Consider the following 52861-nt stretch of genomic DNA (forward strand, 5'->3'; position numbering starts at 1 on the left):
TCGGTTCCGCGCCCATCGACAGGAACGCCAGCGGCTTGTCGGAGCCCGCGTCCAGGGTCCGGACCACCACCGGCTTTCCCACGAACGGCGCCAGCACTTCCGCGTACGCCGCCCGTTGTTCGGCCTCGCCGTGCAGGGCCGCGACCGGTTCGCGGGCAAGCCGATCGTCGAGGCGCCGGTCAAGGCCGCGATCAACGACGCGGCCGGGTTGTTCGAACGCGCGAAGGCCGCGGCCCGCGAGCCCGTCGCACCCGCTGCCGCTCCGGAGCTGGCCACAAAGGTGGGCGCGAACGACAAAGCCGGGACGAAGGTCCGCCAGTGGCTGATGACCGGCGTCAGCTACCTGATCCCGTTCGTCGCCGCCGGTGGGCTTCTCATCGCTCTCGGTTTCGCACTCGGGGGCTACAAGATTTCCGACGCCCCCGCGGTCACCGAGCACTTCGACGCCGGTTCGGTGGCGGGATGGGCCGCGCTGATGTTCCAGATCGGCAGCGCCGCCTTCAAGTTCCTGGTGCCCGTGCTGGCCGGGTTCATCGCCTTCGCGATGGCCGACCGCCCGGCCATCGCGCCCGGTTTCGTGGGCGGCGCGATCGCCGTCACGGTCGGCGCCGGGTTCCTCGGCGGCCTGGTCGCCGGTCTGCTGGCCGGTGGCGTCGTGCTGGCGCTGAAGAAGATCCAGGTGCCGAAGGCGATGCGCGGGATCATGCCGGTGGTCGTCTACCCGCTGCTCGGGTCCATTGTGGTCGGAGTGCTGATGTACGTCGTGGTCGGCAAGCCGATGGCGGCCGCGACGACCGGCCTGACGAACTGGCTCAACAGCCTCAGCGGCGCCAGCGCGGTGCTGCTGGGCGCGCTGCTCGGCCTGATGATGGCGTTCGACATGGGCGGTCCGGTCAACAAGGCGGCGTACGCCTTCGCGGTCGGCGGCCTGACCACCGGCGCCACCGGGTCGCTGCAGATCATGGCCGCGGTGATGGCGGCCGGGATGGTGCCGCCGCTGGCCCTGGCGCTCGCGTCGACGGTCCGGAAGAAGCTGTTCACCGAGGCCGAGCGCGAGAACGGCCGCGCGGCCTGGCTGCTGGGCGCGTCGTTCATCACCGAGGGCGCGATCCCGTTCGCGGCGGCGGACCCGTTCCGGGTGATCCCGTCGATCATGCTGGGTTCGGCGGTGACGGGCTCGCTGTCGATGGCGTTCGGCGCGACGCTGCGCGCCCCGCACGGCGGCATCTTCGTCCTCCCGCTGATCGGCAGCCCGCTGCTGTTCCTGGTGGCGCTGATCGCCGGGACCCTGGTCGCCGCCGGCTCGGTGATCACGCTCAAGCAGGTGCGGTTCCGCGCGGCCGAGCGCACCGCCGCGGTTCCGACCCAGACCGTCAACGCGTGAAGGAGTCCACGCCCGGCCCGCGGGCCTGGTCGCGAAGACGGCCGCCGGTCAGCCGGCGAAGGTTCGCATAGCGAAGATCACCGCCGGGGTGGCCGGTGACCCGGTCGACGCCGCGAGTGTCCTGGGGTTGATGACCCTGGGCGCGGCGTTCGGTGACGAGGTCGAGCTGACCGCCGACGGCGACTCGGCCCGGGAGTCCGTCGACGCGCTGGCCGAACTGATCGCGCGGGACCTCGACGCGTGACGGATCAGGCCGGGCCGAGCAACGCGATCGAGGCGCGCACCGCGACCTCGGTGACGTCACCGGCCCGGCCGCCGTCCTCGACGGTCGTCGCGATCAGCTCGCGCAAGCCGCCCAGCAGCATGATCGACAGCTGGCGGGACGGCGGGCTGATCCCCGCCTTCCGGAGCGCCGGCGTGTCCGTCAGGCGGTGCGTCATCGCGATGAAGCCCTCCATCGCGTCGCGCTGCAGGTCGCGGGCCGGGGCGCCCAGGGCCGGTACGTCGCGGATCCAGCTCAGCGTGATCGCCGGCTCGGACTCCGCGCACACGATCCACGCTTCGATCGCCTGACGCACCTGGAGCGCCCAGGGCGCGGCCGGGTCGACGGCGTCGGAGATCTGCTGGATCATCGAGCGGTTCGCCTCCGCCAGCAACGCGATCAGGCACTCTTCGCGGCTGGCGAAGTGTTCGTAGAACGTCCGGCGGGACGTGCGCGCGCGGCGGACGATGTCGGCGACCGTCGTGTCGCGGAAGCCGTCCTCGATGATCGACGCGGCCAGCCCGTCCAGCAGGCGCTGCCGGAACGGGCGCGTGTCGACGTCCACGGAAGTCAACGTATACCCCTCCTCTTGAAACGAGATGGTACACCGGCGTACCGTACCGACGGTACGCTCGCGTACCACCTTTCGGGAGGGTCGATGACGACCATGACAAGCGCGGTGACGCTGCCGCCGGGACCGACCGCGCCCCGCGCCGTCCAGGGCGTCTACGCGCTCACACAACCGCTGCGGGGCATGCGGCGGCTCAAAGAGCGCTACGGGGACGCCTTCACCGTCAACGTGCCGATCTTCGGCCGCGCCGTCGTGCTCAGCGACCCCGCCGAGATCAAGCAGCTGTTCACCTCGGGCCCGGACCTCGTCGACAACTTGGAGGTCAACCTCGGCCGCGTGCTCGGGCCGCACTCGATGTTCGCCCTCTCCGGCGACGAGCACAAACGGCAGCGCAAGCTCCTGGTGCCGCCCTTCCACGGAAAGCGGCTGGCGGCGTACGAGCGGATCGTCGAAGAGGAAACCGTTCGCGAACTCGAGAGCTGGCCGGACGGAAGGGAGTTCGCCACCCTGCCGTCGATGATGCGGATCACGCTCAACGCCATCCTGCGCGCGGTGTTCGGCGCCGAGGGCGCCGAATTCGCCGAGCTGCGCGAGCTGCTGCCGCCGTTCGTCACGCTCGGCTCGCGGCTGGCCGTCGCGCCGATCTCCAAGAAGGGCCGCTTCAACCCGTGGCGCCGCTTCGAACGGATGCGCCGCGAGTACGACGCGATCGTCGACCGGCTCATCGCCAGGGCCCGCGCCGAAGAAAAAGACGACGTCCTCTCGATGATGCTGCAGACCCGCTACGACGACGGGTCCGGGCTCACCCGCGACGAGATCGCCGACCAGCTCCTCACGCTGCTCACCGCCGGCCACGAGACGACGGCGACCACGCTGGCCTGGGCCGTCGAACGCCTCCGCCGCCACCCCGAACTGCTGCGAGAACTGCGAGAAGACGACGGCAAGCTCCTCGACGCCACGATCCTCGAGGTCCAGCGCACCCGCCCGGTCATCGACCTCACCGCCCGCCAGGTCAAGCAGGACGGCTTCCGGCTCGGCCGCTGGACGCTGCCGAAGGGGTACGCGGTGCTCGTCAGCATCGCGTTGATCCACGACGACGACGCCGTCTTCCCGCGCGCGAAGACCTTCGACCCGCACCGCTTCGAAGGCGCGCGCCCGGACCTCTACCAGTGGATCCCGTTCGGCGGCGGCACCCGCCGCTGCCTCGGCGCCGCCTTCGCGACCATGGAGATGACCGTCGTGCTGCGGACGCTGCTGCGGGACTTCACGCTGGTCCCGACGGCCGGGCCCGACGAACGCTGGCATTCGCGGGGCGTGGCCTACGCCCCCGCCAAGGGCGGCCGCGCGGTCGTGCGCCGCCGAACGACCGGAGGAGAGCAGTGACCGAACAGATCGCCGACGTCGGCCGGGGCATTTCCCTGGCCTACGAACGGATCGGGGACACCGGCGCCGAGCCCCTCGTCCTCGTCGCCGGGCTGGGCCAGCAGCTGCACAGCTGGCCGGACGCCTTCTGCGCGCAGCTCGCCGACCGGGGCTTCGAGGTCGTCCGGTTCGACAACCGCGACGCCGGCCGCTCGACGCACCCGCGGTTCCGGCCGCCGAGCCTGCCCGGCATGCTAGCGGGCCGGTTCCCCGCGGAGCAGTACGACCTGAAGGACATGGCCGCCGACACCATCGGCCTGTTCGACGCCCTGGACCTCGAGACCGCCCACATCGCGGGCGTCTCCATGGGCGGCATGATCTCCCAGACCGTGGCGGCGCTGCACCCGCCCCGGATCCGCACCCTGACGTCGATCATGTCGACGACCGGGTCGCGCCTGCTCGGCCGCCCCGCGTTCTCGACGTTGCGGATGATGGGCGGGAAGCCGCCGAAGTCCCGCGAAGAGGCGGTCGAGAGCGCCGTCCGGATGTTCCGGCACATCGGTTCCCACGGCTTCCCGTTCGACGAGGCCCGGGTCCGCGAGCTGGCCGGGACGGGCTGGGACCGCGACCCGACGGCGGGCGGCGTGGGCCGCCAGCTCGCCGCGATCATGAAGTCCGGCAACCGGACGCCGCTGCTGCGGAAGATCACCGCGCCGACGCTGGTGATCCACGGCGACCGCGACCGGATGGTCCACCCCACCGGCGGCGCCGCCACCGCCCGCGCGATTCCCGGCGCCCGCCGGGAGACCGTGCGGGGCATGGGCCACGACCTGCCCGAAGGCGCGTGGCCCACGATCCTCGACCTCATCGACAAGCACGCGAGGAGCAGCGATGTCACGGCCCCGTAGCATCACGGGCCGCCCGGTGGTGATCACCGGCGCGGCTTCCGGCATCGGCCGGGCGCTCGCCACCCGGCTGTCCCGGCTCGGCTCGCCGGTCGCCTTGGCCGACGTCGACGAAGACGGCCTCAAGGCCACCGCGGCCGCCCTGCACGGCCGGGTGCTGACCCGCGTGCTCGACGTCCGCGACGCCGGAGACCAGCTGAAGTTCGCCGCCGAGGTCAAGGACTGGCTCCCGGCGCCGCTGGCCGCGGTGTTCAACAACGCCGGGGTCGCGGTCACCTCCAGCGTGCTCGACGCGGTGATCGAGGACGACGACTGGCTGCACGACATCAACTTCCGCGGCGTCGTCCACGGCACCCGCGCCTTCCTGCCGATCCTCGTCGACCAGGGCGAAGGCGCGATCGTCAACACCTCCAGCGTGTTCGGCCTGCTCGGCATGCCGAACCAGAGCGCGTACTGCGCGGCCAAGTTCGCCGTCCGCGGCTTCACCGAGTCGCTGCGGCAGGAGCTGCACGGGTCCGCGGTCCGCGCGATCACCGTGCACCCGGGCGGCATCACGACGAACATCGCGCGCAACGCCCGCGTGCGGCGCGACCCCACCGGAATGGGCCGCACCCGCGAAGAGATGGCCGCCCAGTTCGAGGCCATGACGATGACGTCGCCGGACAAGGCCGCGGCGATCATCCACGCCGGCGTCGACCGCGGCAAGGCCCGCATCCTGGTCGGCCCGGACGCCTACCTGTTCGACGCGCTCGCCCGCATCACCCCCACCCACTACAACGCCGTGCTCTCGCGCGTGATGAGGCGCCCGCGGCGGACGGAGGCCGTTCGATGACCGAGCACGTCGAAGTCCTGATCGTCGGCGCCGGGCTGTCCGGCGTCGGCGCGGCCCACCACCTGCGGACGGCATTCCCGCGCAAGACGTACGCGATCCTGGAGGCCCGCGACGCCATCGGCGGCACGTGGGACCTCTTCCGCTACCCCGGCGTCCGGTCCGATTCGGACATGCAGACCCTGGGCTACCGGTTCCGGCCGTGGACCAGTGAGAAAGCCATCGCCGACGGCCCGTCGATCCTGCAGTACGTCCGCGACACCGCCGCCGAGGCGGGCATCGACCGGCACATCCGGTTCGGGCACAAGGTCGTCCGCGCGGAATGGTCCACAGAGGACGCACTGTGGACGGTCGAGGCGACGCACGACGGCGAACCCGTGGAGTTCACCGCGAAGTTCCTCTACCTGTGCAGCGGCTACTACGACTACGCCGGCGGCCACACCCCGGAGTTCCCGGGCCTCGAGAACTTCGGCGGCACGGTCGTGCACCCGCAGCACTGGCCCGAGGACCTCGACTACGCCGGCAAGAAGGTCGTCGTGATCGGCAGCGGCGCCACCGCCGTGACGCTGGTGCCGGCGATGACCGACCGCGCCGAGCACGTGACGATGCTGCAGCGCTCCCCCACCTACATCCTGTCGCTGCCGTCGGAGGACGCGCTGGCCAACCGGCTGCGCGGGCTGCTCGGCGCCAAGCTGGCCTACCCCATCGCGCGCTGGAAGAACGTCGCCGTGAGCACGCTGATCTACCAGCTCAGCCGGCGCCGCCCCGGCGTGGTCAAGGCGCTGATCCGCAAGGCCGCGATGAAGCAGCTGCCGCCCGGGTACGCCGTGGACACCCACTTCAAGCCGCGTTACCAGCCGTGGGACCAGCGGTTGTGCCTGGTGCCGGACGGCGACCTGTTCCGGTCCATCAAGCGCGGCGACGCCTCCGTCGTGACCGACCGGATCGCGTCCATCACCGAGACCGGCATCCGGCTCGAATCGGGCGACGAGCTGCCCGCCGACGTCGTCGTCACCGCCACCGGGCTGCGGCTGCTGGCCTTCGGCGGCATCGACCTGGTCGTCGACGGCGACCCCGTCAAACTGCCGGAAACCATGGCGTACAAGGGGATGATGCTCAGCGGCGTGCCGAACTTCGCGTTCACGATCGGCTACACGAACGCGTCGTGGACGCTCAAGGCCGACCTCGTCGGCGAGTACGTCGTCCGGCTGCTGCGCCACCTCGACCGCGGCGGCTACGACCAGTGCGTGCCGGTCAACGACGACCCGGCGGTCACCGAGCGGCCGCTGCTCGACTTCGACGCCGGGTACGTGCTGCGGTCGATCGACGAGTTCCCGAAGGCCGGGTCGCGGGCGCCGTGGACGCTGGGCATGAGCTACGCGCACGACGTCGTCAAGCTCCGGCACGGCCGGATCGACGACGGCGCGCTGCGGTTCTCGCGACGGCGGGCGGGAGCGGGCAGACTGACCGCATGACGCTCTGCACTCCGCCCGTCCGGGGCCGCTGACATGCACTCCGCGGGACTCGTGCTGCACCCCCGCCGCGACTCCGCGGCCGCCGTCGAGGCCGTGCTCGGCTGGGCGGGCAACCGGAACATCGAGATCCTCGGCATCGCCGACGAGATCGTCCGCCTGAACTGCGCGGCGATCGGGGTGACGGCCGAGGAGCTCGGCCGCCGGTCCGACCTGGTCGTCAGCCTCGGCGGCGACGGCACGATGCTGCGGGCCATGCGGCTGGCCGACGGCCAGCGCGCGCCGGTGCTCGGGGTCAACCTCGGCAAGCTCGGCTTCCTCGCCGAGGTCGACGTGCCGGACCTGCCCGACGCGCTCTCGGCCATCGACGACCACCAGTTCACGGTGGAGCCGCGGCTGGCGGTGGACGCGGTGCTGGAGGGGCGGACGATCACGGCCTTCAACGACATCGCCGTGGTCCGCGTGCCGGGCGAGGGCAGCGCGGTGGTCGCGGTCCGCGTCGGCGGCCAGCCGTTCGTGAGCTACTCGGCCGACGCGGTCGTCGTCGCGACCCCGACCGGGTCGACGGCGTACAGCTTCTCCGCCGGCGGCCCGATCACCAGCCCGTCGGTTGAAGCGCTGCTGGTCACGCCGGCGGCGCCGCACTCCGCGTACAGCCGGGGCGTGGTGCTGTCGGTGCACGACGAGGTGACGCTGGAGCTGCTGCCGACCAGCGGCCGGCTGGCGGTGGAGGTCGACGGCCAGGTCCAGGGGTACGTCTCCCCCGGCGACCGCCTCGACCTGCGTGCCCGGCCCAGCGCGGCGCGCGTCGTCCGGCTGGGGATGACGACGTTCTACCAGCGGGCGCGGCGCAAGCTGCGGCTGACGGACTCGGCCGAGATCCCGCAGGACGGCGACCACTGATCCGTGGCCCGGGTCACATCTCGGGAGTGTCGCGCGTTGATCACGGAACGGTCACGGGTAGCGTCCGCGGCTCAGCTTGAACCAGCCGAGCCGCCCGGGAGTGTCCCACTACATGCTGTACCCCGCACCCGTCCGTCCCCGCCTCCGTGCCCGGCTGCTCGTGCCGGGCGCGCTGGCCGCCTTCGCCGGCGCCGTCGTCCTGCTGGCCGTGCTGCACCTCGACCGGCAGCTCGCCCCGCTGAACCCGGTGAGCACGATGCTCAGCGACTACGCGCTCAGCCCCGGCCGCTGGATGTGGGACGGCGCGCTCCTGCTCACCAGCACCGGCTCGGCGCTGCTGCTGGTGGCGCTGTACCGGCGGGGCCTGCTGGCCAACCCGGCGCTGGTGGCGGCGAAGGCCTTGTGGTGCGTGAGCCTGCTGGCCGTCGCCGTCTTCGCGAAGGATCCGCAGGGTGGCGCCATCACAGCCACGGGCAAGATCCACCTGTACGCCTCCGCCGTGACGTGCCTGAGCCTGCCGATCGTGGGCTGGGCGCTGGGGCGGCGGCACCGCGACGACCCGCGTTGGCGGCGCTTCGCGACGTGGTCGCGGCGGCTGGCGCTGGCGGCGATCCCGTTCTACCTGCCGTTCATCGTGCCGTTCGCGGTGAACGTCGTCCTCGGCGGCCACCTCCCGACGGTCGCGACCGGCCTGGTGGAGCGGTTGATGATGGTGCTGGAGATCGCGCTGCTCGCGGTGCTGGGCCACTGGGCGCACCGGGCGATGCGCGCGGGGGCTCAGCTCCGGGCGTAGGCCGCGATCCGCTCGGCCGGCGCCGCCGGAGCCGGCATCCGCAGCACGCCATTCCCGAAGCCCCGCAGCCGGACCGCTTCCTTGATCCCTTCGACCGTGCCACCCAACGCGGCCCGGACGGCGTCGGCGCGGGCCTGGGCGGCGCGTTCGGCTTCGGGGTCATCGGCTTCGACCGCGGCCGCCAGGTCCGTGAAGGCCTCCGGGAACGCCGACGACAAGCCCGACACCACCCCCGCCCCACCGGCCCGGGCCACCGCCGCGACGTCGGTGTCGGCGCCGGACCAGAACCGCGCGTCCGGCAGCGCCGCCCGGAAGTCGGCGAACCGGGCCGCCGCCGCGCCGGACAGCTTGCCGCCGCGCAGGCCCGTCGCGGCGAACTCCGCCGGGGAGAGCGTCACGCCGGTGCGGTCCGGGAAGAGGTAGCCGTAGACGTCGGCGTCCCCGGCGGCGTCCCGGACCGCGGCGAAGTGCCGGCGGACCGCGTCGGCGTCCGCGGGGAGGTAGTAGGGCGTGATCACGGCCAGGCGGGTGGCGCCCGCGGCCAGCGCGTCCTCGGTCAGCAGCAGGGCTTCCCGCGTGCTGGCCGCGCCGACGTGCACGATCGTGCGGTCCGGTCCGAACACGGCGAGGGCGAGCCCGGCGAGCGTCCGGCGTTCGGCCCGGTCGAGAGCGGGGAACTCGCCCGTCGTCCCGGCGACGAAGACGCCGTCGACGCGCCCGTGCAGCCAGGTCAGCAACGCGGTGTTGGCGCCTTCGTCGAGCGCGAGGTCGTCGCGGAAGAGCGTGGGCGTCGCGGAGAGGACTTCAGCGCGCATCGGCGTCTCCCGGCTGGTCGCGGGTGCGGTGCAACAGCCAGTCGCGGTCGGTGCGGATCAGCGCGTAGCGCACCGCGCCCTCCCGGCCGTGCAACGTGAACAGGATGCGCTTGTCCGTCCGGTCGTGCTCCTCCCACCAGCCCGTGTCCGCGACCTTCTTCGTGTCGTCTTCGTACGCGAGGTGGTCGAGTTCGTGGTCCGGCACGGCGACCGCTAGCCGGTTGCCGCGCGCGTCCGGCGGGAGACCGCGCGGGACGGCCCACGAGCGCAGCACGCCGTTCTCCTCGAGCCGGAGGTCGAAGTGGTGCCGCGGGCGCCAGTGCTCGTGCAGCACGAAAGCCGGTCGCTCACTCACCCCCCAACCATGCCAGAAACCTCGGCCCGTACCCGTTTTCCGGCCGGTCAAACACGCCATCCGAGCACTTGACCAGATCCAGAAAGGCGCGCACGGTGGGGTGTCATGACGGAACCGACCACCACCGACGCCGGAATCCCGGTCGAGAGCGACGAGCACTCCCTCACCGTCGGGCCCGACGGCCCGATCCTGCTGCACGACAACTACCTCATCGAACAGATGGCGCAGTTCAACCGCGAACGCGTCCCCGAACGGCAGCCGCACGCGAAGGGCAGCGGCGCGTTCGGGCGGTTCGAGACGACCGGTGACGTCAGCGCCTACACCAAGGCGGCGGTGTTCCAGCCGGGCACGAAGACCGACCTGCTGATCCGGTTCTCCACCGTCGCGGGTGAGCGCGGCAGCCCCGACACCTGGCGCGACCCGCGCGGCTTCGCGGTGAAGTTTTACACCAGCGAAGGCAACTACGACATGGTCGGGAACAACACCCCGGTCTTCTTCATCCGGGACCCGCTGAAGTTCCAGCACTTCATCCGCTCGCAGAAGCGCCGCGCCGACAACAACCTGCGCGACCACGACATGCAATGGGACTTCTGGACGCTGTCGCCGGAGTCGGCGCACCAGGTGACGTGGCTGATGGGCGACCGCGGCATCCCGCGCACGTGGCGGCACATGAACGGCTACAGCTCGCACACCTACATGTGGGTCAACGCCGCGGGTGAACGCTTCTGGGTGAAATACCACTTCAAGACCGACCAGGGCGTCGAGTGCTTCACGCAGGACGAAGCCGACCAGATGGCCTCGGCCGACACCGACTACCACACACGGGACCTGTACGAGGCGATCGAGCGCGGCGACCACCCGAGCTGGACGCTGAAGGTCCAGGTCATGCCGTTCGAGGACGCCAAGACCTACCGCTTCAACCCGTTCGACCTGACGAAGGTGTGGCCGCACGGCGACTACCCGCTGATCGACGTCGGCCGCATGACGCTCGACCGCAACCCGACCGACCACCACACCGAAATCGAGCAGGCCGCGTTCGAGCCGAGCAACCTGGTGCCGGGCATCGGGGCCAGCCCGGACAAGATGCTGCTCGGCCGCCTGTTCTCCTACCCGGACGCCCACCGCTACCGGATCGGCGCGAACTACAAGCAGCTGCCGGTCAACGCACCCGTCGCGCCGGTGCACAGCTACAGCAAGGACGGCGCGATGCGGTACACGAAGGTGTCCGACCCGGTGTACGCGCCGAACTCGAAGGGCGGCCCGCACGCCGACGTCGCCCGGTACGGGCAGCCGGCGGGCTGGCACACCGACGGCGACATGGTCCGGACGGCGTACACGCTGCGCGAGGACGACGACGACTGGGGCCAGGCCGGGACGATGGTCCGCGAGGTGCTGGACGACGCGCAGCGTGGCCGGCTGGTCGACAACATCGTCGGGCACCTGCTCAACGGCGTGTCCGAGCCGGTGCTGACGCGGGCGTTCGAGTACTGGCGCAACGTCGACAAGGACCTCGGCGACCGGATCGAGTCCGGGGTCCGGGCCAAGAGCGACGAGAAGGACCCGAAGGCGGCCGACCAGGGCAACCCGGCGCGGTCCAGCATGCAGCACAAGGCCTGACGGGACGCGGACCCGGTGGGCGCCCACCGGGTCCGCGTGCTCTACGTTGGCCTCTTCGCGGGAGTTGGGGAGGCCGGGTGAGCGTCACGGAGGCCGTGCTGCCCGGCTGCGCCGCCGTGGCGCTGCTGGTGTTCGCGGTCCGGCTGGCCCGCGAACCGCGCCGGCTCGGCAACGCCGTCTGGCTCGGCATCGCCCTCCTGTTGACCGGGTTGTGGCTGCTGCGCGCGGCCCTGCACCTGGAATGGCTCACACCCGTACTGGGCGTGCTGGTGGCCGCGGTCGCGGTGCTCGTCGCGGTGGTGCTGCCGGCCGCGCTGATCGGCAACGGCGTCCGGATGGTCCGGCGCGAGGGCCGGAGTCCCGCGAACCTGCTCTCGTTCGTCCTCGGCGTCGGCATGCTGGTGCTCGAGGGCCTGTTCTTCGTGCCCCTCGGGCGGTGGGGCTCGGCGCTGGTCGCGACCGCGGCGGTGCTCGCGTGCTACTTCGGGTTCCTGTTCGCGTCCCTGCTCGGGTACTCGATCCTGTACGGCAGGCTGCGGCGCCGCACGGGCGTCGAAGCGATCATCGTCCTGGGCAGCGGACTGGCGGGCGAGCGCGTGACGCCCCTGCTGGCCGCCCGCCTCGACCGCGCGATCCGCCTGTACGAGCGCGAAGCGGCTCCCCCGCTGCTGGTGGTGTCGGGCGGGCAGGGTTCCGGCGAGACGATGACCGAAGCCGCGGCGATGGAAGAGTATCTACGCGCCCGCGGGATCCCGGCCGGCCGGATCCGCCGCGAGGACCGCGCGACGACGACCGAGGAGAACCTCCGGTTCTCCGCCGACCTGCTGCCCGACGGGGTGCGGCCGCACCGGGTGCTGGCGGTGACGAGCAACTACCACGTCTTCCGCACGGCCGTCGAGTGCCGACGGCTGGGCCTGCCCTTCGACGCGACGGGCGCGCCGACCGCGCGGTACTTCCTGCCGAGCGCGCTCCTGCGCGAGTTCGCGGCGCTGATCCTGCACTACCGGCGCACGACGGTCGCGGCGTGCGCGCTGATCACCGGCACCGGGCTCGCGCTGGCGATCTTCGCCTAAGCGGGCACCGCGGCGACCGCCTCTACCTCCACGGCGTACTCCGGACGCGCGAGGCCCGCGACGACGGCGAGGGTCTGCGCCGGGTAGTCGCCGTCGGGGAACCAGTTCGCGAAGCCTTCGGCTTGCGCGGCGCGGTAGCCGTCCAGGTGTTCGGTGCCCGCGACGAGCGTCAGCAGCTTGACGAGGTGCTCCGGCCCGGCCCCTTCGGCGGCGAGGAGCGCGCCGAGGTTGGCGAAGATCTGCTTCGCCTGCGGTTCGGCTCCGGGACCGGCGAGGGTGCCGTCGGGTCCGACGCCGAGCTGCCCCGCGAGGAAGACCAGCCGGTGCCCGGCGGGGACCTCCGCCAGGTGGCTGTAGCGGCCCAGCGGCGGCGCGACGGTATCGGGGTTCCAGCGGCGTGGCTTCACGGCTTCATGATCGCAGAGCGGCTCCCGGCCCGGGCCGGTTTGCCCCCGTCCGGGCCGACCGCCGCGCGTACGGGCCGCCGCTGTTCCTGTTCGCGGTGCTCGTGCTGCACGCGCCGCTTCGAAGTCGGGATTCTCCGGTTCGGCACGCCCCTGCAGCTCTATTGGCTGGTCGCCGTGGTCGGCGGGTTCCTGGCCACCGCGGCACGCGCAGCGGCGTGCGGACGCCGGTCCGCGGCTACCTCGCCGTCGGGCTGGTCGGCGTGCTCGCGATCTCGTTCGGGTTTCCGGTGGTCGAGTCCTTCACCTACCGGGTCGAGCGGTCGCCGTACGCCGAACCGTCGTTCACCGTCCCGGTCGCGGCCGCCGCCCTGCTCGCGCTCGGCGCGGTGCTGTGGTTGCGGCCACGACGCACGACCGTCGCCGCCATGATCTTCGGGTTCGTCGCCCTCGCGATGCTCGACCTGTGGTTCGCGCCGGTCCGGCCGGACGCCCCGCTCGTCACGATCGCGCTCGGCCTGGTGGGGCTGGCGTGGCTGGAGCGCAGCCGGGTGCTCGGCGTGGTCAGCGGGCTCTTCGCGGTCGCGACGCTGCTGGCCAACGTCTCCGCGTCGGTCACGACCGCCCTGCCGGGGCTGGTGCTGCTCGCGGGCGGCGTCTTCGCGGCGTGGCACAAGCGGCGGGCCCGCCCGTGAGCGAGCACCCCGCGGCGGCCCTCGACGAGACCGTCCACCAACGGCACCGGCTCGGCATCCTGACGATCACCGCCGAAGCCGGCCAGGTCGACTTCGGGTACCTGCGCCGGACCCTGGACATGACGGCGGGCAACCTGTCCCGGCACATCACGATCCTCGACGAAGCCGGCCTGATCGACGTCGAGAAGGGGTATGAGGGCAAGCGGCCTCGGACGTGGCTCACCATCAGCCCGGCCGGACGGCGGGCCTTGGCCGCGGAGGTGGCCGCGCTGCGGGCGCTGGTGAAGGCCGTCGAGCGGGCGGGCTCCTAGACTTCGCGCAGGACCGAGCAGGCGTGGGCGACGCCGTTCTCGCGGCGCAGCCGGGCGGCGACGTACTGCGCGCCCCGGCGGAAGAGCGGGTTGCCGGTCAGCTCCTTCAGTTTCGCAGGCAGACCGGCCAGGTCGCCGAGCGGGCGGGGTCCCGCGCCGAGCCGGTACACGCGGTCGCCCCAGTAGGGCTGGTCGGCGAAGACGGGGCACACGAGCGCCGGGACGCCGGCCCGGAGCCCGGCCGCGGTCGTTCCGGCGCCGCCGTGGTGGACCACCGCGGCCGTGCGCGGGAACAGCCAGTCGTGCGGGACGTCCGTGACGGCCAGCACGTCGTCGTCGGAGAAATCAGTGTCGGTGCCGAGCAGACCGCGGAGGCCGGCGCGGCGCAAGGCGGTGTGCGCGAGGACGAAGGTCTCCTCGGTCGCGCGCATGCTGCCGAACCCGACGTACACCGGCGGCGGTCCCGCGGCGAGGAAGTCGCGCAGCCGCGGGTCCGGGCGCCAGCCGGGGTCGGCGTCGAGGAACCAGTAGCCGGTGACGTGGACGCGGGCGGGCCAGTCGGGTGGCCGCGGCACGACGGCCTCGGAAAAACCGCACAGGACCGGCGAATCCCGGCGCGGCCGTTTTCCGGAGAGGCCGAGGGTTTCGGCGCGCCAGCGGTCGAGTTCGGGACGCAGGAGGTGCCCGGCCAGCGCGTCCACGGCGGTGAAGCTGAGGTGGCGCCCCCACGGTCCCAGCTTCGCGGCCCACGGGAGAAGCGGATGCGGGAAGGCGCGCGTCGGGATGCCGGGCTGGTAGTGGAGTTCGACGTTCGGGACGGGGAGGTGCGTGCCCAGGAAGCCGAGGGTAGGCGCGAGCACGAGATCGGCGGTCTTGGTGCCGGCGTGGACGTCGGCGAGCAAGCGGTCGAGGACCGGCCGCAGGACTTCGCGGAGGCCGGTGAGGAACGCAAGTGGGCGGCGTCCGGCGGTCCAGGCCCGGCCGGCGGCAGAGTTGAGCACTTCGCCGGGATCCGCCGAGAGGGGTCCGAAGTCGAGGCCGTGCGCGGTGACGAGGGGTTCGAAGGCGGGGGCGGCGAGGATGCGGACCTGGTCGCGATCGGCGGCGAGCCCCCGCCCGAGCGCGACGCAGGGTTGGACATCCCCGCGCGAGCCAGGCGCGATGATGACGACCCGGCGGCTCATCGCTCCACCGCCGCGCGGTGGGGCTGCGGGCGGGCGGGCCTCGTCGCCGCCGCAGGTGGAATCCGCCGCTGGGGAGTCGGGCCCACGACCGCCCGCGCTAACCGCCGCCGGCCGACCCGATCCGCCGGTGCGAGCTGCGACCTCCGGCCGAGCCGCCGCATCGCCGCCGCACGTGGAATCCACAGCTGAGGAATCTGGCCCGCCAGCGCCCGGGCAAACCGCAGCCGGCCGAGCCGCCGCATCGCCGCCGCAGGTGGAAGCTGCCGCTGGGAAATCCGGCACGCCACCGTCCGCGCTAACCGCCGCTGGCCAACCCGATCCGCCGGCGCGAGCTGCGACCGCCGACCAAGCCTCGCGGCCGCTGCGCCGACCCACGTGTCCGCCGTCATCGCTTCGCCGCCGTCAAGCGGTATCGCAGGCGGAACGGCAAGCTCGCCAGCACCGCCGCCAGCCGCGCGTCCGCACCCACCAGATATCTCGGCGCCGGACGGCGGGTCGTCAACGCGCGCACCACCACCTCCGCGGCCCGCCGGGGCGGTACGCCCGTCCGCGCCGACCGCGATGCGCTCCGCTCCGCCGCCGCCAGTTGCTCGCCGTACCTCTCGAGGCCCGCGGGCGGCAGCGTCGCGCGCACCTCCTCCGCCGCCTCTCGCGCTCGGGACCAGATCGCCGTCGCCACCGCGCCCGGCTCGACCAGGATCACCTCGATCCCCTCCGGGGCCAGCTCCGCGCGGAGGCTGTCCGTCAAGCCCACCAACGCGAACTTCGACGTGTGGTACGGCCCGACCATCGGCCCGGCGATCCGGCCGCCGATCGAGCCGACCGTCACCACCCGCGCCACCGGGGCGATCCGCAGCGCCGGCAGCATCGCGCGGGTCACCGCGAGCTGGCCCGTCACGTTCACGTCCAGCTGCTCGCGGAACGCCGCCAGCGGCACGTACTCCAACGGTCCCGGCCGCGCGAGGCCGGCGTTGTTCACCAGCCCCCGCACCGGGCCCGCCGCCGCGACTCGCGCGCCGCACTCCGCGATCGACTCCGCGTCCCGCAAGTCCATCCGCAGCACGCTCACCGCGTCGCCGTACGCGCGGTCCAGCTCCTTCTCGTCCCCGTCCGTGCGGACGCTCGCCCACACGTGCGCGCCGCGGCGGACCAGCTCCGCCACGCACGCGCGGCCGATCCCGCTCGACGCCCCGGTGACCACGTAGGACGGTTTCACGACGCCACCACCGCCAGCATCCGCGGCCACGTCTTGTGCAGCTCTTCCTGCCAGTACGCCCACTGGTGGGTGCCCGGCCCGTAGAGGTCCGCCGTCACCGGGACGCCGAGCGCGCGCAGCCGGCCGGCCATCGCCGTGGTCTGGCCGCCGCACAGGAACTCCAGCAGCATCGCCCCGGGCAGCACGTCGACCGGGAGCTGCGCGTCGAGCGGGCCCGGCAGGCCGTTGCCCGCCGACAGGAACAGCTCCGTGCCGCGCAGCCGGTCGGCGTTCACGACCGGGTCGTGCGCCTCCCAGCGCGCCGATTCGCGACGGCGGTCGCCCCACAGCGCTTCGGGGTCGAGGTGCGCCGACGCGACGATCGCGTCCGTCAGCAGCTCGCCGGTCGGGCCGGCCGGGTTGAGGTTCCCGCTGTACGACGCGGCGTAGCGGAACACGCCCGGCTGGCGCGCCGCGAGCTCGATCGCGCCGTAGCCGCCCAGCGAAAGCCCGGCCGCCGCGCGCCGGCCGTCCCCGCGGTAGCCGCGGTCGACCAGCTGCGGCAGCTCGACGGCGGTGAACGTCTCCCACTGGTTGAGCGCGAGGCCCTTGCCGTAGTTCCACCAGTCGGTGAAGAACCCGGCCGGGCCCGCGCCCGGCATGACGACGAGGACGTCCGCGTCGTCGGCGAGGCGGCGGACGTCGGTGTTGGCGCTCCAGCCGCGGTAGTCCTGCAGCCGCGTCTCCCCCGCGAGCAGGTAGACAGCGGGCCACTTCCGGTCCGGCTCGGCGGCCCAGTCCCGCGGCAGGATCAGCCGCACCATCGCGTAGCCGCCGACGCCGGTCGAGCGCACGGTCAGGTCGAGCACCCGCGCGTCACCGTCCACAATAGACTCGACGACGACGTGCGAGCCGTCGTCGGCGCGGGCGTCCGGCCCGCCCGTCGCGGCCCGGGCGGCCGTGCCGGGCAGCGTGCCCGCCACGGCGAGCAGCACCGCGGCGCACCGCAGCCACCTCGCGGATATGCGCATGCGTTTTCCTTTCCCGGGAAAGTGACGGCGATCACCCGAAAAACGCGTCGGGTGTGCGGTCAAGCTAGCGGAGCGGGAAACGGAAAAGCAATTGTCCGGTGCCGGACAATGTGAATGGGAGGCAAACGAACTCCCCCATCAGGGTGAGTCGATGACCACCGAGGGTGACCAAAGTCGGACGCCCGTGCCACACCGCCGGGGTTGACTCATGAGTAACCAGCCATTCCGCAGGTCACGCCGGGTACACGCGGAACGTTTACGCAATCTTGAGGCCCTTCCGGTAACCGATTACCTGTCGTAGCCTTCCCCTGCCGCCCGGCTCGGCCGTCCACGGACGCCTCCCCGCCGAAGGGTCCCAGTGCGGGGACCGCGAACCCCTCGAGAACGCTCCCGAAAGGGATTTCCATGGCTGCCAAAATTCGTTATCTCCCCGTCCTCCTGATCGCCGCCGCCGCGGCGACGACCATTTCCGGCTCCACCGCGAAACCGCCGCCGACGGTTCCGCCCGCCGCGCTGCTGCCCGCCGAAGCGATCCCGGGCACCCCCGCTCGCGCCGAGTTCGACGTGCCCGAAGCACCGTCCACGACGGACAAGGACGACGGCTGCACCGCCGTCGTCCGCGGCCGGCTGCTCCCCGGCGGCCGCGTGACCGCCCGGGGCTTCCGGACGACCGTCCCCGGCGGGCAGCTGTCCGAACTCCTCGCCCGCACCCGCACCGATCTCACCGCCTGGACCGCACAGGCGCGCCGTTGCGCCCGGGTCACCGTCGACGACGGGGACCTCCCGACCGTCTCGACGCTCACCCTCGCCGCCCCGCCCGCCGTGCCCGGCGCGGAAACCGTGTCCTACCAGCAAGTCCTGAGCCTGCCCGGCCAGACCACCGGGCTGCGCCTGCGCACCGTCGCCATCGCCGCCGACGACGTGCTGCTCGTGCTCCGCGACGCCGGAGCGACCGGCCTCGACCTCGACACCCTGGCCGTCGCCGCGTGGCAGCACGCGGGCCCGCGGCTGGGCCGCTGAAACCGCTGAACCGCAAGGAGAACCCCGATGTCCCTGCAGCACCTCGGCGGCGGCACCCTCACCGCCTGCCTGCGCCACTGGGCGGCGGCGACGCCCGACGAGCCCGCCGTGACCTTCCTCGACTTCGCCGCCGACCCCGCCGGGCGCCGGCGCGGCCTGACCTGGCGGCGGCTCGCCGAGCGCGTCGACGCCGTCGCGGCCGCGCTGCCGGTCCGGCCCGGCGACCGCGTGGCCGTGCTCTGCCCGCAGGGAACGGACTACGTCACCGGGTTCCTCGGCGCCATCGCCGCGGGCGCGATCGCCGTGCCGCTGTTCGACCCCGGCCTGCCCGGCCACGCCGGACGCCTCGCCGCGGTGCTCGACGACTGCGCGCCCGCGGCCGTCGTCACGACCACCGCCGCCCACGCCGCGGTGGCGGACTTCCTCGACGGCGCCGTCCCGGTCATCGCCGCCGACCGCCCCGGCCCCACGCGCTCGTGGCCGGCTCCCGAGGCGTCGCCGGACGACGTCGCCTACCTCCAGTACACGTCCGGCTCGACCCGCAGCCCGGCCGGCGTGGTGCTCACGCACGCCGCCGTGCTCGCCAACGTCGCCCAGGTCGTGCGCGGCCTCGGCCTCGACCCGAAGACGGCCACCACGGTGTCGTGGCTCCCGCTGTTCCACGACATGGGGCTCGTCCTCGGGCTGATCACGCCCCTCGCACTGGGCTTGCGGTCGGTGCTGATGGACCCCCTCGCCTTCATCGAGCGCCCGGTCCGCTGGCTGGAACTGCTCGGCGACCACCCGGGCGCGTGGAGCGCCGCGCCGAACTTCGCCTTCCACTACTGCGCGACGCGCGTGCGCGAGCCGGAACGCCTGCGCCTCGGCGCCGTCGCGGCGATCGTCAACGGCGCCGAGCCGATCAACCCGGACGTCCTCGACCGCTTCCACACGACGTTCGCCGCCGCCGGGTACGCGCCCGAGAAGACGCGCCCCGCCTACGGTCTGGCCGAGGCGACCGTCTTCGTCACCACCGGCCCGGCCGCGGCCCCGAAGGTCACGACGTTCGACCGCGACGCCCTCGCCACCGGAACCGCGCGACCGGGCGGAACCGGCGTCCGGCTCGTCGCGTGCGGGGTCCCGGCCGGTCAGCAGGTCGCCCTCGTCGACCCGCACACCGCCGTCGCTCTCGCCGACGGCGAGGTCGGCGAAATCTGGGTCCACGGACCGAACGTCGGTGCCGGCTACTGGGAAAAGCCGTTGGAGAGCACCGAAACCTTCGGCGCGCGCCTGGCCGGCGACCACCCGGGGCTGCCCGAGGGTCCGTGGCTGCGCACCGGCGACCTCGGCGTCCGCCACGAAGGCGAGCTGTACATCGCGGGCCGGATCAAGGACCTCATCATCGTCGACGGCCGCAACCACTACCCCCAGGACGTCGAGGCGACGGCCGCGTCGGCCGACCCCGCCATCCGCCCCGGCAGCGTCGCCGCCTTCGCCGTCACCGGTGCCGACACCGAATCCGTCGTCGTGGTCGCCGAACACCGCACCCACGACGCCCTGACCGAGGAGGCGGAACGCGCCCTCGCCGTCGCGGTCCGGCGGCTGGTCTCCGACGCGCACGGGCTGTCCCTGCGGGACGTGCTGCTCGTCCCGGCCGGCCGGGTGCCGCGCACCTCCAGCGGCAAGATCGCGCGCACCGCTTGCCGCGACCGCTACCTCGCCGGCGACTACGGAAAGGCCGGTCACCACGGAAAGGCACTGGCGCGATGAGAAACCCCGACCTGCGCCGACGGCTCCTGGAGCTGCTCGCCGAACACACCGGCACCGACGTCGAGCCGGACCGCCCGCTCGCCGACTACGGCCTGTCCTCCCGCCAGGCCGTCGGTCTCGCCGCCGACCTCGAAGACCTGGTCGGCACGCGGCTGCCCGCGACGCTGCTGTGGGAAAGCCCGACCGTCGACCACCTCGTCCGCAGCCTCACCTCGGGCGACGAGCCGGAGGCACCGCCGGCCGACCGGCGCCGGACCGACCCGATCGCCGTGGTCGGGCTCGGCTGCCGCTGGCCCGGGGCCGACGGCGTCGACGAGTTCTGGGACCTGCTGCGCACCGGGCGCGACGCCGTCCGGACGGCGCCGCCGGGCCGCTGGGACGCCGAGGCCGCGCCGGTCACCGGCGGCTTCCTCGACGACGTCGCCGGGTTCGACGCCGAGCACTTCGGCATCACCCCGCGCGAAGCCGCGACCATGGACCCCCAGCAGCGGATGCTCCTCGAAGTCGCCTGGGCCGCGCTCGAGCACGCCGGCATCGCCCCGGCGTCACTGCGCGGCAGCCGCACCGGCGTCTTCACCGGGATCTCGACCCACGACTACGGCCACCTGACCCTCGCCGGTGCCACCCCGGACCTGTGGACGGCGACCGGCGCGGCGGGCAGCATCGCCGCCAACCGGCTGTCCTACGTCTACGACCTGCGCGGCCCGAGCATGGCGGTGGACACGGCCTGCTCGTCTTCGCTGGTCGCGGTGCACCACGCCGTGCGCGCCCTGCGCGACGGTGAAGCCGGCCTGGCGCTGGCCGCCGGGGTGAATCTCATGCTGGTGCCGGGGCCGACGGCCGCGTTCGCCGCCGCGGGGCTGCTCGCCGGCGACGGCCGGTGCAAGACGTTCTCGGCCGGCGCGGACGGCATCGCGCGCGCCGAGGGTTGCGGCGTCGTCGTGCTCAAGCGGCTGGCCGACGCCGAGGTCGACGGCGACCGCGTGCTCGCCGTCATCCGCTCGTCGGCGGTCAACTCCGACGGCCGGTCCAACGGCCTGGCCGCCCCGAACCCCGTGGCCCAGCAGGCGATGCTGCGCGACGCCTACCGCGGCGCCGGGCTCGATCCGTCCGCTGTGGACTACGTGGAGGCGCACGGGACCGGCACCCTGCTCGGCGACCCGATCGAGGCCGGCGCGCTCGGCGCGGTCCTGGGCGCGGGCCGCTCACCCGGCGCCCCGCTGCTGCTCGGGTCGGTCAAGACGAACATCGCGCACGCGGAGGCGGCCGCCGGGATCGCCGGTCTGATCAAGGTCGTGCTCGCGCTGAGCCGCGGCGAACTGCCGCCGCAGCTGCACTTCACCGCGCCGAACCCGCACATCGCGTTCGACGACCTGCGGCTGAAGGTGGTCACCGAACGGACGCCGTGGCCGTCGTACTCCGGGCGCGCCACCGCCGGGGTCTCGGCGTTCGGGTTCGGCGGGACCAACGCGCACGTCGTCCTCGACGAGGCCGCCCCGATCGGTACTCCTTCTCCCGGTCCCGGCGTCCGGGTCGGCCTGCTGTCCGCGCGCACCCGCGACCGGCTCGCCGAACGCGCGATGCAGCTGGCGGACTGGCTGGACTCGGTGCCGGGCCAGTCCCTGGCCGACGTCACGCACACGTTGTTCCGGCGCGACAACGGCGAGCGGCACCGGGCGGCGTTCGTCGCCGAGGACACCGCCGAACTGGCCGTCCTGCTGCGGACTATCGACGCCAATCCCCTGCCCGCGGGCGCGGCGACCGGAACCGCGGTGCCGGGTGAGGGGCCGGTGTTCGTGTTCTCGGGGCACGGTTCGCAGTGGACCGGGATGGGCCGCGGGCTGCTGGCCGCTTCAGCGGTGTTCGCGGCGCAGGTGGACAAGCTCGGCGACCCGTTCACCGAGCACAGTGGACGGTCGTTGCGCGCGTTGCTCGGTTCGGAGCGGCTGTCACTGCCCGAAACCCAGCTGGCGATCTTCGGGACGCAGGTCGCGCTGGCCGCGCGGTGGGAGGCGCTCGGCGTCCGGCCCGCCGCCGTCGTCGGGCATTCGCTGGGCTCGGCGGCCGCGGCCGTGGTGAGCGGGGTGCTGACCGCCGACGAGGCCGTCCACCTGGTCGCCACCCGCGCGCGGCTGCTGGGCACGCTCGGCGCGGGCGGCGCGATGGCCGCCGTCCCGCTGGCGCCGTCGGAGCTGCCGAGCGGGGTGGAGCTGGCCGTCGACTCCGCACCGGGACAGCTGACAGTGGCCGGGGAGGCGTCCACTTTGGACTCGCTGGTCGCGTCGCTGACGGCTTCGGGGCGGACCGCGCGCCGGCTGCCGGTGTCCGTCGCCGGGCATTCGTCGTCGGTGGAGCCGATCCTGGGTTCGTTGCGGGACGCGCTGGCCGAGCTGGGCGGGCGGCGGCCGCTGGTTCCGTGGTACGACACGGTGCTGACGGACCCGCGCTCGCTGCCGGACTTCGACGCCGGCTACTGGGCGGCGCACGTCCGCCGCCCGGTCCGTTTCCGCCAGGCGGTGACGGCGGCGGCCGCGGACGGGCACCGGGTGTTCGTCGAGGTCTCGCCGCACCCGATCCTGCGCGGCTCCCTGGCGCGCACGCTCGAGGCGACGGGGATCCGGGACGCGGTGGTGACAGGCACGCTGCGCCGGGGACAGGACGAGATCCGGGCGTTCGGAGCGGCCGCAGCGGAGCTGTACTGCGCGGGAACGCGCATCACGGTGAGCGCCCCGGACGACGGCGCGAGGTTGGCGGACGTACCACCGATGCCATGGCGGCACGAACGGCATTGGTACACGGATGTGTCGGCGACGGCTCGGGTGGCGGCCCCGGCCGCCGGGCGGGCCGAGCGGCAGCCCGGCCATGGGGGCGCCGCTGCGAACCCGCTCGCCACAGACGCCGGGCCGCTGCCCGGCCATGAAGCCACATCACACTCCGGTGCCCAGACGGCCGCTGCGGGCTTGCTCGCCACACATGCCCGACCGCTGCCCGGCCAGGGAGCCACATCAACCGCCGCCACCGACTCCCGAGCTGCCGCCGCGGACCAGCTCACCACACATGCCCCGCTGCAGCCCGGCCCCCAGGCGGCCGGCGCGGACCCGCTCGCCACACCGGCCGAACTGCTGCTCGGCCGTGGAGCCACTTCGGCCGAGCAGCCCAGCCGGCCACCAGCTGCCGCACCCCTCACCGCGCGCGACCGGCTCACCGAGATCGTCGCCGCGGTCATGGGGCTCGCGCCCGCCCGCCTCGACGCCGACACCCCGCTCGTCGACCTCGGGCTCGACTCCCTCATGGCCAACCGGATCCGCGAAGCCGTCCGGCGGGAACTCGGCGCCGAACCCGATACCGCCGCCGTTCTGCGGGGGGCCACCCTCGCCGACCTCAACCGGGACCTCGCTCCCCGCGACGGCGAACTCCCCCGCCCCGCCCGCGGCCGCGCCTGGGACGCCGCCGACCGCCTCGTCCTGCGGCTCTGGCGCCGGCACACCGGCGAGGATCCAGGCCCGCGCGTCCACCTCGACGAGCGCCTCGCCCGGCTCCTCGCCACCGACCTCTCCACCGAACTCGACACCCCGATCGACGCCGCCGACCTGCTGCGGCACGACTCCCTCGCCGCCCTCGCCGACGTCGCCCGCGCCGTCCTCGACACGCGCGAAGCCCGCGGCCCGGTGCACGTCCTCGCCCCCGGCGACGCGGGCACCGCGCCCCTGCTGCTGTTCCACCCCGGCGGCAGCACGTGCACCGTCTACCGGCCGCTGCTCGACCGGCTGCCCGCCGCCGTGCCGTGCCTCGGCTTCGAACGCGTGCCCGGCACGAGCATCGAGGATCGCGTCGAACGGCTGCTGCCGCTGGTCCGCGCGCGGCTGCCGCGCGGGCCCTACCGGCTCGCTGGGTGGTCGTTCGGCGGCGCGCTGGCCTACGGCGTCGCAACCCGGCTCGCCGACGAAGGCGAAGACGTCGAGTTCGTCGCCCTCGTCGACACCATGCTGCCGCTGCCGGAACCCGGCCTCGACCCGCGGGCGTCGTCGGCGCGGCGGTTCCTGCGGTTCACCGGCTACGTCGAAGGCACGTACGGCCGTCCGGTCCGGCTCGGGCACGACGAGCTCGCGCCGCTGCCCGAGGAAGAGCAGATCGAGCTCACCATGCGCCGGGTCGCCGAGGCCGGGCTGCTCAGCCCCGGCGTCCTGCGGCACCAACGCCAGTCCTTTTTGGACACGCTCGCGGCCGAGCGCGGGATCCCGCGTCGCTACGACGGCCGCGTGGTGCTCTACCGGGCGACCGAGCCGTACGCCGCCGGGCTGGCCATGGAGCCGCGCTACTCCCGCTCCGACCTCGCCGCGGGCTGGGCGGACCTGTGCCCGCGGCTGGAGATCGTGCCGGTGCCCGCGCACCACCTGTCGGTCGTCGACCCACCGCACGTCGACGTCGTCGCGCGGCACCTCGCGAGCTTGCTGTGAGGCGGCCGCTGCTGGCCGTCCTCGGCGCGGGGCTGTTCCTGGTGGCCGTGGACGCGACGGTGCTGCACGTCGCGCTCCCCGACCTCGTCCGGGACCTGCGCCCGGGCGCGGCGGCCCAGGTGTGGATCGTGGCGGTCTACCCGCTCACGGCGGCGCCGCTGCTGCTGCCGTTCGGCACCCTCGGCGACCGCTTCGGACGACGGCGCGTGCTGGTCACCGGCTACGCGGTGTTCGGCGTGGCGTCGCTCGGGTGCGCGTTCGCCCCGGGCGTCCCGGCACTGCTCGCCGCCCGGGCGGCGCTCGGCTGCGGCGGCGCGATGATCATGCCCGTGACGATGTCGCTGCTGCGGGAACTGTTCCCCGACCAGCGGCGGCGGCGCACGGCGATCGCGGTGTGCAGCGGCGTCGCCGGGACGGGCTCGGTGTTCGGGCCGGTGCTGGGCGGGGTGCTCGTCGAGGCGTGCGGCTGGCGGGCGACGTTCCTGGTGAACCCGCCGGTGATCCTCGTGGCGGTGGTCGCGGCGCTGCGGTGGCTGCCGCGGTCACCGCCCGGTCGACGGCCGTGGGACGCGCTCAGCGCCGTCCTCGCGGCGGGCGGTGTGCTCGGGATCGCGTTCGCCGCCGGACCGTCGGGCGGCGGCGTTCTCGCGGGCGTGGCCGGGTGTGTCCTGTTAGGACTGTTCGTGCTGCGCCAGCGTTCCTCGGCGACGCCGTTGCTGGATCTGGCGTTGTTCCGCCGCCCGGGCGTGCCGGGTGCGGTGAGCGGGGTGCTGCTGGTGATGAGCACGCTGGTGGGGCTCGGGGTCCTGCTGGCGCAGTACCTGCAGGTGGTGCTGGGGTTGTCCCCGACGGCCGCGGCGGCGCGGCTGCTGCTGGTGCTCGGGGCGTCGGCGGTGGGCAGCGTGACGGCGCCGGCGCTGCTCGGCCGGTTCGGCAACGCGCGGGTTCGCACTTCCGGGTTCGCGGTGGCGGGGTCGTCGCTGGCGGTGCCGGCGGCGGGCGGCTTGACGTCGTGGTGGCTGGGTGCGGCGCTGGTCGGGTCGGGGTTCGGGATGGCACTGGCGCTGACGTCCAGCACGGACACGTTGCTGTCGGCGGCCCCGCCCGGCCACGCGGGCGGCGCGGCGGCGGTGGAGAAGACGGGGTACGAGCTGGGCGCGGGCCTGGGCACGACGGCGTTCGGTTCGCTGGCGGCGACGGTGTACGCCGCACGGCTGGTGGTGCCGCCGGGAGTACCGGCTCAGGCGGCCCGGCTGGCGGCGGCGGGCCCGGTCCAGGCGGAAGCGGCGGCGCGGGAGTTCGCGGCGGAGGGGTTGTCCGCGGCCGCGCGGGCGGGGTGCACCGCGGGGGTGCAGGTGGCGGCGGGTGTCGCTTGTGGACTCTTCGTGGTCGCTGCGGTGGTTTCGGCCTTCAGCCGGGCCACAAGTCGAGGTGTCAAGACGGCGGCCGTATAGGTCGTTATACATTCACCGCGCGCGGTTGTCCGGGCCCTCGTCAGCGGAACCAGGCGCCCGCGGCCGAGCGCATCACCAGCCCCTGCGGCTCCGGCGGGATCGGCAACGACCCCTGGCTCGGCGGCCACAACGTCACCGCCGGCACCTCGCGCAACTGGGCGCGCAGCTTCTGCAGCGGCAACGGCCGACGGCGGGTCAGCAGCGTCGTCGTGCGCGGGTGCAGATCCACGAACGGGTAAGTCGCGTGCAACGCCGCCAGCCGGGACGCCAGGTGGCGGCTGCGGATCGTCAGCTCCGCCGGCGGGACCGCCGGCTGGATCACCAGGAACTCCCCCGGCCCGAGCCGGACCGCGCGGTCGAGCGGGCGCAGGCCGCCGCGCAGGAGGTCGGCGATGTTCTGCTCCGTGTGCATCCGGACGCGCGTGCCGTGGCGGCGCTCGACCGCCGTCAGGTCGTCGACCGCGACCAGGACCAGGCCCAGCGGCACCGTGTCCGTCGCGTCGCCGAGCCACGGCGTGATGCCCGCCAGGGTGTCCAGTCCCGTCTCCGGGTCGACCGCCGGGCCCACCGGGACCGGCGCCGACGCGCGGGCGGCGTCCAGCCGGGACGCCACGTGCCGCAGCGCCGCCTCCGCGCGGTTCTCGATGTCGAGCGCCGCCGGGGTCTGCACCGACGCCAGGACCTCGCCGACCTTGCGCCGGACCGCCGGGGGCAGCCGGTCGCCCATGGCGTCGCGCAGCCGGACGACCTCGGCGTACGCCTCGTCGCGGCGCAGCCCCCAGCGGCCGCGGAACAGCCGCGCCCGCTCGACCGACGTGGCCCGCGGGTCGATCTCGTCCAGGTCCTGCGCGACGACCGACGCGCCGAACGTCGGCGACAGCACGGCGACCGACCACTCGCGCGCCATCGGCTCGTCGGGGCGCAGCAGCACCGGCGTGACGCCGTGCGGGAGGTCGGGCCGGCCCGAGTCGACCATGCCGACGACCGTGACGGCTGCCCTCCGCGCGATCTTCGCGTACATCTCGCGCTCGCGTTCGAAGTACGGCAGCCGCTGGAACAGCGCGAACACCACGGTGTCCGCGCCCGCCTCCTCGGCGAGGGCCGCGCGCTCGACCGCGTGCGACGCGGTCACCAGAGCGCGTTTGGACAGCACGCCAGCGCGCGGGTCTGCGTCGGGCATGGAAGGTCGCCTTCGCCGGGGTAAGGGAGGCAATCAACCTAAAAGAGCAAGCCCCGTCCGGCTAGCCACACAATGAGGTGAAATCAGAAGTGGCGACGGTCAGCCTCACGGGCGACGACCTCGTCACGATCCGCGAGCCTTTCCAAGCCCCGCAACGGCTGCCGCATCCGGTGGTTGTCCCGCAGCCGCCCGGCGTTGCGGTCGAGGAACGCCCAGTACCCGGCGGTGAACGGGCACGCGTCCGGCCCGGTCCGCTTCTTCGGGTCGAACACACAACCGGGGCAATGGTCACTCATCCGGTTGATGTAGGCCCCACCGGCCGCGTACGGCTTCGTCGCGACGACCCCGCCGTCGGCGTACTGGCTCATGCCGATCACGTTCGCCGGCATCACCCACGGGAACCCGTCGACGAAGGCGGTGGCGAACCAGCGGGTCAGCTCGGCCGGGTCGTACCCGCGCTGCAGCGCGTGGTTGCCGAGCACCATCAGGCGCTCGATGTGGTGGGCGTAGCCGCGGTCGCGCACGCCGGCCAGCGCGGTGCGCAGGCAGGCCGCTTCGACGGCGTCCGCGTCGAGCGAACGCCACCACTCCGGCAGCTTCCGGCGCGCCTGCAACGCGTTGCGGCGCAAGTACTCCGGCCCTTGGTGCCAGTACAGGTGCCACACCCACTCGCGCCAGCCCAGCACCTGCCGGACGAACCCTTCGACGCTGCTCAGCGGCGCGTCACCGGCCCGGTAGCGCTCTTCGGCCCGCCGGATGACGTCGCGGGGGTCGAGCAGGCCGAGGTTGAGCGGGACGGACAGCAGCGCGTGCGCCATCGCCCAGTCGTGGGTCAGCATGGCGTCCTGGTGCGGGCCGAAGACGGGCAGGCGGTGGTCGAGGAACCGCCGCAGCGCGCGGACGGCTTCGTCGTGCCCGACGGCGAACTGCCGCGGTCCGTCCAGCCCGACCGGGTGGATCTTCCCCGCGCGGACGGCTTCGTCGAGCTCGGCGCGGACGCGCTCGTCGATCTCGTTCTCCCGTGGGTGCCACGGCGCGGGGACGTCGAGCCGGGTGGTCTTCGGCGGCGGCTGCCGGTTGTCGTGGTCGTAGTTCCACTGCCCGCCTTCGGGTTCACCGTCGGCTTCGAGCAGGACGCCGAACTTCCGGCGCTGGTCGCGGTAGAAGTCCTCCATGACGAACCGCTTGCGCCCGTCGGCCCAGGCCTGAAAGTCCTCTTTGGACAGCACGAAACCGGGCGTGGGCAGGATTTCCGTGACGATACCTTCGTCGCGCAGCTTCCGGACGAAGGCGTCGGAGGCGTGCGACGTCGGCTCGTGCACGATCACCGGCCGCCCGAACCGCCGCAGCCCGGTCCGGTAGTCGGGCGCGTCGAGGAGGGTGACGCGGTCGCCGAGGTCGGCGGCGAGCCGGTGCAGCGCGGCCTGGACGAGGTGCAGCTTCTGCCGGTGGAACGGCTTCGCGCCGAAGGCGGCGGCCGACCGGATGAGCAGCACGTCGCGGCCGCGGTGGTCGGGAGTGCTGTGGAAGTGCGGCCCGAGCTGGTCGGCGAACAGCCAGAGCGCGGGCTCGTTTCGCATGAGCGGAACGCTAACCCGCTTCCGGCGGCGCCGCACGTCCGGTCAGGTAGGCGAGGGCGAGTTCGGTCGTTTCGCCGGCCCACGCGGTCCAGGTCAGCCCGTCGGGCCAGAACCGGCTGCTGGCCGCCCGGTGCACACAGGAGCCGATGATGGTGCGCGTAGCCATCCGCAAGGCGAGTGCGGGGTCCGGACGGCGGACCTCTCCAACGCAGGGGTGGGCGGCTTCGAAGAACGCCTGCTGGATGGCCGCGAGGGCCCGCAGGCCGCGATCACGCCCGTCGGCGCGCTGCCCGTCGAGCAGCTCCGGGAAGATCCGGTCGCGAGTCGCGAAGGTGCGCGCCAAAGCCGTCGTGAAGGCGCCGACGACAGTCCGCAGCCCGGGCTCCGCCGAGCGGAGGGCTTCGCCGACTCCGGCTTCCAGCTGTCCGAGAAGCTCGTCTTTCACGGCGTAGAGCAGTTGGTCCTTGCCCGTGAAGCGGCGGTAGATCGCCCCGACCGACAGCCCGGCCCGCTCGGCCACCGCGCCGACGGTGAACTCCTCGACCCCGCGCTCGGCCAGGACGTGTTCGGCCGCGGCGAGCACCTTCTGCAGGGACTCCCGGCTGCGAGCTTGCTGCGGCGGCCGGAACCCCGGCTCGGCGGATGGCTCACGCACCGTTCCTCCCCTCGGCGGGCGCCGGCGGCCCGCTCGAACGCGAATGATAACTTGCGTTCGCATTCAGCAGTGGGAGGGCAGCATGGTGAGCATCGAGGTGCGGAACGCCTCCGTCGACTTCCCGGTCTTCGACGCCAAGACCCGGTCGCTCAAGAAGCAGGTCCTCGGCAAGGCCGGCGGCGCGATCGGCACCGAGGCGAAGGTCCCCGTCATCGAGGCGCTGTGCGACATCACGCTGTCGATGGGCGACGGCGACCGCGTCGGCCTGGTCGGGCACAACGGCGCGGGCAAGTCCACGCTGCTGCGGCTGCTTTCCGGGATCTACGAGCCGACCCGCGGGAGTGCCCGGGTCACCGGGCGGATCGCGCCGGTGTTCGACCTCGGCGTGGGCCTCGACCCCGAGGTTTCGGGCCACGAGAACATCCTCATCCGCGGCCTCTTCCTCGGCATGTCCCGCAAGCAGATGGAGAAGCGGGTCGACGACATCGCGGAGTTCACCGAGCTCGGGGACTACCTGCGACTGCCGTTGCGCACCTACTCGGCCGGCATGCGGGTCCGGCTGGCGCTGGGCGTGGTGACCACCATCGACCCCGAGATCCTCATCCTCGACGAGGGTCTCGGCGCGATCGACGCGGCGTTCCTCGCCAAGGCTCGCGGGCGGCTCGTGGACCTCGCCCGCCGGGCCGGGGCGCTCGTGTTCGCGTCGCACTCGGAGGAGCTGCTGCGCGCGCTGTGCACCAGCGCGCTCTGGATGGACGAAGGCCGGATCCGCGCGAGCGGGTCCCTGGACGAAGTCCTGGCGGCCTACCGCGGCTCGGCGGCGTAAGCGCGCAAGACCTCCGTGGTGTCGCCGAGGAACTTCGCCACCACCTCGGCCTCCCCCGGCGCCAGCTCCGCCGTCAGCCGCGTCACCGCGTCCACCAGCGGGGCCAGCGCCGCGCGGACCTCGGCCCGCGCCGCCTCCGCCACCACCAGCGTGATGCGCCGCCCGTCGCTCGGGTGGCGGTCGCGGCGGACGTGGCCCGCCGCCTCCAGCCGGTCGACCAGGACCGTGGCCGAGGCCGACCGGATCTTGAGCGCGTGTGCCAGGTCGACCGTGCCCATCGGGACTCCCGTCGCCAGGTGCTGCAGCGCCTGCACGTCGGTCGCGCCGAGGCCCAGGCGGCGGGCCAGGGCCAGCTGGACGTCGTGGGCGAGCGCCAGCAGGTCCCGCAGGGCGAGGTTCACCCGGAGCGCCACACCGTCTTCCACCTGACCATTCTAAGGTAGCTAGACAATCTAGCGAGTTTTGCTATCGTGGAGCGCGTGGACGTCCGAGCGATGAACGCCGAAATGACCGCCAAACTGATCGACGCCCCCGGCGAAGCCCCGCCCGAAGGCGGGTACGCGCTGCGCGTCGTCGAGACGCGGGGCCGCAGCACCGGCGAGCCGCGGCGTGTGCCGCTCGCCGTCGTCGCGCGGGACGGCGGGCACTACCTCGTCTCGCCCGTGCGGGACCGCGACTGGGTCGCGAACCTCCTGGAAACACCGGACTGCGCGCTGCTCGCCGCCGGTGAACGCCAGGACTGCCGGGCCGAGGCCGTCGACGGCGCCGAGGCCGCCGGCGTGGTCGCGACCTACCTGGCCGCGATGTCGGTGCCGTGGGCCGTAAGGGCCTTCCCGGTCCCGCAGGACGCGACCCCGGCCCAGATCCTCGAGCACGTTCCCGGGATGGCGGTCTTCCGATTGGAGACGGCGTGAGCGTCGCCGCCGCGGGCGGCGGCCCCGGCGGGCTGCTGCTCGGCTACCTGCTCGCCCGCGCCGGGATCGACGTCACCGTGCTCGAAGCGCGGTCGGACTTCGACCGCGACTTCCGCGGCGACTCGCTGCACCCCTACACCCTCGAACTGCTCGACCGCCTCGGCCTGGCCGAGGACCTCCTGGCGCTCGACCACTTCAAGGCGCGCTCGTTCCGCTTCCACACGCCGTCCGGCGTCTACAGCTGCGCCGACTACGACCGGCTCGACACCCCGTTCGGCTACATCGCGCTGATGCCGCAGGTGCGGTTCCTCGACTTCCTCGCCGAGCGAGCCGCGAAACTGCCGTCGTTCACGCTCAAGACGAACGCCAAGGTCACCGGCCTCCTCGAAACCGACGGCAAGGTGACCGGCGTCCGGTTCCGCGGCGGCGAACTCGAGACGTCACTCGTCGTCGGCGCGGACGGGCGGTTCTCGACGGTCCGGCGGCTCGCGGGCCTCGACGCGAAGCCGCTCGGCGCCACCACCGACCTGCTCTGGTTCCGCCTTCCCCGCTCCCCCGGCGACCCGCGCGACGCCGACCTCGACCTCTACTTCGGGCGCGACGCCTACGTCGGCGTCCTCGGCGGCGTCCACGACTGGCAAGTCGGCTACAGCCTCGAAAAGGGCGCCTACCCGGCGCTGCGCGAACGCGGCGTCGAGCCGGTCCGCGCGTTCCTGCGCGACCGCGTTCCGTGGCTGGCCGACCGCGCCCACCTGCTCACCGGCTTCGCCCAGACGACGCTGCTGTCGGTCGACATCTCCCGCGTCGAGCGCTGGCACCGCCCGGGCCTGCTGCTGCTCGGCGACGCGGCGCACGTCATCTCCCCGGTCGGCGGCAACGGGATCCTGATGGCCGTCCAGGACGCCGTCGCCGCGGCGAACCGGCTGATCCCCGCGTTGCGCCGGGGTGAAGTCACCTCAGCCGACCTCGCCGGCGTCCAAGCCGACCGGATCGCGGCGATCGAACGGGTGCAGGCCGACCAGGTCAAGGTCGAACGGCGGGCCGCCGCGGCGCGCGCCCGAGGCCGTGGCGCCGCGCCGCCGGCCTTGCTCAAGCTCTTCTTCGCGATCCCGGCACTGCGCACCCGCGGCGCCCGCGGCAACGCCTACGGGCCGTTCCCGCCTCAGCTCGACGAGTCCCTCTTGGCGTCGTAGGACGTCCAGCCGCCTTCGCCTTCGGCCGCCTCGACGTCGGCGTCGGCGCTCGCCGCGTGGGTCATCGCGGCGACTGTGCGCTCGAGCCCCTGCTGGACCTCGCCGCCGTCGGCCTTCCGGACGCTGTGCAGCGTCACGGTGATCTCCGACGACGCCGGGCCGTCCTCGGCGATCCGCAGCTCGCCGTGGTAGTCGTCGGGGCCTTCGGCGCCCCAGGACAGCGAGCGGTTCGCCGCGTCGGTGTGCAGCCAGGCTTCGCCGGCGACGCGCTGGCCGTGCACTTCCGCCTCCACGTGCACGCTGTCACCGCCCTTCGGCTCGGCGACCTTCATCTCCGGGAAGTACCGCGGCAGGTTCTCGGGGTGGCTCAGGAACGCGAACAGCTCGTCCGCCGGGACGTCGGCGGTCGCGGTGTGGCGGTACTCGGTCATCGGATCACCTTTCGTCGACCCCTCGGTTACCCCTGAAGTTGTGCATTAAAAGGCGTTTTGCGGGGAACCTGGTGGACATGACGGCCACCGAACCCGAGACCCGGCGCGGTCCCGCCCCCGTCCAGGGCCTGGGCATGCTGATCGGTTTGCTGTTCCTCGTGCTCGCCGCGCTGGAACTGATGTCCGGGGTCGCCGACGGCGCGGGCCCGCACCAGCTGTTCGGATTGGTCTCGGTGTCCGGGCTGTGGGCGTTGCTGCACCTGCTGACCGGCGCCGCGGCGGTGTTCTGCACCCGCTCTTCGCGCCTGGCTGCCCGGTTCCTGGTCGCCGCCGGCGCCGGTTACACCCTGGCCGGCCTGGCCGGCCTGCTCCCGCTGCCGCAGGCGGTCACCGACGTGCTGCCGCTGAACACCGCCGGGATCTGCCTCGCCCTCGCCCTCGGCACGGTCATGCTGGTCCTGGGAGCCGGCTCGCTGCAACGGGGACGGCGCCGCTGAAGTCGTCCTCGGCGCGCGGGAACCGCACCAGCACCGCCGCGACCACCACGGCGAGTCCGAAGAGGACGTAACCGTTGCCGGTGAGCTGCTGGAGGAACGTCCAGCCGCGCTCCGCTGCCCCGCCGCGCGGCCACCACCACTGCGGGCCGGCGACGAACAGCACCGCGCCGGCCCCGGCCGCGACGGCGAACCCGCGCCGCCGGGTCCGGCGCGCCAGCTCCGCCCAGCCGAGCAGCACGACCACGGCCCAGACCCAGTGGTGCGTCCACGAAATCGGGGAGATCAGCAGCCCGCCGACGGCGTTGACGCCGAGGGCGACCGTCTTCTCCCCCGCGTCCAGCGCGCGCCGCACGCCCAGTGCCGTCAGCACCAGGACGACGGCCACCAGCGGCAGCCACCACGTCGTCCGCGCGCCGGCGGGCACCCCGGCGCGGGCGAGCAGCCCCAGCAGGGACTGGTCGCCAGCGTAGGTCGGCTCGCCGACGCGGCCGGTGGCCCACAGCGCGCCGGTCCAGTACCGCACCGAGTCGGCGCCGGCGAGCAGGAAGCCCAGCGCCGTCGCCGCGACGAACGTGACGGCGCTCGTCACGGCCGCGCGGGTGTCCCGGCGGAGCAGGAAGTACAGGAGGAACACCGCCGGGGTCAGCTTGATCGCGGCGGCGAGCCCGATCAGCAGGCCGCGCGGCCACCGCGGGGTGTCGGCCAGGACGTCGAGCACGACGAGGGCGAGCAGCAGCAGGTCGATCTGGCCCGCGTACACCGTGCGCAGCACCGGCTCGAGGACTTCGGCGGCCAGCAGGAGCATTCCGACCCGGCGCCAGTCGGGTCGCGTACCGAACGCCCGCAGGACCGTGAACAGCACCAATGCCAGCAGACCGAGCGTGCCGACGGTGACCACGAGGCAGGCGGCCCAGTACGGCAGCACGGCCAGCGGCGCCAGGACGACCGCCGCGAACGGCGGGTAGGTGAACAGCAGCAGCTGGCCGTCGCCGGTGGGCGGCAAGGTGCCGTACAGCGCGTCGCCGTGCAGCAGAGCCGCCGACCCGAGCCGGTAGACGTCCAGGTCGACGCGGTAGGCGGGGAAGCGCACGCGGCCGTCGTTGTACGACACCAGCAGCACCGCCAGGACGAGCACCTGCGCCCCCAGCAGCACGTACGCGTTCCCGAGCCTGGTCCGCACCCCTCTGATCATCTCTCGCATTCTGTCGCGTCCCCGCCCCGGCGCCATCCGGGAAACCCCCGGACCTCTGCTCCGGAAAAACCGGTTGCCCGGCGTGCCAGCCTGGGCGGATGGGGACACCGACCGGCTTCGCCTACCGCGTCGACGAACGCGGCACCGTCACGATCACGCACCACGGCCGCCCGGCCGGGACGCTGCGCGGGTCCGCCGCCGCGCGCTTCCTGGCCGCCGCCGACCGCGGCGACGACCGGCAGCTGCTGATGGCCCGGGCCACCGGCAACTACCAGCACGGCAACGAGCGGCGGGCCCGCGAGCACCCCCGCAACCGCTGGCTTCCTGGCACGCTGGCGCCATGAGCTACGACGTGCAGACGATCCGCAAGCACTTCCCCGCCCTCTCCGCCGCGCACTTCGACGGCCCGGGTGGCTCGCAGGTTCCCGACGTCGTCGGCGAGGCGGTGGCCGGGACGCTGTGCGCCGCGATCGCCAACCGCGGCGTCGTCACGGCGGCCGAGCGCCGGGCGAGCGCGGTGGTCGCCGAGGCGCGCCAGGCCGTCGCCGACCTGCTCGCCGCGGACCTGGCCGGGGTCGTCTTCGGCCGCAGCATGACGCAGCTGACCTACGACTTCTCCCGCACACTGGCCAAGAACTGGGGCCCGGGCGACGAGGTCGTCGTCACCCGGCTCGACCACGACGCGAACATCCGGCCGTGGGTGCAGGCCGCGGAGGCCGCGGGCGCGACCGTGCGCTGGGCGGACTTCGACCCCGCGACCGGGGAGCTGGCCGCGTCCGCCGTGACCGGGCTGCTGTCGGAGCGGACGCGGCTGGTGGCGGTGACGGCGGCGTCGAACCTGCTCGGCACCCGGCCGGACGTCCCGGCGATCGCGGCCGCGGTGCACGACGCCGGCGCGCTGCTGTACGTCGACGGCGTGCACCTCACCCCGCACGCCCCGGTCGACGTCACGGCGCTGGGAGCCGACTTCTACGCGTGCTCGCCGTACAAGTTCCTCGGCCCGCACCTGGGCCTGGTCGCGGCGGCGCCGGCGCTGCTGGAGACGCTGCACCCGGACAAGCTGCTGCCCTCGACCGACGCCGTCCCGGAGCGGTTCGAGCTGGGGACGCTCCCGTACGAGCTGCTGGCCGGCACGACCGCGGCGATCGACTTCCTGGCGGGCCTGGTGCCGGGATCGGGCTCACGCCGCGCGCGGCTGCTCGGGTCGTTGTCCGCGTTGGAGGACCACGAAAACGCGCTCCTCGCGCGCTTGGACGCCGGGTTGGCCGCGCTCCCGGGCGTGACGCGCTACGGCGCGCCCGACCGGCACCGGACGCCGACGGTCCTGTTCTCCGTCGACGGCGTCGCGTCGCAGGCGGTGTACGAGCACCTCGGAGCGTTGGGCGTGAACGCGCCGGCGGGGAGCTTCTACGCGATCGAGTGCTCCCGGCACCTCGGGCTCGGCGACACGGGCGCGGTGCGGGCGGGAATCGCGCCGTACACCACGGAAGCCGACGTCGACGCGCTGCTCGCCGGCCTGGAATCGCTCTCGCGGTCGTGAGGGGTGAGGGCGGTGGCACCGCCCGCACCCCTCACGATCCGTGGGGGTTCGTCAGCTGGGGTCCTGGTCCAGCTGGGTGGCCTTCACCGCGTTGCCGACCTGGGTGCAGTCGTCGGCGGTGATGCCGGCCGTGCCCGCCTTGGCGAGCGCCGCGCACGAAGAGTTGAGGGCGTCGCCGACGTCCTTGAACGTCGCGCTCTGCGTCAGCGTGTTCTCGACGCCCCACCAGACCTGGACGGACTTGTCGAGCCCGAGGCCGCGCACGGTCCGGCCGTTGAATGTGTCGCCGTCGGTGATGAGGTAGTCGGCCTTGTTGACGACGCCGTCGTTGATGTGCACGTCCGGGTTGTTCGTGTCCCAGCCCGGGCCGTTGACCATGTCCGGCTGCGGTTTCAGCGACGAGCGCGGGTCCTTCATGTTCCGGATCGCGCCCAGCGACGAGCCCGCGCCGAGCAGCCAGCGGTTGTCACCGGTGTCGTCGGGGTCGTTCGAGGTGATGCCGATGAACTTGCCGAAGACGTCCGAGAGGCCTTCGTTGATCGAGTCGGCCTGGCCGCCGCTCAGCCCGGACGTGTGCTGGGTGACGCCGTGTGTCAGCTCGTGCCCGGTGATGTCGTCGGTGGTGACGCCCTCGCCGAAGGCCATCTGCTCGCCGTCCCAGAAGGCGTTCGCGAAGGGGCATTCGCCGCTGACGCAGATCCGGACGGTGCCGCGCAGCGCCTTGCCGGTGCCGTCGGAGTAGTCGGCGCCGATGAGGTTCGTGAGGTCGACGTTGACGTACTTCCGGTAGAAGTCCGAGGCCTGGCCGAAGAACGTGTAGACGTTGTTGACGTCGGCGACGCTCGACTCGGCGCCGCCTTCCTTGCGGGTGACGTCGAAGGCGGTGCCGCAGCGGACCGACGCGTTGCTGCCGCTGACCACCTTCCGGTTGGCGTCGCAGACGTCGCGGTTGGCCTCGCGGACCTCCGACCACGACGTCAGGACGTCCTGCGTGCCGGCTTTGACGACCTCGGTCCACTTGTCGTTCAGCTTCGCGCCGTGCACGGTGACCTGGTAGGTCGGCACGGCGACGCCGTCGCCCTTCGCACCGCCGAGGGTGGCGTCGTACCAGTACGCGCGCGGCGCGTCGGCCTTGAGCGTGTTCGCGGCGAGGCCGGTGCGCTTCGCGACGTCCGCGAGCGCGGCGTCCGCGGCACCGGCGGCGCTCGCCGGGAAGGCACCCGTGGTCTTCTGCGCGGTGCGGCCGTGGGTCGCGAGGACCGCGCCGGTCTTGTCGCGCAGCTGGACCAGCTGGCCGCCGAACACCGGCACCCCGCCGATCTCCTGCTGGGACCGCACGACGCTGCCGAACGGCATCGCGAGGGAGTTCAGCGCGTGCATCGACGGCTGCGCGATGGTCGCGTAGGCCGGCGAGCCGGTCATGGCCAGCGACACCGCGACGACGGCCGCGCTCACCACCGCCGTCCCTGCGATAGCCCGTTTGCGTGACACCCGGTACACCTCCGTGGAAGCTTGATCACCTGACGTGAAGTCCGAGCAGGGTCACATGCCCCGATGGGGTCGCACACCGGTCGAAAGTAGGTAAGTCACCATATGGGCGTCGTAAGTCGGTAGTTAATCACCGGCATTTCGGACAGGTCAGGACGCCGGCGGAGCCACCACGCGGAGCTGAAGCATCGCCGCGAAGCGAGCCTCCGGATCCGTCATGTCGAACCCGCCGACCTCCGCCAGCCGGCGCAGGCGGTACCGGAACGTGTTCGGGTGGACGTGCACCGCCGCCGACGCCGCGATCACGTCGCCGAACGCGTCGAGCCACGCCCGGAGCGTCTCCACCAAATGGGCGTGGTGCTGCTCGTCGTACCCGAGCAGGCGCGCCACCGGGCCGGTCGGGCGGTCGCCGCGGGCCGCTACCAGGTCCTGCAGCTCCAGCAGCAGCGCCTCGACGTGGACGTCCGCCAGCGATGCCAGCCGGCGGCCCGCGCCGCTGCCCGAGCGCAGCACCCGCAACGCCCGGTCCGCGCTGGCCCGGGCTTCCGGCAGCTCGGCCGCGCTGCGCGCCACCGGCCCGATGCCGATGACCGCCCGGACGCGGTCGCCCACCCGGTCCAGGAAGTCCTTCGCGATCCGCAGCGCGCGGCGTTCGCCGTCGGCGTCGCGGGTCACCGGCACCAGCCCGTACGCGGTGTCGCCGACGAGCGCCGCAGCGCAGCGCGGATGGACCGCGCTCAGGTGCATCGCCAGGCCGTCGGCCAGCCGCTGTCGCTCGGTCGCGACTTCGGCGTCTTCGGCGCCGTTCTCCAGCACGGCCAGCGACAGCACGACCACCGGCTGGTCCGCCAAACCCAGGCGGCTCAACGCTTCCCGCGCGGCCGCCCCGCCTTCCAGTGCGGTGCTCAGCAGGTCCGCGCGCAGCCGGCGTTCGACGTCGGCGCCCGCCCGGACACGCAGCAGGTGCAGCGCCACCAGGCGGGCCGCGTCGCACAGCGCCTGCGTGCGGTCGGCGGTCAGCGGTTCGCGCACCGCGGCCCAGATCGAGCCGAGGATCTCGTCGCCCGCCCGGACCGCGACGGCCACGCGCGGGATCATGAACCCGTCGGGGCTCTCCGGCGGGCGGTCGACGTACACCGGCCGGTCGCTGCGGTAGAGCTCGCGGAACACGCCGCGGTCGGCCAACATCCGGGAGAACCGCTCGGGCACCTGCCGGCCGAGGATCGTCTCGACGCGCGAGGGGTCGGCTTCGTCCTGGCGGCCGGAGAACGCGAGCACGCGCGAGCGGCGGTCCTCGATGGTGACCGGCGCGTCGATGAGCGCCCCGATCGCGTTCGCCACGGCGAAGAGATCGCCCGACGGCAGCCCGGCCAGGGTCTCGGGTTCGGCGTCGCCGACGTCGCCCTCGGCCAGCAGCGACCGCAGCATCGCCGCGAGCTGGGCCCAGGACGCGCCGCGGGCCAGGCTCAGCAGCGCGACACCGGTCTCCTCGACGGCGGCGGTGATCGCGGCCGTCACCGTGACCGGCGCGCGCAGCACGAGCCCGGCCGCGTCGTGCCGGGCCAGGACCCGCAGCTGGCGCACCACTTCGTCGGGTTCGGCGAGGCCGACCCCCAGCACCAGGGCGTGCTGCGGGAGGGCGGGCTCGTCGAGCGGGTCGTGGATGGCGACGCCGCCGATGCCCCCGGGCCGGTCGGCGTCCCCCAGCACCAGGTCCAGGAGGGTGCCGCCCAGGTCGTCGAGGACGCGGCCGAGGCTGGCGTGCGGGCGCAGGTTCACCGAAACGAGCACCTCCCGAAGCTAGGCGGGACACCGCCAGCCTAGTTCGTCGGAAGGGACTAAAACACCTCTCGGATTCGTTCGCCCGCACCAATCGGGCTACGACGTCAGCTTCGCTGCCACGTTGTACGCCTCCACCTGCAGCCGGGCGCCGGGCACGCGCCGCCGCGGCTCGACGCGGACCGTGCGGCTTTCCCCCGGCAGCAGCCAGAAGTAGTTGTCGCCGTAGCGGGTCGGCAGGACGCGGTCGGTGCCGTTGCGCTCCCGCAGCGACAGCCGGATCATCGCCGCGACCGTCCGGCCGTCGTTGCGGATCGTCGCGGTGAAGGCGTCGCCGTCGGCCTTCAACGACGACGTCAGCCGCGCGCCCGGCAGTTGGTTGAGCGCGCGCATGGCCGTGTCGCCGCGGTAGCGCCAGTAGGTGTTCTCCGACAGCACCGCGCCGCCCGCGTCGGTCAGGGTCAGCCGGAGCAGGTGCAGGTCCGGGTGCGCGGCGTCGAACGGCACCGTGAACGCCGTCGCGCCGACGTTCGCCGCGACATCCAGCTTCTGCAGCACCGGGTTACCGAGCGAGGCTCCGTCCAAAGAGAACAGCCGCGCGGTGACCGTCACGCCGCTCAGCGCGGCCGGGGTGTGGTTGACGACGCGGACCTGCCACGTCGTCAGGTCGGCCTGGACGTGCCGGGCCTCGCAGCCCTTGCGCGCGCCGTAGTAGCTGCCGTTGACGTCGAGGTCGTAGTCGTAGGTCTGCCAGACCGTGCTGTGCCACGCCGGGTGCGACATCCAGAGCAGCACGCCGGTCGCGTCCGCCCACAGCTTCGTGTTCCACGCCTCGAAGATCGCGCGCATGCTCTCGTAGTTGACGAATTGCGCCTTGCGGCAGAACTCGGCCAGGCTCGTCGACGGCGCGAGCCGCGCGTCGATCGCGGCGAGGTAGCTCTGCGGCGACTGGTTGCCGCCCGTGGACCAGTCGTGCAGGAACCACGGCGCGCCGATCGGCCAGCCGGGGTCGTCCTTGCCGACGAGGTTGCGCATGCTTTCGACGACCGACACGGTCGGCAGCCCGATCTCGCTCCAGAACCCGTACTTCCCGCCGGTCGCCTCACCGGTGAAGTACCGCTTCGGGTCCTGCCAGAAGTAGGGGCCGTCGCCGGTGATCACGCCGCCCGCCGAGTTGCCTTGGTAGAGCAGGTCGGTGGCGGTGTGGACGATGTCGCGCAGCGCGTTGTCGATCGCCGGCGGCGGGGTGCCTTCGTTGCAGCCGAACCAGACGGTCGCGCACGCGTGGTGGCGGTAGCGCAGCACAGTGTCCTTCGCCTGTGCCAAGAAGATGTCGTGGTTGGCCGGGTCGGTCGACCAGCCGTCCCAGAACTCGTTCCACAGCAGGATGCCGTACTTGTCGCAGGCGTCGAACAGCTCCTGCCGGTAGGACGAGCCGACCCAGTTGCGGATCAGCGTGAAGTTCATGTCCCGGTGCATGGCGACGACGGCGTCGGTCCGCTCGGCCGGCATCCGGCGCAGCAGTTCGTCCCAGCCCCAGCTGCCGCCGCGGGCGAACACCTTGACGCCGTTGACGAGGAAGGTCAGCGGCTTCGGGCTGTTGTCCACCAACGCCGCGTCGGTCCAGGTGTCGCCGTCCTGCGACACCTGGATCTTGAACGTCGCCGCGTAGGCGGTCTCCCAGGTCAGCACGACCTTGTCGAACGCCGTCGCGGCGCCGAGGTCGACCTGCAGCCACTGGTTGTCGTCGTAGGCCGACGTCCAGCGCGTGTTCGGGTCGCCGTCGAAGGCGCGCTCGGGCGGGTTGCCGTCGGCGACCGACGACGAGGACGACGGCTTGCCCTGCGCCACATCGGTGCCCGAGCTGTCCAGCACCGCCATCGTCCACAGCGAGAAGCCCCAGCCGGTGGCGCGCTTGAGGCCCAGCATCCGGACGAACCGGGCGCTCTGCGGCGCCAGGTCGACGGTCTGGGTGGCGCGGCCGTCGGCGATGACGATCGGCAGGTCGTACCGGTAGCCGATCTCGCGCAGGCCGATCTTGACCGTCCGGCGGTCGCTGGTGCTCGCGCCGATCGCCGCGGTCAGCGTCAGGTCGTACAGGTTCGGGTCGCCGTAACCGTTGGGCCACCACAGCTTCGGGTTCTTCACCACCTGCTTCGGGAACGCGACGTCGGTGGTCTGCCCGGCCGGGACGGTCACCGTGGCCGAGACGCTGACCGGGCCGAAGGCGGCGCTCACCTTGACGCGCTGGGCGGTCGCGGCGGCGTTGCGCACCGGCACGGTGAGCGTCACCTCGGCCGTGGCCGCGTCGGGCACTTTCGTGTCGACGCGGACGTCCCCGAGGACCGCCGCGCCGGTGGACCGGAGGCGGACGTGGTCCCAGATGCCGGACGCGCGGTCGCGCACCGCGGGCATCCAGTCCCAGCCGGACACCGCGAGGTAGGTCGGCGAGTTGTCGAACATGGTGCTGCCCGCGTCGCGCCAGGAGCTGCCGTCGGCGCCCTTGTCCCCCGGGCTGCCGGGCCGCGGCATCGGCGAGATCTTCACCGCGAGGGCCTGGTCGCCGGTGCGGCGCAGCGCCGCCGTGACGTCGAACGCGCCGCGGCCGAACGGGTGGCTCTGCGTGCCAATTTCCGCGCCGTTGAGCCAAATCTGCGCTTCGTGGTTGACGCCGTCGAACTCGAGCCAGACGTGCCGGCCCGCCGAGGTGTCGAGGCCGCGCGGGAGGGCGAAGCGGCGGCGGTACCACCAGGCGTGGCGGGACAGCGCCTCCGGGACGTGGAGCTGGTTCATGCCGGAGACCGGGTCGGGCAGCTGCCCCTGCTCGACCAGGGACGCGAGAACCGTGCCGGGAACGGTCGCCGGGAGCCAGCCGCGGGTGTCGACGGTGTCGCCGGACAGCGCCTTGCCGTCGCCGGTCGGCGCCCAGTCGTCCATCGTGAGGACCCAGCCGGACTCGAGCGGGACGGTGCCGTCGGCCGCGACGGCGAGCGCGGGCGGGTCGTCGTGCGGGCGGACCGGGAAACTCGTCCAGCCGTGCACGGCGGGGCGGTTCTGGGGACCGGTGCCGAAGACCTGGAAGCCGTTGAGGCCCAGCGGGTTGGTCGTCGAGCGGCTCGCCGCGCTGAAGCGGACCCAGCGGGCGGTGACCGCGGACAGCGGGATCGTGACGACGCCGCCGGTGCCCGCGTCGGTGTGGTGGACGGTGCGCCAGGCCTTGCCGTCGCCGGAGACGTCGAGGTCGAACGACACGGCGTAGCTGGAGAGGATCTCGAAGCCGCTGGTGTGGCTGCGGGAGCCGGCGGCGTCGAACGCGGGGTCGCCGGGCTGGGCCTCGAAGGTGAGCACGACCGAGTCGATCCGGCACTGGCCCTGCAGGTCGACGACGATCCACTGGCCGTCGCCCGGCTCGGCGCGCCAGCCGGAGCCCTTGACGCCGACCTGGGCGAGGCCGTCGACGGCGAAGTCCGCGGGGGTGGCGGCGTAGGCGGTCGAGGACACCTGCACCGGGCGGAACAGGGCCAGGTCGGTCTTCGGCGCCTGCGCGTCGGCGACGGGGGGCGCGGCGGACGCGACCCCGGGCAGGACGGCCGCGAGGCCGAACCCGGCCAGCAGGCCGGTCCCGGCGGCCAGGACGTGCCGCCGCGAAACGGCGGACACCTCCGCGGGCTCGACATCGGCGGCGATGCCGTACTCCTCCGCCATGGGAGAACTCCGTTCGGGCGTGGGTGACAACGTTGCCAGGAAGCTTCCGCCGAGCGCATCGGGAGCGTCAAGAAGACAAGGAAGACAAGAATTAGGAAAAATGACATCGATGTCGGCCGGTGGCTCACCGTGCCCCGGTGAATGGGGCCCGCTACGGTTGCATCGAATCCGCATCACGCCAGGAGGTCCGATGGTCCAGGTCGAACGCAGCCTCACAGTGCGCACGCCGATCGAGCGCGTGGTGGCGTACCTCGCGGACTTCGCGCACACGGAGGAGTGGGACCCGGGCACGGTCAGCTGCACCCGCACCGGCGAGGGCCCGATCGTGGTCGGCGCGCGGTGGCACAACGTGTCGGAGTTCCGCGGCCGGCGGACGGAGCTGGACTACAGCCTGACCCGGCGGGACCCGGGCCGGGTGACGTTCGTGGGCAAGAACAAGACGGCGACCTCGACGGACGACTTCGGCCTGTCGGAGGGGCCCGACGGCACGACGGTCCGGTACCGGGCGACGATCGAGTTCCACGGCTTGGCGAAGCTGGCGGGGCCGTTCTTGAAGCGCGAGTTCGAGCGGCTCGGGGACGAAGTGGCGCCGAAGCTGACGAAGGTGCTCGAAGTCCTGGGCTAGTCCCCCGCGGTCGCCACGGCCAGCTCGACCGCCGACGCCAGGTCGTTCACGCGGGCGAACCCGCGGTCCCCGAGGTGGTCCCACCCCGGCCCCGCCGTCCCGACCACCCGGCCCAGGTCGCGTACGCGCGCCGCCAGCAGGTCGTCGGCGGTCGGCGGCGCCAGCGACCACAGCAGCACCAGCACCGGGTCCAGGCGCTCGGCCAGGTCGGCCACCGTCTCCGCCGGGACGAGCTGGCCGAGGTACGCCACCGGGATGCCCGCCTGCGCCAGCGTCGCGCGCAGGGCCTCCATCGGCAGCGAATGCCGCTCCGCCGGACAGCAGGCCAGCAGCACCGGGCGCCCCGGCACCGCCGCCGGGAAGCGGCGGCTGAACCGCTCGAACGCCAGCGAGATCTCCGTGGTCAGCGCCCATTCCGGCGCGAAGCACCGGTCGCCGCGCTGCCAGCGGTCGCCCAGGCCGCGCAGCACCGGGGCCAGGACGTCGGTCCACGCCGCCGCCGGGCCGAGCGTGGCGAGCGTTTCGTCGAGCAGGCCCGCCACCGACGCCGAGCGGAGGTCCTCGGCCGCTTCCTCGAGCTCGCGCACCCGTCGCGCGGCCGGCACCTCGGGTGGGTCCGCCGGGCCGCCGAAGGCCGCCGCGGCCGCCTCGCGCACCGGCATCCCGCGCCCGACGAGCCGCTGCATGTGCTGCAGCCGGCGGACGTCGGCGTCGGAGTAGCGGCGATGCCGCCCGGCGCCGGCCGCGGACGGGCCGATCCCGTACCGCGCGCTCCAGCTGCGCAGGGTCACCGGCGAGACGCCGAGCAGTTCGGCGACCTTGCCCGGCGCCCAGGCACCCGCCGCGGACGGCCCGTCGACGCTCTTCGGTTCCACCGTTCCCCTTCGCCTCGATCGCCGCAGCTTAGCGACGGAGGGCTTACCCGGCAGAGGGTGACACGGTGGACGGACCGGACGGCTCGAGGGCGCGCCGGGGACGCGGCGGCGGGGCGTCGACCTGCCGCGTCCCCTTTCGGCGCCGCCCGGCGCCGGGATCCGGCCCGCGTCAGCCGGATCCGGACGGCCGCGGGGTGTGGCAACCCGCCACGGCCGGGACGTCGGGGAACGGTCCCACCACCCAAAATACCGCTCATCGCAACGTTCGTGCATCGTTATCCCTCGGATGCCGCAGTGATCCGCCCTCCCGGACGAGTGATCTCGGCCGGCGCTGGGTACTTCGCACCGCAGGAGGGACTCCGATGACCGAAAACCGCATTTCGCCCCGCTTCGCGACGACGACGGACGGCGGGGTCGTGACCGTCCGTTGCGCGGGCGACCTCGACCTGGCCACGACATCCCGGCTGCGGGAAGTCCTGCTGGGCCCGTTCGCCGACGGCGTGCGCGGGGTCGTCGCCGACCTCACCGAGACGACGTACTGCGACTCGACGGTCTTCAGCGTCCTCGTCGAGGCCTACCGCGAAGCGCTCGCGCGCGAAATCCCGTACGCCATCGCGGCGGCCAGGATCGCCGTCGCCCGGCCGCTCGCCATCCTCGGCCTGGACCACGTGCTGCCGCTGCACCTCGGGCTCGCCGAGGCCCGCGCGGCGCTCGCCGGGACACCCGCGAGCCGCGTCTCCTAACCGGGGAAGTCCGGGTGGAGGACGTCGTCCAGCACCGCCCGGTGCGTGCGCCGCAGCTCCTCCCCCGGTTCGACCCCCAGGTCGGCGGTCAGCCGGTCGCGGATCCGGCCGTACACCGCGATGGCCTCGGCGCGCCGGCCGGTCGCCTGCAGCGCCCGCATCAGCAGCACCGCCACCGGCTCGCGAAGCGGCTCCTCGGCCAGCACGGCGGACAGCTCGTCGGCCGTTTCGGCGTACCGGCCCAGCCCCAGCTGCAGCCGCGCTTTGCGCGTCAGCAGCGTGCCGCGGCGCTCGGTGAGCCGCAGCCGCTGGCCTTCCGCGAACGGCCCCGGCAGCCCGGACAGCGGCTCGCCGTGGAACAGCCCGAGCGCGGCGGACCAGGACTCGACGGCGGCGGCCGGCTCGTCCGCTTCTTCGGCGGCGACAGCGTCCGCGGCCAGCTCGGCCAGCCGCGCGGTGTCGATCCGGACGCCGTCGACGGCGAACCGGTAGCCGCCGGGCGCGCGGCCGATGACCGAGTCCGGCGTCCGCTCGCCGGGCGCGCGCAGGCACTTGCGCAGCCGGTGCACGTACACCGGCAGCACCCGGCCCCCGGTGCCCGGCGGCTCCAGCCCCCAGACGCCGTCGAGCAGCTCGGACTGGCTGACCGTGACGCCGGGGCGCAGCACCAGCGCCGCGAGCAGGGCCTGCTGGCGCACCGGCCCGAGGTCGAGCGGGGTGCCGCCGCGCCACGCGCGTAGGGGTCCCAGGACCGAAAACCGCAGTCCCGGACGCGGAACCGGCTCCGCCACGGCCGGCCGCACCGGCGCGGCGTCCACAATGGACCCGCGCGGGCTGACGATGCCGTGGTCGAACGCGTAGACGACGGCCGCGGCGCGGTCGCGCAGGCCCAGCTTGGTGAAGATCCGGCCCAGGTGGCTCTTCACCGTCAGCTCGGAGACGACGAGCGCGGCGGCGATCTCGGCGTTGGACAGTCCGCGCCCGGCCGCCCGCAGCACGTCCAGCTCGCGGGGCGTCAGCAGGCCCGGCGGCGGGCCGGCGGGTTCGTCGGCAGGCGCGCGCCGGTAGGTCGTGAGGACACGCGCGGTCACCGAGGCGTCGAGCCAGGCGTCGCCCGCGGCGACCGCGCGGACGGCGCGGATCAGGTCTTCGGCGGGTGAGTCCTTGAGGATGTAGCCGACCGCGCCCGCGCGCAGCGCGCCGGCGAGCAGCTCGTCGTCGTCGAACGTGGTCAGGGCCAGCACCGGCGGCCGGCCGCCGATCCGCCGCGTCGCCTCGATCCCGTCGACGCGCTTCATCCGCAGGTCCATCACGACGACGTCGACCTCGGCGGCGGCCAGCGCGGCGGGGACTTCCGCGCCGTCGGCGCACTCGCCGACGATCGTGAAGCCGTCGCGCTCGCGCAGGATCCGCCGCAGCCCGGACCGGACGAGCTCCTGGTCGTCGACGAGCAGGACGCGAACTTCGCCGGCCGTCACGGCGTGCCTCCCGCGGGCACGCCGACCGCGACCACCCAGTCCGGCCCCTCGGGTCCGGCCGTCAGCTCGGCACCGAGCTGCCCGGCCCGGGCGGCCATGCCCTTGAGGCCTGATCCGCCGGTGGCGGCCGGTCCGCCGGCGGGCAGCCGGTTGCGGACGACCAGCCGGGCCTCCGCCGCGCCGACGTCGAGCCGCACCCGCGCCGGCGCGCCATCGCCGTGCTTGGCGATGTTGGCCAGCGACTCCTGCGCGATGCGGTAGAGCCCGAGCCCGGCCAGGTCCGGCACGGCGGCCAGGTCGCCTTCCTGCTCGTAGTGCACGGGCAGTCCCGCCGCGCGGGTGCGCTCGACCAGGGCGGGGATGTCGCGGGCGCCGGGCAGCGGGCGGGTCCCGGCGGGCGCCTCGGCGAGCAGCCCGACAGTCCGGCGGATGTCGGCCATCGCCGTCCGCCCGACGCGTTCGGCTTCGGCGAGGCCTTCGAGGGCCTCCTCGACGTCGCGGTCCTGCTGCAGGGCGTGGCGGGTGCCGGTCAGGTGCAGCAGGGTGATGCTCAGCGAGTGGGCGACGACGTCGTGCACCTCGCGGGCGATCCGCTGCCGTTCGGCGAGGACGGCCTGGTCGCGGGCGGCGTCGCGAGCGGCTCGTTCGGCGTCCAGGGCCCGGACGTACCAGCGCATCATGAACCCGCCCGCGGTGCCGAGCAGCACGGCGGCGACGTAGACGGGGAACCCGACGAGCCCGACCCGCGCGGCGGCCACGGCCAGGGTGGCGACACTGGCGGCGGCGACGGAGTAGGCGATGACGGGGCGCGCGATGGCGGCGGTCTCGGCGGCCAGCACGACGAGCACGACCGGCGCGAAGTCCGGGACGGCGGGCCGGGAGAGCAGGATCGCGACGGCCGTCAGCACGGTGAGGGCCTTGAGCCACGGCGGGACGATGACGCCGGTGACGGCCCAGACGAACGCGGTGACGACGGCGAGCAGGCCGGCGAGGGCGATCGGTGCCGGCGGCGCCAGCGCCCCTCGCTGCGCCACCGCCGCCACCGCCAGCACCACCCCGAAGGCGGTGACACCCACGGGGACCCACCACGGCAGCCCGATCCCGGCGCGGCCGAGGCTCGCCTCCAGGCGGGCCCGGATCCCGCTCACCACCCTCGCCCCCACGAGGGACAGCCTAGGAAGTGAGCGGGGCGGGCGCATCCGGCCCGGGGAGGAGGTTGCGGTTCATGCGGATTTCATCGGCGCAGGTCGGCCCTCGGTGACGGCCCGGACGTCGACCGGCACGTGAATGGCCCCTTCGCCCCATCGCCGCGGCCTCGATCGGGTGGATCGCCGCGCACGGGGGCGGACCGGACATTAACGTCCGAGCCGACGAGTCCACAAAGGACAGGGGAGGTCCCGTGCGCGCGACCCATGCCGCCCTGGCGGCGCTGGCGGCCTGCGGGCTCGTGGCCCTCTCGGTGCCGCTCGGCCGGACCGCGCACGCCGACCCGCTGCCCGACGGCCTGGGCCCGTGCGTGCCCGGGACGTGCCCTGCCGTCCACCCGCCGGTCGGCAACGGCCCGTTCGCCGGCCGTGACAACGGGATCAACGTCTTCGTCGGCGGCAGCATGCGCGTGACCGGCAGCGCGGCCGAGGCGGAGGGCCGCGTGGTCGTCGGCGGGGACTTCACGCTGCGGAAGACCTCCGGGTCGTCGATCTACAACGTCGGCGTCGCCGGGGTCGGGTCGCGGGTGCCGCCGCCGGACGGCGCCGACTACCTCACCGTCGGCAAGGACCTCACCGTCGCCGCCGGGCAGCGCCTCGACGCCGTCGGCGACTCGGCGGGCGGCGTCGTCCGCCACGCCGGGACCGTCACCGGCACGGTGATCGGCAAGCTCGTCCACGATCCCGCCGCGATGGAGCCGTACGCCGGCCTGCGGGGGCGGCTCAACGCCGCGAGCAAGTGCTACGCGCGGGCCGCGACCACCGGGACCGCGAAGAACCAGGGCTACCAGACGCTCTTCACCGGCGACGGCAGGTCCAAGCTGCAGGTCTTCACGATCGACGCCGACATCGCCGGGCCGGGTGGCAGCACGCAGGGCATCGCGTTCACCGGCATCCCCGACGGCGCGACGGTGCTGGTCAACCTCACCGGCCACGTCCGGACGATCAACACCTACAGCGGCACCCTCGACGACGCCGACCCGCTCAACAAGCTGCGGCCCCGCCTGTTGTGGAACTTCCCCGACGCGAGCACGGCCGCCCTCTCCGGCAGCGGCATGTTCCAGGGCAGCGTGCTCGCCGGCAACCCGGCCGGGACGACGACCGTGACGCTGCCGGGCACGAACGGCCGCTTCTTCACCGCGGGCGACCTCGTCCACGGCTCGAGCACCGGGTCGGGCAGCGGCCAGGAGTTCCACGCGTACCCGTTCGTCGGCGACCTGCCCTCGTGCGGCGGAAAACCCGAGCCGACGACGACCACCACCGCGCCGACCACCAGCACGACGACGAGCCCGACGCCCACGACCACCACGACAACCACCACCCCGGCCACGACGAGCCCGACGCCCACGACCGGCCCGACGGCGACGACCCCGACCACGTCGAACCCGGCCACCACGACAACCACCACTCCGGCCACGTCGACGATCGTCACCACCGGCACCACGACCACACCGGCGACCACCACCACGGCGACCTCGACCACGGCGACCTCGACCACTCCGCCCGCCCCCGGGCCCGCGCCGGCCACTCCCGGCGGAACCGGCGGCCTGCCGGACACCGGCACCGACGTCGGCCCGGTCCTCGGCCTCGGTGCGCTCCTCGTCACCGGCGGCACCGCGCTGGTGCTGGTCACCCGCCGACGCCGGGCCTGAGCGGGGGACCGTCGTCCACAGTGGAGCCCGGCGGTCGCACTGCGGGTCCACACCGCCCGTGCCACCATCGGGTGATGTCACAACGGGTCAACGGACCTAACCGTGCCGTAGCACCGCGGTAATGAACCGTCTCTAGGGTCCCCGGGCTATGTCGATCAGGCAGATGGCGGAGCCGGCGCCGGTGGCGCCGCCGCGAGGTGGGGAAGTGCTTCCGGAAACGAACGCCGAGCGGGCGAACGCGTGGAGCCGGTGGCTGCCCGTCTTCGGTGCGGTGCTGGGCGCCGCCGTCTTCTTGGTGGTGCGCGGCAGCCTGACCGACGACGCTTACATCACCCTCGCCTACGCCAAGAACCTCGCGCTGCACGGCGAGTGGGGCATCATCCCCGGATCGCCCGCGAACTCCGCGACGTCACCCCTGAACGTCCTGCTGCTCGGCGCGCTGACCCTGGTGACGCGGGTGGCGGGCGGCCCGCACCCGGTGGTGGCGCTCGGGATCCTGACGGTCCTGTGCGGGGGCACCCTCGGCTGGGCGTGGCAGCGCCTCGGGCGGAAGCTCGCGCTGCCGCCGGCGGCCGGGGTGCTCGGGGTCGCGCTGGTGCTGCTCAACCCGTTCGTGCTGTCCGCGATCGGCCTCGAAGTCCTCTTGGTCCCCGCCGTCCTGCTGGTGCTCACGGTCTTCGCGCTCGAAGGACGGCCGGTCCTGTTCGGCGTGACCGCCGGGCTCACCGTCCTCACCCGGCTCGACCTCATCGTGTTCGTGGTGGTGATCGCGCTCAGCGCGCCCGCGATCCGGCGACGCATGCTGCCCGCCGCCGGTTGCGCGGTGCTGACGGCCGCGCCGTGGTTCGTCGTGAGCTGGGTCGCGTTCGGCTCGTTCGTGCCCGACACGCTGGCGATCAAGCAGACGCAGGTGGGGTTGTTCGCGCCGTGGACCTACAGCACCGGGCCGGTCATGTACTACCTCGGCTACCCGGTCACCGTGCTGGTCGCGTTCGTCCCGGCGCTGCTCGGCGCGGTCGCGCTCGCCGTGTGGGCCGCCGCGCGGTTCTCCGTGCGGTGGCCGGAGTTCCCCGCGCTCGGCCCGGTCGCGGCGCTGGGCGCCGGCGGGATCCTCTACTTCGTCGCCTATTCGTTCATCGGTGTCGGCCCGTTCCACTGGTACTACGTCGCTCCGACGACCACGGTGGGCTCGTTCGCCGTCGCGGCCTTCGGCGTCTGGTACGGCCAGGCGCGCGAGCGGACGGAGCTGCGCACCGGTCCCCCGCTGCTGGCCCTCGGGTTGACCGGGTTGCTCGTGCTGAGCGCGGCGACCGTCGACGCCGCGCAAGGCCTGCCCTGGAAGTCGCCGGTCATCTTCGGGAACTGGGCCAGCGCGCAGGACTACGCCCGGGTCGGGAAGGCACTGGGCGCGCGCCTCGACGGCGCGAGCGTGGCCAGCCCCGGCGAGATCGGCACCCTCGCGTACTACTGCGAGTGCGCGATCATCGACGAGTTCTCCGATCGCGGCCACGCGAAGGAGCTGGTCGAGCAGCGGATCGCGACGGCGAACCCGCTGATGAGCTTCGCGCTGCGGGTGAACTACCACTGGCTGGACCGCTCGATCACCCCGCGCAAGCCGGACTACCGGCTGCAGTACGCATCGGGGCCGGCGACCGGACCGGACAGCTGGCAGGTGGAGTCCGCTGCCAAGGGCGTAGGGCACTTCACCCTCACCCGCGAACCGTGACCGTGACGCAGCGGCGGGAATCCGCCGCCGGGTTCGCGACCCCGGTGTCCCGGTCGCGGCGGTGGGTGCTGCCCGGCGTGGTCGCCGCGGTGTCCGTGCTCGTGTTCGCCGCGGTGCGCCCGCACCTGATCGACGACACGTTCATCACGCTCTCCTACGCGCGGAACCTCGCGTTCCACGGGCACTGGGGGCTGATCCCGGCCGAGACGTCGAACACGGCGACGTCACCGTTGAACGTCCTGCTCCTCGCGGCCCTGACGCTGGTGCTGCGCGACGCCGTCCTCGCCGCCGGGGCGCTGTTCGTCCTCTGCCAGGTCGCGCTGGTGCTCGCCCTGCGCCGCACCGGCGAGCGGGCGGGGCTGCCGTCCTGGTTGGCGCCGGCCGCCGTCGCCCTGCTGACGGTGAACCCGCTGCTGCTGTCGTCGATCGGGCTGGAGGTCGAGCTCGGCGCGGCCGGGATCGCCTGGCTCCTGGTGGCCGCCGGGGAGCGGCGGCCGGTCGCCCTCGGCGTCCTGACCGGGCTGCTCGCTCTCGTCCGGCCGGACCTGGTCGTGGTCGCGCTGGTGCTCTTCGCGCTGCGACGCCGCTTCTGGGAGAAGGCGTGGCAGTCGGTGCTCGCCGCGACGGCGGTCGCGCTCCCCTGGTTCGCCTTCAGCTGGGTGGTGCTCGGGTCGGCGGTGCCGGACACGGTGATCATCAAGACGCTGCAGAAGTCCTGGGGCCAGTGGGACTTCGGCAACGGCCCCGGTCTCTACGCGCAGGTCTTCCCCGGGGCGACGGCGCTGTCGTTCCTGCCCGCCGCACTGGCCGTGGCCGCGTTCCTGCTCTGGCTGGCGGGCTCGGGCCACCGCGGTCCGGTGTGGACGAAACTGCTGCCGTTCGCGCCGCTGGTGCCCGCCGGTCTCGCGCACTACCTCGCCTACACGCGGCTGCACGTGCCGCCCTACCACTGGTACTACGGGCCGAGCCTGGTCGCGGCGACGCTGTTCCTGGCGGCCGCCGCGGCGGCCTGCGTGCGCCTGCCCGCCCGCGTCGCCGGCGTGGTCGCCGTCGCCGGAGTGCTGGTCGCCAGTACCGGGTTCTACGTCTCGGACGGCCTGCCGCGGCGGTTCGCGCCGCTGATGTCCAACCACGACGCGACCGCGGACTACGAGCGGATCGGCCCGGAGCTGGGCCGGCTGGTCGGCGGTGGCACGGTGCGCAGCGGCGGCGAGATCGGCGTGCTGGCCTACAGCTGCGGCTGCGCGATCGTCGACCTCTTCGACGACCGCGGCGCGGTCGGCCCGGCCATCACCGCGCGGAAGGCGCACCTGGGTGCGCTCGGCCGGGCCGCGGTCGACGTGAACTTCCGCTTCTTCGACTTCGGCGACCGGCCGATCGTCACCGACTTCGCACTGGTGCGCGGCGACCCGCCGTCCGGTGCGCTGGCCCACTGGACACTGACGTCGCCGTGGGCCGGCACCCAGCAGCTGTATCTCGTCCGGGGCAACGGAAGCGGAGCTTGACCATGACCGACCTCACCGCGCAGCGCGGCCTGTACGCCGGCCCGGCGCCGATCGTCAGCAAGGACCTCTACGCCGAGATCCACCGCGGTTCGGCGATCCGCGACCGGGCTTCGCTGCGGCTGGACCCGGGCACGCTGGTGTCCGGCAACACGTACTTCGGGCGCTTCCCGGCCAGCTACTGGCAGCGCTGGACGACCGTCACCGAGGTCTCGGTCGAGCTCGTCGTCACCG

Annotated in this window: 47 protein-coding genes and 2 pseudogenes (1 of these 49 only partly in view); 28 read left to right on the forward strand and 21 right to left on the reverse strand. The window is 73.5% G+C overall.

Features of this window, described 5'->3' with window-relative positions:
- Nucleotides 1-97, reverse strand: the beginning of a protein-coding gene (locus ACZ7OH_RS08520; RefSeq protein WP_470280265.1) for a putative PEP-binding protein. 566 nt of this gene lie to the left of the window's left edge; 97 of the gene's 663 nt are visible here — the first part of the coding sequence; its start codon is at nt 95-97; its stop codon lies beyond the left edge, outside the window.
- Between the two features lie 18 nt (nt 98-115).
- Here ACZ7OH_RS08520 and ACZ7OH_RS08525 point away from each other — a divergent pair, with 18 nt between their 5' ends.
- Both ACZ7OH_RS08525 and ACZ7OH_RS08530 read left to right on the forward strand, forming a co-directional pair.
- Complete coding sequence (locus tag ACZ7OH_RS08525) at nt 116-1384, forward strand: PTS fructose transporter subunit IIC (RefSeq protein ID WP_470280266.1); 1269 nt, start codon at nt 116-118, stop codon at nt 1382-1384.
- Between the two features lie 25 nt (nt 1385-1409).
- Complete coding sequence (locus ACZ7OH_RS08530) at nt 1410-1628, forward strand: HPr family phosphocarrier protein (protein ID WP_470280324.1); 219 nt, start codon at nt 1410-1412, stop codon at nt 1626-1628.
- 4 nt (nt 1629-1632) lie between these two features.
- Here ACZ7OH_RS08530 and ACZ7OH_RS08535 read toward each other — a convergent pair whose 3' ends face one another.
- The gene (locus tag ACZ7OH_RS08535) at nt 1633-2220 is read right to left on the reverse strand and encodes a TetR/AcrR family transcriptional regulator (protein WP_470280267.1); all 588 of its coding nucleotides are present in this window, start codon (nt 2218-2220) and stop codon (nt 1633-1635) included.
- Between the two features lie 84 nt (nt 2221-2304).
- Here ACZ7OH_RS08535 and ACZ7OH_RS08540 point away from each other — a divergent pair, with 84 nt between their 5' ends.
- From ACZ7OH_RS08540 to ACZ7OH_RS08565, 6 genes are all read left to right on the forward strand, one after another.
- Nucleotides 2305-3600, forward strand: coding sequence for a cytochrome P450 (locus ACZ7OH_RS08540; RefSeq protein WP_470280268.1), 1296 nt, complete (start codon nt 2305-2307; stop codon nt 3598-3600).
- Nucleotides 3597-4487, forward strand: a complete 891-nt coding sequence (locus ACZ7OH_RS08545) for an alpha/beta fold hydrolase (protein ID WP_470280269.1) — start codon at nt 3597-3599, stop codon at nt 4485-4487. Before ACZ7OH_RS08540 ends, ACZ7OH_RS08545 begins: the two co-directional genes overlap by 4 nt.
- Nucleotides 4471-5316: an SDR family NAD(P)-dependent oxidoreductase gene (locus ACZ7OH_RS08550; protein WP_470280270.1), complete on the forward strand. Its 846-nt coding sequence runs from the start codon at nt 4471-4473 to the stop codon at nt 5314-5316. The genes ACZ7OH_RS08545 and ACZ7OH_RS08550 overlap by 17 nt, the downstream gene beginning before the upstream one ends.
- On the forward strand, nt 5313-6788 hold the full coding sequence (locus ACZ7OH_RS08555) for a flavin-containing monooxygenase (RefSeq protein ID WP_470280271.1): 1476 nt from the start codon (nt 5313-5315) through the stop codon (nt 6786-6788). Before ACZ7OH_RS08550 ends, ACZ7OH_RS08555 begins: the two co-directional genes overlap by 4 nt.
- 33 nt (nt 6789-6821) lie before the next feature.
- Nucleotides 6822-7688 carry an NAD(+)/NADH kinase gene (locus tag ACZ7OH_RS08560; RefSeq protein WP_470280272.1) on the forward strand — a complete coding sequence of 289 codons (867 nt, stop codon included), beginning with the start codon at nt 6822-6824 and terminating at the stop codon, nt 7686-7688.
- A 112-nt stretch (nt 7689-7800) separates the two neighbouring features.
- Nucleotides 7801-8481, forward strand: coding sequence for a DUF998 domain-containing protein (locus ACZ7OH_RS08565; RefSeq protein ID WP_400906436.1), 681 nt, complete (start codon nt 7801-7803; stop codon nt 8479-8481).
- Here the strand turns inward: ACZ7OH_RS08565 and ACZ7OH_RS08570 are convergent.
- Nucleotides 8466-9296: a dihydrodipicolinate synthase family protein gene (locus ACZ7OH_RS08570; RefSeq protein WP_470280273.1), complete on the reverse strand. Its 831-nt coding sequence runs from the start codon at nt 9294-9296 to the stop codon at nt 8466-8468. The two genes, ACZ7OH_RS08565 and ACZ7OH_RS08570, sit on opposite strands and share 16 nt — an antisense overlap.
- The gene (locus ACZ7OH_RS08575; protein ID WP_400906431.1) at nt 9286-9651 is read right to left on the reverse strand and encodes a DNA polymerase ligase N-terminal domain-containing protein; all 366 of its coding nucleotides are present in this window, start codon (nt 9649-9651) and stop codon (nt 9286-9288) included. Before ACZ7OH_RS08575 ends, ACZ7OH_RS08570 begins: the two co-directional genes overlap by 11 nt.
- A 105-nt stretch (nt 9652-9756) precedes the next feature.
- On the opposite strand from ACZ7OH_RS08575, the gene ACZ7OH_RS08580 reads away from it, so the two are divergent.
- Complete coding sequence (locus tag ACZ7OH_RS08580) at nt 9757-11268, forward strand: catalase (RefSeq protein ID WP_470280274.1); 1512 nt, start codon at nt 9757-9759, stop codon at nt 11266-11268.
- Nucleotides 11269-11345: 77 nt separating this feature from the next.
- Nucleotides 11346-12341 carry a YdcF family protein gene (locus ACZ7OH_RS08585; protein ID WP_470280275.1) on the forward strand — a complete coding sequence of 332 codons (996 nt, stop codon included), beginning with the start codon at nt 11346-11348 and terminating at the stop codon, nt 12339-12341.
- Here the strand turns inward: ACZ7OH_RS08585 and ACZ7OH_RS08590 are convergent.
- On the reverse strand, nt 12338-12748 hold the full coding sequence (locus ACZ7OH_RS08590) for a RidA family protein (protein ID WP_470280276.1): 411 nt from the start codon (nt 12746-12748) through the stop codon (nt 12338-12340). The genes ACZ7OH_RS08585 and ACZ7OH_RS08590 overlap by 4 nt on opposite strands.
- Before the next feature lie 215 nt (nt 12749-12963).
- Between ACZ7OH_RS08590 and ACZ7OH_RS08595 the strand changes: the two genes are divergently transcribed.
- Nucleotides 12964-13440, forward strand: a complete 477-nt coding sequence (locus ACZ7OH_RS08595) for a hypothetical protein (RefSeq protein WP_470280277.1) — start codon at nt 12964-12966, stop codon at nt 13438-13440.
- Nucleotides 13437-13751 (forward strand): transcriptional regulator, encoded by a 315-nt coding sequence (locus ACZ7OH_RS08600; protein WP_470280278.1) that lies wholly within the window; start codon nt 13437-13439, stop codon nt 13749-13751. Before ACZ7OH_RS08595 ends, ACZ7OH_RS08600 begins: the two co-directional genes overlap by 4 nt.
- Here the strand turns inward: ACZ7OH_RS08600 and ACZ7OH_RS08605 are convergent.
- From ACZ7OH_RS08605 to ACZ7OH_RS08615, 3 genes are all read right to left on the reverse strand, one after another.
- Nucleotides 13748-14935 carry a glycosyltransferase gene (locus ACZ7OH_RS08605; protein ID WP_470280279.1) on the reverse strand — a complete coding sequence of 396 codons (1188 nt, stop codon included), beginning with the start codon at nt 14933-14935 and terminating at the stop codon, nt 13748-13750. The two genes, ACZ7OH_RS08600 and ACZ7OH_RS08605, sit on opposite strands and share 4 nt — an antisense overlap.
- Before the next feature lie 385 nt (nt 14936-15320).
- Complete coding sequence (locus ACZ7OH_RS08610; RefSeq protein ID WP_470280280.1) at nt 15321-16151, reverse strand: SDR family NAD(P)-dependent oxidoreductase; 831 nt, start codon at nt 16149-16151, stop codon at nt 15321-15323.
- Complete coding sequence (locus ACZ7OH_RS08615) at nt 16148-17161, reverse strand: alpha/beta hydrolase (protein ID WP_470280281.1); 1014 nt, start codon at nt 17159-17161, stop codon at nt 16148-16150. The genes ACZ7OH_RS08610 and ACZ7OH_RS08615 overlap by 4 nt, the downstream gene beginning before the upstream one ends.
- Nucleotides 17162-17566: 405 nt before the next feature.
- On the opposite strand from ACZ7OH_RS08615, the gene ACZ7OH_RS08620 reads away from it, so the two are divergent.
- From ACZ7OH_RS08620 to ACZ7OH_RS08635, 4 genes are read left to right on the forward strand one after another with little or no spacing between them, the layout of a single operon-like run.
- Nucleotides 17567-18181: a hypothetical protein gene (locus ACZ7OH_RS08620; RefSeq protein ID WP_470280282.1), complete on the forward strand. Its 615-nt coding sequence runs from the start codon at nt 17567-17569 to the stop codon at nt 18179-18181.
- A gap of 27 nt (nt 18182-18208) precedes the next feature.
- Complete coding sequence (locus ACZ7OH_RS08625) at nt 18209-19930, forward strand: fatty acyl-AMP ligase (RefSeq protein WP_470280283.1); 1722 nt, start codon at nt 18209-18211, stop codon at nt 19928-19930.
- On the forward strand, nt 19927-24387 hold the full coding sequence (locus tag ACZ7OH_RS08630) for a type I polyketide synthase (protein ID WP_470280284.1): 4461 nt from the start codon (nt 19927-19929) through the stop codon (nt 24385-24387). The genes ACZ7OH_RS08625 and ACZ7OH_RS08630 overlap by 4 nt, the downstream gene beginning before the upstream one ends.
- Nucleotides 24384-25841: an MFS transporter gene (locus ACZ7OH_RS08635; protein ID WP_470280285.1), complete on the forward strand. Its 1458-nt coding sequence runs from the start codon at nt 24384-24386 to the stop codon at nt 25839-25841. The genes ACZ7OH_RS08630 and ACZ7OH_RS08635 overlap by 4 nt, the downstream gene beginning before the upstream one ends.
- Before the next feature lie 40 nt (nt 25842-25881).
- Here ACZ7OH_RS08635 and ACZ7OH_RS08640 read toward each other — a convergent pair whose 3' ends face one another.
- The 3 genes from ACZ7OH_RS08640 to ACZ7OH_RS08650 form a co-directional block, all read right to left on the reverse strand.
- Nucleotides 25882-27021, reverse strand: coding sequence for a DICT sensory domain-containing protein (locus ACZ7OH_RS08640; RefSeq protein WP_470280286.1), 1140 nt, complete (start codon nt 27019-27021; stop codon nt 25882-25884).
- Nucleotides 27022-27104: 83 nt separating this feature from the next.
- On the reverse strand, nt 27105-28601 hold the full coding sequence (locus ACZ7OH_RS08645; RefSeq protein WP_470280287.1) for a cryptochrome/photolyase family protein: 1497 nt from the start codon (nt 28599-28601) through the stop codon (nt 27105-27107).
- A gap of 10 nt (nt 28602-28611) precedes the next feature.
- The gene (locus ACZ7OH_RS08650) at nt 28612-29256 is read right to left on the reverse strand and encodes a TetR/AcrR family transcriptional regulator (RefSeq protein WP_470280288.1); all 645 of its coding nucleotides are present in this window, start codon (nt 29254-29256) and stop codon (nt 28612-28614) included.
- 82 nt (nt 29257-29338) lie between these two features.
- Here ACZ7OH_RS08650 and wzt point away from each other — a divergent pair, with 82 nt between their 5' ends.
- Nucleotides 29339-30082: a galactan export ABC transporter ATP-binding subunit Wzt/RfbE gene (gene wzt / locus ACZ7OH_RS08655; RefSeq protein ID WP_470280289.1), complete on the forward strand. Its 744-nt coding sequence runs from the start codon at nt 29339-29341 to the stop codon at nt 30080-30082.
- Here wzt and ACZ7OH_RS08660 read toward each other — a convergent pair.
- Nucleotides 30061-30507 carry a MarR family winged helix-turn-helix transcriptional regulator gene (locus tag ACZ7OH_RS08660; protein WP_400906388.1) on the reverse strand — a complete coding sequence of 149 codons (447 nt, stop codon included), beginning with the start codon at nt 30505-30507 and terminating at the stop codon, nt 30061-30063. The genes wzt and ACZ7OH_RS08660 overlap by 22 nt on opposite strands.
- 54 nt (nt 30508-30561) lie before the next feature.
- On the opposite strand from ACZ7OH_RS08660, the gene ACZ7OH_RS08665 reads away from it, so the two are divergent.
- On the forward strand, nt 30562-30996 hold the full coding sequence (locus ACZ7OH_RS08665) for a nitroreductase/quinone reductase family protein (protein ID WP_470280290.1): 435 nt from the start codon (nt 30562-30564) through the stop codon (nt 30994-30996).
- Nucleotides 30993-32189 (forward strand): FAD-dependent oxidoreductase, encoded by a 1197-nt coding sequence (locus ACZ7OH_RS08670; RefSeq protein WP_470280291.1) that lies wholly within the window; start codon nt 30993-30995, stop codon nt 32187-32189. The genes ACZ7OH_RS08665 and ACZ7OH_RS08670 overlap by 4 nt, the downstream gene beginning before the upstream one ends.
- On the opposite strand, the gene ACZ7OH_RS08675 is transcribed toward ACZ7OH_RS08670, so the two are convergent.
- Nucleotides 32159-32620 (reverse strand): SRPBCC family protein, encoded by a 462-nt coding sequence (locus ACZ7OH_RS08675; RefSeq protein WP_470280292.1) that lies wholly within the window; start codon nt 32618-32620, stop codon nt 32159-32161. The two genes, ACZ7OH_RS08670 and ACZ7OH_RS08675, sit on opposite strands and share 31 nt — an antisense overlap.
- A 77-nt stretch (nt 32621-32697) precedes the next feature.
- Here ACZ7OH_RS08675 and ACZ7OH_RS08680 point away from each other — a divergent pair, with 77 nt between their 5' ends.
- Nucleotides 32698-33117 (forward strand): DUF4383 domain-containing protein, encoded by a 420-nt coding sequence (locus ACZ7OH_RS08680; protein WP_470280293.1) that lies wholly within the window; start codon nt 32698-32700, stop codon nt 33115-33117.
- Here the strand turns inward: ACZ7OH_RS08680 and ACZ7OH_RS08685 are convergent.
- Nucleotides 33068-34309: a glycosyltransferase 87 family protein gene (locus ACZ7OH_RS08685; RefSeq protein WP_470280294.1), complete on the reverse strand. Its 1242-nt coding sequence runs from the start codon at nt 34307-34309 to the stop codon at nt 33068-33070. The genes ACZ7OH_RS08680 and ACZ7OH_RS08685 overlap by 50 nt on opposite strands.
- Nucleotides 34310-34407: 98 nt before the next feature.
- Here ACZ7OH_RS08685 and ACZ7OH_RS08690 point away from each other — a divergent pair, with 98 nt between their 5' ends.
- Nucleotides 34408-34653 carry a hypothetical protein gene (locus tag ACZ7OH_RS08690; protein WP_470280295.1) on the forward strand — a complete coding sequence of 82 codons (246 nt, stop codon included), beginning with the start codon at nt 34408-34410 and terminating at the stop codon, nt 34651-34653.
- The gene (locus ACZ7OH_RS08695) at nt 34650-35849 is read left to right on the forward strand and encodes a cysteine desulfurase-like protein (protein WP_470280296.1); all 1200 of its coding nucleotides are present in this window, start codon (nt 34650-34652) and stop codon (nt 35847-35849) included. The genes ACZ7OH_RS08690 and ACZ7OH_RS08695 overlap by 4 nt, the downstream gene beginning before the upstream one ends.
- Nucleotides 35850-35900: 51 nt before the next feature.
- Here the strand turns inward: ACZ7OH_RS08695 and ACZ7OH_RS08700 are convergent, their stop codons facing one another.
- The 3 genes from ACZ7OH_RS08700 to ACZ7OH_RS08710 form a co-directional block, all read right to left on the reverse strand.
- Nucleotides 35901-37304, reverse strand: a complete 1404-nt coding sequence (locus ACZ7OH_RS08700; protein ID WP_470280297.1) for a M4 family metallopeptidase — start codon at nt 37302-37304, stop codon at nt 35901-35903.
- Between the two features lie 183 nt (nt 37305-37487).
- On the reverse strand, nt 37488-39128 hold the full coding sequence (locus ACZ7OH_RS08705) for a PucR family transcriptional regulator (RefSeq protein WP_470280298.1): 1641 nt from the start codon (nt 39126-39128) through the stop codon (nt 37488-37490).
- 87 nt (nt 39129-39215) lie between these two features.
- A complete protein-coding gene (locus tag ACZ7OH_RS08710; RefSeq protein ID WP_470280299.1) occupies nt 39216-42821 on the reverse strand; it encodes a discoidin domain-containing protein in 3606 nt (1201 codons plus the stop codon).
- Nucleotides 42822-43011: 190 nt separating this feature from the next.
- On the opposite strand from ACZ7OH_RS08710, the gene ACZ7OH_RS08715 reads away from it, so the two are divergent.
- The gene (locus tag ACZ7OH_RS08715; RefSeq protein ID WP_470280300.1) at nt 43012-43446 is read left to right on the forward strand and encodes an SRPBCC family protein; all 435 of its coding nucleotides are present in this window, start codon (nt 43012-43014) and stop codon (nt 43444-43446) included.
- On the opposite strand, the gene ACZ7OH_RS08720 is transcribed toward ACZ7OH_RS08715, so the two are convergent.
- Nucleotides 43443-44321, reverse strand: a complete 879-nt coding sequence (locus ACZ7OH_RS08720) for a MerR family transcriptional regulator (RefSeq protein ID WP_470280301.1) — start codon at nt 44319-44321, stop codon at nt 43443-43445. The genes ACZ7OH_RS08715 and ACZ7OH_RS08720 overlap by 4 nt on opposite strands.
- A gap of 362 nt (nt 44322-44683) precedes the next feature.
- On the opposite strand from ACZ7OH_RS08720, the gene ACZ7OH_RS08725 reads away from it, so the two are divergent.
- On the forward strand, nt 44684-45064 hold the full coding sequence (locus ACZ7OH_RS08725; protein WP_470280302.1) for an STAS domain-containing protein: 381 nt from the start codon (nt 44684-44686) through the stop codon (nt 45062-45064).
- Here ACZ7OH_RS08725 and ACZ7OH_RS08730 read toward each other — a convergent pair.
- The 3 genes and pseudogenes from ACZ7OH_RS08730 to ACZ7OH_RS08740 form a co-directional block, all read right to left on the reverse strand.
- Entirely contained in the window at nt 45061-45882 is an 822-nt protein-coding gene (locus tag ACZ7OH_RS08730; protein WP_470280325.1) for an AfsR/SARP family transcriptional regulator, read from the reverse strand. The genes ACZ7OH_RS08725 and ACZ7OH_RS08730 overlap by 4 nt on opposite strands.
- 12 nt (nt 45883-45894) lie before the next feature.
- Nucleotides 45895-46542 (reverse strand): annotated as a pseudogene (locus ACZ7OH_RS08735) (response regulator transcription factor); the annotation flags it as partial.
- On the reverse strand, nt 46539-47705 hold the full coding sequence (locus ACZ7OH_RS08740) for a sensor histidine kinase (protein ID WP_470280303.1): 1167 nt from the start codon (nt 47703-47705) through the stop codon (nt 46539-46541). The pseudogene ACZ7OH_RS08735 and the gene ACZ7OH_RS08740, both read right to left, overlap by 4 nt.
- Nucleotides 47706-47941: 236 nt before the next feature.
- On the opposite strand from ACZ7OH_RS08740, the gene ACZ7OH_RS08745 reads away from it, so the two are divergent.
- The 4 genes and pseudogenes from ACZ7OH_RS08745 to ACZ7OH_RS08760 form a co-directional block, all read left to right on the forward strand.
- Nucleotides 47942-49399: a choice-of-anchor A family protein gene (locus ACZ7OH_RS08745; protein ID WP_470280304.1), complete on the forward strand. Its 1458-nt coding sequence runs from the start codon at nt 47942-47944 to the stop codon at nt 49397-49399.
- A gap of 205 nt (nt 49400-49604) precedes the next feature.
- On the forward strand, nt 49605-51125 hold the full coding sequence (locus tag ACZ7OH_RS08750) for a hypothetical protein (protein ID WP_470280305.1): 1521 nt from the start codon (nt 49605-49607) through the stop codon (nt 51123-51125).
- A complete protein-coding gene (locus ACZ7OH_RS08755) occupies nt 51122-52630 on the forward strand; it encodes a glycosyltransferase family 87 protein (protein ID WP_470280306.1) in 1509 nt (502 codons plus the stop codon). The genes ACZ7OH_RS08750 and ACZ7OH_RS08755 overlap by 4 nt, the downstream gene beginning before the upstream one ends.
- 2 nt (nt 52631-52632) lie before the next feature.
- Nucleotides 52633-52861: pseudogene (locus ACZ7OH_RS08760) on the forward strand (glycosyltransferase); the annotation flags it as partial.

Source organism: Amycolatopsis sp. NPDC114478 (assembly GCF_055633805.1).

Bases quoted from the DNA above. Each gene is read 5' to 3' on its own strand.
- ACZ7OH_RS08540 (WP_470280268.1), top strand. From the start codon at position 2,305: ATGACGACCATGACAAGCGCGGTGACGCTGCCGCCGGGACCGACCGCG.
- ACZ7OH_RS08550 (WP_470280270.1), top strand. From the start codon at position 4,471: ATGTCACGGCCCCGTAGCATCACGGGCCGCCCGGTGGTGATCACCGGC.
- ACZ7OH_RS08555 (WP_470280271.1), top strand. From the start codon at position 5,313: ATGACCGAGCACGTCGAAGTCCTGATCGTCGGCGCCGGGCTGTCCGGC.
- ACZ7OH_RS08560 (WP_470280272.1), top strand. From the start codon at position 6,822: ATGCACTCCGCGGGACTCGTGCTGCACCCCCGCCGCGACTCCGCGGCC.
- ACZ7OH_RS08565 (WP_400906436.1), top strand. From the start codon at position 7,801: ATGCTGTACCCCGCACCCGTCCGTCCCCGCCTCCGTGCCCGGCTGCTC.
- ACZ7OH_RS08570 (WP_470280273.1), bottom strand. From the start codon at position 9,296: ATGCGCGCTGAAGTCCTCTCCGCGACGCCCACGCTCTTCCGCGACGAC.
- ACZ7OH_RS08580 (WP_470280274.1), top strand. From the start codon at position 9,757: ATGACGGAACCGACCACCACCGACGCCGGAATCCCGGTCGAGAGCGAC.
- ACZ7OH_RS08605 (WP_470280279.1), bottom strand. From the start codon at position 14,935: ATGAGCCGCCGGGTCGTCATCATCGCGCCTGGCTCGCGCGGGGATGTC.
- ACZ7OH_RS08615 (WP_470280281.1), bottom strand. From the start codon at position 17,161: ATGCGCATATCCGCGAGGTGGCTGCGGTGCGCCGCGGTGCTGCTCGCC.
- ACZ7OH_RS08620 (WP_470280282.1), top strand. From the start codon at position 17,567: ATGGCTGCCAAAATTCGTTATCTCCCCGTCCTCCTGATCGCCGCCGCC.
- ACZ7OH_RS08625 (WP_470280283.1), top strand. From the start codon at position 18,209: ATGTCCCTGCAGCACCTCGGCGGCGGCACCCTCACCGCCTGCCTGCGC.
- ACZ7OH_RS08630 (WP_470280284.1), top strand. From the start codon at position 19,927: ATGAGAAACCCCGACCTGCGCCGACGGCTCCTGGAGCTGCTCGCCGAA.
- ACZ7OH_RS08640 (WP_470280286.1), bottom strand. From the start codon at position 27,021: ATGCCCGACGCAGACCCGCGCGCTGGCGTGCTGTCCAAACGCGCTCTG.
- ACZ7OH_RS08645 (WP_470280287.1), bottom strand. From the start codon at position 28,601: ATGCGAAACGAGCCCGCGCTCTGGCTGTTCGCCGACCAGCTCGGGCCG.
- wzt (WP_470280289.1), top strand. From the start codon at position 29,339: ATGGTGAGCATCGAGGTGCGGAACGCCTCCGTCGACTTCCCGGTCTTC.
- ACZ7OH_RS08675 (WP_470280292.1), bottom strand. From the start codon at position 32,620: ATGACCGAGTACCGCCACACCGCGACCGCCGACGTCCCGGCGGACGAG.
- ACZ7OH_RS08680 (WP_470280293.1), top strand. From the start codon at position 32,698: ATGACGGCCACCGAACCCGAGACCCGGCGCGGTCCCGCCCCCGTCCAG.
- ACZ7OH_RS08685 (WP_470280294.1), bottom strand. From the start codon at position 34,309: ATGATCAGAGGGGTGCGGACCAGGCTCGGGAACGCGTACGTGCTGCTG.
- ACZ7OH_RS08690 (WP_470280295.1), top strand. From the start codon at position 34,408: ATGGGGACACCGACCGGCTTCGCCTACCGCGTCGACGAACGCGGCACC.
- ACZ7OH_RS08695 (WP_470280296.1), top strand. From the start codon at position 34,650: ATGAGCTACGACGTGCAGACGATCCGCAAGCACTTCCCCGCCCTCTCC.
- ACZ7OH_RS08710 (WP_470280299.1), bottom strand. From the start codon at position 42,821: ATGGCGGAGGAGTACGGCATCGCCGCCGATGTCGAGCCCGCGGAGGTG.
- ACZ7OH_RS08715 (WP_470280300.1), top strand. From the start codon at position 43,012: ATGGTCCAGGTCGAACGCAGCCTCACAGTGCGCACGCCGATCGAGCGC.
- ACZ7OH_RS08725 (WP_470280302.1), top strand. From the start codon at position 44,684: ATGACCGAAAACCGCATTTCGCCCCGCTTCGCGACGACGACGGACGGC.